The sequence below is a fragment of the Catenovulum maritimum genome, assembly GCF_001050375.1.
In the GTDB taxonomy this organism is placed as follows: domain Bacteria; phylum Pseudomonadota; class Gammaproteobacteria; order Enterobacterales; family Alteromonadaceae; genus Catenovulum; species Catenovulum maritimum.
In genome coordinates, this window is the sequence record NZ_KQ130490.1 from 23,776 (window position 1) to 81,446 (window position 57,671).

The 57,671-nt window shown below is 36.9% G+C and carries 51 protein-coding genes (1 of these 51 running past the window's edge); 22 read left to right on the plus strand and 29 right to left on the minus strand.

What is annotated here, in order from left to right:
• Positions 1-1,488 (plus strand): FimV/HubP family polar landmark protein (locus XM47_RS19185; protein ID WP_281175811.1); only part of this gene is annotated, 1,488 nt, incomplete at its 5' end.
• 118 nt (positions 1,489-1,606) lie between these two features.
• Here XM47_RS19185 and XM47_RS10215 read toward each other — a convergent pair.
• Positions 1,607-1,918 (minus strand): DUF1330 domain-containing protein, encoded by a 312-nt coding sequence (locus tag XM47_RS10215; RefSeq protein WP_048692231.1) that lies wholly within the window; start codon positions 1,916-1,918, stop codon positions 1,607-1,609.
• 247 nt (positions 1,919-2,165) lie between these two features.
• On the opposite strand from XM47_RS10215, the gene XM47_RS10220 reads away from it, so the two are divergent.
• The gene (locus tag XM47_RS10220) at positions 2,166-3,008 is read left to right on the plus strand and encodes a type 2 periplasmic-binding domain-containing protein (protein ID WP_048692232.1); all 843 of its coding nucleotides are present in this window, start codon (positions 2,166-2,168) and stop codon (positions 3,006-3,008) included.
• Here the strand turns inward: XM47_RS10220 and XM47_RS10225 are convergent.
• From XM47_RS10225 to waaA, 5 genes are all read right to left on the minus strand, one after another.
• On the minus strand, positions 3,005-4,489 hold the full coding sequence (locus tag XM47_RS10225; RefSeq protein ID WP_048692394.1) for a polysaccharide lyase domain-containing protein: 1,485 nt from the start codon (positions 4,487-4,489) through the stop codon (positions 3,005-3,007). The two genes, XM47_RS10220 and XM47_RS10225, sit on opposite strands and share 4 nt — an antisense overlap.
• A gap of 562 nt (positions 4,490-5,051) precedes the next feature.
• Positions 5,052-5,606, minus strand: a complete 555-nt coding sequence (locus tag XM47_RS10230) for a YbhB/YbcL family Raf kinase inhibitor-like protein (protein ID WP_048692233.1) — start codon at positions 5,604-5,606, stop codon at positions 5,052-5,054.
• 88 nt (positions 5,607-5,694) lie between these two features.
• Positions 5,695-6,504, minus strand: coding sequence for a helix-turn-helix transcriptional regulator (locus XM47_RS10235; protein WP_048692234.1), 810 nt, complete (start codon positions 6,502-6,504; stop codon positions 5,695-5,697).
• 32 nt (positions 6,505-6,536) lie between these two features.
• Complete coding sequence (locus XM47_RS10240; protein WP_048692235.1) at positions 6,537-9,704, minus strand: HD domain-containing phosphohydrolase; 3,168 nt, start codon at positions 9,702-9,704, stop codon at positions 6,537-6,539.
• Positions 9,705-9,919: 215 nt separating this feature from the next.
• Complete coding sequence (gene waaA / locus XM47_RS10245) at positions 9,920-11,254, minus strand: lipid IV(A) 3-deoxy-D-manno-octulosonic acid transferase (protein WP_048692237.1); 1,335 nt, start codon at positions 11,252-11,254, stop codon at positions 9,920-9,922.
• A 250-nt stretch (positions 11,255-11,504) separates the two neighbouring features.
• Between waaA and XM47_RS10250 the strand changes: the two genes are divergently transcribed.
• Positions 11,505-12,554, plus strand: coding sequence for a glycosyltransferase family 4 protein (locus XM47_RS10250; RefSeq protein WP_048692239.1), 1,050 nt, complete (start codon positions 11,505-11,507; stop codon positions 12,552-12,554).
• Positions 12,555-12,572: 18 nt separating this feature from the next.
• Here XM47_RS10250 and XM47_RS10255 read toward each other — a convergent pair whose 3' ends face one another.
• Genes XM47_RS10255 through XM47_RS10265 form a run of 3 tightly spaced genes read right to left on the minus strand, consistent with a single transcriptional unit; the run spans position 12,573 to position 14,531 of the window.
• A complete protein-coding gene (locus XM47_RS10255) occupies positions 12,573-12,839 on the minus strand; it encodes a YfcL family protein (protein WP_048692240.1) in 267 nt (88 codons plus the stop codon).
• 2 nt (positions 12,840-12,841) lie between these two features.
• On the minus strand, positions 12,842-13,972 hold the full coding sequence (locus XM47_RS10260) for an ATP-NAD kinase family protein (RefSeq protein ID WP_048692241.1): 1,131 nt from the start codon (positions 13,970-13,972) through the stop codon (positions 12,842-12,844).
• Positions 13,973-13,991: 19 nt separating this feature from the next.
• Positions 13,992-14,531, minus strand: coding sequence for an elongation factor P hydroxylase (locus XM47_RS10265; RefSeq protein WP_048692243.1), 540 nt, complete (start codon positions 14,529-14,531; stop codon positions 13,992-13,994).
• 159 nt (positions 14,532-14,690) lie between these two features.
• Here XM47_RS10265 and XM47_RS10270 point away from each other — a divergent pair, with 159 nt between their 5' ends.
• Entirely contained in the window at positions 14,691-15,713 is a 1,023-nt protein-coding gene (locus tag XM47_RS10270) for a GGDEF domain-containing protein (protein ID WP_048692244.1), read from the plus strand.
• A 31-nt stretch (positions 15,714-15,744) separates the two neighbouring features.
• Here XM47_RS10270 and XM47_RS10275 read toward each other — a convergent pair whose 3' ends face one another.
• Entirely contained in the window at positions 15,745-16,389 is a 645-nt protein-coding gene (locus XM47_RS10275; RefSeq protein ID WP_048692246.1) for a TcpQ domain-containing protein, read from the minus strand.
• A 273-nt stretch (positions 16,390-16,662) separates the two neighbouring features.
• Here XM47_RS10275 and XM47_RS10280 point away from each other — a divergent pair, with 273 nt between their 5' ends.
• The gene (locus tag XM47_RS10280) at positions 16,663-18,720 is read left to right on the plus strand and encodes a methyl-accepting chemotaxis protein (protein WP_048692248.1); all 2,058 of its coding nucleotides are present in this window, start codon (positions 16,663-16,665) and stop codon (positions 18,718-18,720) included.
• Between the two features lie 121 nt (positions 18,721-18,841).
• Here XM47_RS10280 and lpxL read toward each other — a convergent pair whose 3' ends face one another.
• Positions 18,842-19,765: an LpxL/LpxP family Kdo(2)-lipid IV(A) lauroyl/palmitoleoyl acyltransferase gene (lpxL, locus tag XM47_RS10285; protein WP_048692250.1), complete on the minus strand. Its 924-nt coding sequence runs from the start codon at positions 19,763-19,765 to the stop codon at positions 18,842-18,844.
• A 72-nt stretch (positions 19,766-19,837) separates the two neighbouring features.
• A complete protein-coding gene (gene xseA, locus XM47_RS10290; protein WP_048692251.1) occupies positions 19,838-21,178 on the minus strand; it encodes an exodeoxyribonuclease VII large subunit in 1,341 nt (446 codons plus the stop codon).
• A gap of 186 nt (positions 21,179-21,364) precedes the next feature.
• Here xseA and guaB point away from each other — a divergent pair, with 186 nt between their 5' ends.
• Positions 21,365-22,834, plus strand: coding sequence for an IMP dehydrogenase (gene guaB / locus XM47_RS10295; protein WP_048692253.1), 1,470 nt, complete (start codon positions 21,365-21,367; stop codon positions 22,832-22,834).
• Positions 22,835-22,909: 75 nt separating this feature from the next.
• A complete protein-coding gene (guaA, locus tag XM47_RS10300; protein WP_048692254.1) occupies positions 22,910-24,487 on the plus strand; it encodes a glutamine-hydrolyzing GMP synthase in 1,578 nt (525 codons plus the stop codon).
• 154 nt (positions 24,488-24,641) lie between these two features.
• Here the strand turns inward: guaA and XM47_RS10305 are convergent, their stop codons facing one another.
• From XM47_RS10305 to XM47_RS10325, 6 genes are all read right to left on the minus strand, one after another.
• On the minus strand, positions 24,642-26,069 hold the full coding sequence (locus XM47_RS10305; protein ID WP_048692255.1) for a sulfatase: 1,428 nt from the start codon (positions 26,067-26,069) through the stop codon (positions 24,642-24,644).
• Positions 26,070-26,439: 370 nt separating this feature from the next.
• Complete coding sequence (locus XM47_RS18850) at positions 26,440-26,589, minus strand: DUF2897 family protein (RefSeq protein WP_078061885.1); 150 nt, start codon at positions 26,587-26,589, stop codon at positions 26,440-26,442.
• Positions 26,577-27,254, minus strand: coding sequence for a M15 family metallopeptidase (locus XM47_RS10310; RefSeq protein WP_048692257.1), 678 nt, complete (start codon positions 27,252-27,254; stop codon positions 26,577-26,579). Before XM47_RS10310 ends, XM47_RS18850 begins: the two co-directional genes overlap by 13 nt.
• Positions 27,255-27,268: 14 nt before the next feature.
• The gene (gene dapE, locus XM47_RS10315) at positions 27,269-28,426 is read right to left on the minus strand and encodes a succinyl-diaminopimelate desuccinylase (RefSeq protein WP_048692259.1); all 1,158 of its coding nucleotides are present in this window, start codon (positions 28,424-28,426) and stop codon (positions 27,269-27,271) included.
• Between the two features lie 5 nt (positions 28,427-28,431).
• Positions 28,432-28,779, minus strand: a complete 348-nt coding sequence (locus XM47_RS10320; RefSeq protein ID WP_048692261.1) for an arsenate reductase — start codon at positions 28,777-28,779, stop codon at positions 28,432-28,434.
• A gap of 1 nt (position 28,780) precedes the next feature.
• The gene (locus XM47_RS10325; protein WP_048692263.1) at positions 28,781-29,281 is read right to left on the minus strand and encodes a PTS glucose transporter subunit IIA; all 501 of its coding nucleotides are present in this window, start codon (positions 29,279-29,281) and stop codon (positions 28,781-28,783) included.
• Positions 29,282-30,097: 816 nt separating this feature from the next.
• On the opposite strand from XM47_RS10325, the gene sohB reads away from it, so the two are divergent.
• Positions 30,098-31,135, plus strand: a complete 1,038-nt coding sequence (sohB, locus tag XM47_RS10330) for a protease SohB (RefSeq protein WP_048692265.1) — start codon at positions 30,098-30,100, stop codon at positions 31,133-31,135.
• 88 nt (positions 31,136-31,223) lie between these two features.
• A complete protein-coding gene (locus XM47_RS10335; RefSeq protein ID WP_048692266.1) occupies positions 31,224-31,442 on the plus strand; it encodes a DUF3820 family protein in 219 nt (72 codons plus the stop codon).
• 87 nt (positions 31,443-31,529) lie between these two features.
• Here the strand turns inward: XM47_RS10335 and XM47_RS10340 are convergent, their stop codons facing one another.
• Both XM47_RS10340 and xthA read right to left on the minus strand, forming a co-directional pair.
• Positions 31,530-32,165, minus strand: coding sequence for an energy-coupling factor ABC transporter permease (locus XM47_RS10340; protein WP_048692269.1), 636 nt, complete (start codon positions 32,163-32,165; stop codon positions 31,530-31,532).
• 87 nt (positions 32,166-32,252) lie between these two features.
• Complete coding sequence (gene xthA, locus XM47_RS10345; RefSeq protein WP_048692271.1) at positions 32,253-33,062, minus strand: exodeoxyribonuclease III; 810 nt, start codon at positions 33,060-33,062, stop codon at positions 32,253-32,255.
• Positions 33,063-33,518: 456 nt separating this feature from the next.
• On the opposite strand from xthA, the gene dnaK reads away from it, so the two are divergent.
• The 5 genes from dnaK (at position 33,519) to XM47_RS10370 (ending at position 38,800) form a co-directional block, all read left to right on the plus strand.
• Entirely contained in the window at positions 33,519-35,444 is a 1,926-nt protein-coding gene (gene dnaK / locus XM47_RS10350) for a molecular chaperone DnaK (protein ID WP_048692274.1), read from the plus strand.
• Between the two features lie 182 nt (positions 35,445-35,626).
• Complete coding sequence (dnaJ, locus tag XM47_RS10355) at positions 35,627-36,763, plus strand: molecular chaperone DnaJ (protein ID WP_048692276.1); 1,137 nt, start codon at positions 35,627-35,629, stop codon at positions 36,761-36,763.
• A 117-nt stretch (positions 36,764-36,880) separates the two neighbouring features.
• The gene (locus XM47_RS10360; protein WP_048692278.1) at positions 36,881-37,663 is read left to right on the plus strand and encodes a M48 family metallopeptidase; all 783 of its coding nucleotides are present in this window, start codon (positions 36,881-36,883) and stop codon (positions 37,661-37,663) included.
• Between the two features lie 57 nt (positions 37,664-37,720).
• On the plus strand, positions 37,721-38,155 hold the full coding sequence (locus XM47_RS10365) for a hypothetical protein (protein WP_048692280.1): 435 nt from the start codon (positions 37,721-37,723) through the stop codon (positions 38,153-38,155).
• Between the two features lie 258 nt (positions 38,156-38,413).
• On the plus strand, positions 38,414-38,800 hold the full coding sequence (locus XM47_RS10370) for a hypothetical protein (RefSeq protein WP_048692282.1): 387 nt from the start codon (positions 38,414-38,416) through the stop codon (positions 38,798-38,800).
• 258 nt (positions 38,801-39,058) lie between these two features.
• Here the strand turns inward: XM47_RS10370 and XM47_RS10375 are convergent, their stop codons facing one another.
• Positions 39,059-41,839, minus strand: coding sequence for an insulinase family protein (locus tag XM47_RS10375; protein WP_048692283.1), 2,781 nt, complete (start codon positions 41,837-41,839; stop codon positions 39,059-39,061).
• Between the two features lie 222 nt (positions 41,840-42,061).
• Here XM47_RS10375 and sixA point away from each other — a divergent pair, with 222 nt between their 5' ends.
• Positions 42,062-42,538 (plus strand): phosphohistidine phosphatase SixA, encoded by a 477-nt coding sequence (gene sixA, locus XM47_RS10380; protein WP_048692284.1) that lies wholly within the window; start codon positions 42,062-42,064, stop codon positions 42,536-42,538.
• Positions 42,539-42,547: 9 nt separating this feature from the next.
• Here sixA and smrB read toward each other — a convergent pair whose 3' ends face one another.
• A complete protein-coding gene (smrB, locus tag XM47_RS10385) occupies positions 42,548-43,078 on the minus strand; it encodes an endonuclease SmrB (protein WP_048692285.1) in 531 nt (176 codons plus the stop codon).
• A 58-nt stretch (positions 43,079-43,136) separates the two neighbouring features.
• Here smrB and prmB point away from each other — a divergent pair, with 58 nt between their 5' ends.
• From prmB to XM47_RS10400, 3 genes are read left to right on the plus strand one after another with little or no spacing between them, the layout of a single operon-like run.
• Positions 43,137-44,066 carry a 50S ribosomal protein L3 N(5)-glutamine methyltransferase gene (gene prmB / locus XM47_RS10390; protein WP_048692288.1) on the plus strand — a complete coding sequence of 310 codons (930 nt, stop codon included), beginning with the start codon at positions 43,137-43,139 and terminating at the stop codon, positions 44,064-44,066.
• Positions 44,067-44,092: 26 nt separating this feature from the next.
• Positions 44,093-45,187 carry a chorismate synthase gene (gene aroC / locus XM47_RS10395; RefSeq protein WP_048692289.1) on the plus strand — a complete coding sequence of 365 codons (1,095 nt, stop codon included), beginning with the start codon at positions 44,093-44,095 and terminating at the stop codon, positions 45,185-45,187.
• An 18-nt stretch (positions 45,188-45,205) separates the two neighbouring features.
• The gene (locus tag XM47_RS10400) at positions 45,206-46,372 is read left to right on the plus strand and encodes an MFS transporter (RefSeq protein ID WP_048692291.1); all 1,167 of its coding nucleotides are present in this window, start codon (positions 45,206-45,208) and stop codon (positions 46,370-46,372) included.
• Positions 46,373-46,374: 2 nt separating this feature from the next.
• Here XM47_RS10400 and yfbR read toward each other — a convergent pair whose 3' ends face one another.
• Together yfbR and XM47_RS10410 are read right to left on the minus strand one after the other, a co-directional pair.
• Positions 46,375-46,965 carry a 5'-deoxynucleotidase gene (gene yfbR / locus XM47_RS10405; RefSeq protein WP_048692292.1) on the minus strand — a complete coding sequence of 197 codons (591 nt, stop codon included), beginning with the start codon at positions 46,963-46,965 and terminating at the stop codon, positions 46,375-46,377.
• A gap of 2 nt (positions 46,966-46,967) precedes the next feature.
• Positions 46,968-48,185, minus strand: a complete 1,218-nt coding sequence (locus XM47_RS10410) for a pyridoxal phosphate-dependent aminotransferase (protein WP_048692396.1) — start codon at positions 48,183-48,185, stop codon at positions 46,968-46,970.
• A gap of 395 nt (positions 48,186-48,580) precedes the next feature.
• On the opposite strand from XM47_RS10410, the gene XM47_RS10415 reads away from it, so the two are divergent.
• Both XM47_RS10415 and XM47_RS10420 read left to right on the plus strand, forming a co-directional pair.
• Positions 48,581-49,105, plus strand: coding sequence for a hypothetical protein (locus XM47_RS10415; RefSeq protein WP_048692294.1), 525 nt, complete (start codon positions 48,581-48,583; stop codon positions 49,103-49,105).
• 27 nt (positions 49,106-49,132) lie between these two features.
• A complete protein-coding gene (locus XM47_RS10420) occupies positions 49,133-49,924 on the plus strand; it encodes a DUF2189 domain-containing protein (RefSeq protein WP_048692296.1) in 792 nt (263 codons plus the stop codon).
• An 80-nt stretch (positions 49,925-50,004) separates the two neighbouring features.
• Here the strand turns inward: XM47_RS10420 and XM47_RS10425 are convergent, their stop codons facing one another.
• The 4 genes from XM47_RS10425 to trmB form a co-directional block, all read right to left on the minus strand.
• Complete coding sequence (locus XM47_RS10425) at positions 50,005-50,655, minus strand: hypothetical protein (RefSeq protein WP_048692297.1); 651 nt, start codon at positions 50,653-50,655, stop codon at positions 50,005-50,007.
• A gap of 9 nt (positions 50,656-50,664) precedes the next feature.
• On the minus strand, positions 50,665-51,618 hold the full coding sequence (gene rlmF, locus XM47_RS10430) for a 23S rRNA (adenine(1618)-N(6))-methyltransferase RlmF (RefSeq protein ID WP_048692298.1): 954 nt from the start codon (positions 51,616-51,618) through the stop codon (positions 50,665-50,667).
• Positions 51,619-51,819: 201 nt separating this feature from the next.
• Complete coding sequence (gene rimO, locus XM47_RS10435; RefSeq protein WP_048692299.1) at positions 51,820-53,223, minus strand: 30S ribosomal protein S12 methylthiotransferase RimO; 1,404 nt, start codon at positions 53,221-53,223, stop codon at positions 51,820-51,822.
• 332 nt (positions 53,224-53,555) lie between these two features.
• On the minus strand, positions 53,556-54,281 hold the full coding sequence (gene trmB, locus XM47_RS10440) for a tRNA (guanosine(46)-N7)-methyltransferase TrmB (protein ID WP_048692300.1): 726 nt from the start codon (positions 54,279-54,281) through the stop codon (positions 53,556-53,558).
• 199 nt (positions 54,282-54,480) lie between these two features.
• On the opposite strand from trmB, the gene XM47_RS10445 reads away from it, so the two are divergent.
• Both XM47_RS10445 and XM47_RS10450 read left to right on the plus strand, forming a co-directional pair.
• Positions 54,481-55,953 (plus strand): glutamate-cysteine ligase family protein, encoded by a 1,473-nt coding sequence (locus tag XM47_RS10445; RefSeq protein ID WP_053084544.1) that lies wholly within the window; start codon positions 54,481-54,483, stop codon positions 55,951-55,953.
• A complete protein-coding gene (locus tag XM47_RS10450; protein WP_048692302.1) occupies positions 55,950-56,975 on the plus strand; it encodes a M14 family metallopeptidase in 1,026 nt (341 codons plus the stop codon). The genes XM47_RS10445 and XM47_RS10450 overlap by 4 nt, the downstream gene beginning before the upstream one ends.
• Before the next feature lie 14 nt (positions 56,976-56,989).
• Here XM47_RS10450 and gshB read toward each other — a convergent pair whose 3' ends face one another.
• Positions 56,990-57,671 carry the 3' portion of a glutathione synthase gene (gene gshB, locus XM47_RS10455; RefSeq protein ID WP_048692303.1) on the minus strand. It continues 272 nt past the right edge of the window, so the window shows 682 of its 954 coding nt (coding positions 273-954); the start codon falls outside the window, past its right edge; its stop codon occupies positions 56,990-56,992.

Genomic DNA, 57,671 nt, shown 5'->3' on the forward strand with positions numbered 1-57,671 from the left:
GATAGTGACAAAGTTGAACTAGCCGATGAATTCGAACTAGATGAAGATTTTAGCTTAGATGCGGAATCAGATACTGATTTAGTCGAAGACGAGCTAATTGAAGATGATCTTGAAATCGAAGATTCAGAATCAGATTTAGAAAGTGATTTAACTGCAGCACCAGAAGACGCGACTGAATTAGACAATCTTGAAATTGAGCAGGACAGCGACAAAGTTGAACTAGCCGATGAATTTGAACTCGATGAAGATTTTGGCTTAGATGCGGAATCAGATACTGATTTAGTAAAAGACGAGTTAATTGTAGATGATCTTGAGACCGAAGATCCAGATTCAGATTTAGAAAGCGATTTAACTGCAGCACTAGAAGACGCGACTGAATTAGACGATCTTGAAATCGAAGAGCCAGAATCAGATTTAGAAAGCGATAAAACTGAAATATCGGACGAATTTGAACTCGGTGACGATTTTAGTTTAGATGCGGAAACAGACACAGATCTAGAAGAACTTGAGATAGATAGCGATTTGGTTTTAGATGAAAACCAAATAGAAGATGAAATAAACTTTGATGATTTAGTTGAAGATTTATCAGCTGAAACAACTAGTGCTCAAGATGACAACGAAGAACTCAGTTCTGATCTGGACGATATTGCTGATTTATCTTTAGACAGTTTATTAGATGATTCTGAGACAGAAACGAATCAAGCCTCAACCTATTCTCCGACTGAAAAATTAGATCTGGACGACCATTTTGAATCCGAATTTAATGAATTATTGTCAGAAGAAGAGAGTTTAAATACGGCTGATTCAACCCTGGATAGCAAAATCCAAGATGAGGAATTAGACTCATTACTCAATGCTGACTTTGATGAACTGCAAGCTGATCTTGAGGAAAGTGACGAAACGGAAGTCGATGAAGATGCAATTCCTGGCGACCTAGTTGTTGATTCCGCTGAATTACAAGAAATTGATGAATTTGAAAATACTAATTTTGATGAGTTACTTGAAAAGCTAACGATAGAAGAAAATAGCGACGCTGTACCAGAATCAAATAAAGATGAAGTGTTAGCTGATTTAGACATGGATGATCTACTTGCAGCTGAAGAAGAATCTATAGAGCTTGAAGCTAGTCAAGAAAGCGACGATGTTGAAACTGAAATAGTTGATGATATAGCTGACTTTGAACAAGAAGGGTTAGTGGATGTTGAAGATCTTTTAGAAGAGTTTGAATATGCAGAGCTCGACGCAGAGCCTTACAGTGAACCATTAAAAGATGTTGGTTTAGATGAGTTTATTGAAAAAGAAGATATTTCACTAGTCGATGTTGATAAAGAAGATAGCAATGGCATGCAAGCTAAACTAGATTTAGCTCGAGTTTATCTCGAGATTGATGACTATGAAAGTGCACAAACAGCGTTAGAAGACGTAATCGATAGTGGTGATGAGCAACAAATTCTTGAAGCTAAAGCATTGTTAGAAAGCTTAAAATAACGAGCTTTTCTAAAGCAAATATAGCCAGCCTAGTGATATTGACTAGGCACCAACTAATTTAGAATGAGACCCTGTAACGTATTCTGTGTAACTGCTAAGTTATTAAATTCCCGGATTTTTATTGTTGCGTACTTTTTTCTTGCAGAGAAATAGTTGTAATCGATTTTACTGAACTTTGAAAATATTTTTCTTTGATTTTAACGTACTCCGGATCAGAAAAAAAACGCTTCATGGCATCTTCACTTGGAAAGTCTATAGTAAAGACACGATTAATTGGCTTGTCACTTTTTGATTTTAAAACCTCACTCACTTTAAAATCAAAACCAAAATTACCACCAAATGAATTCAGTATTGGTAACATATTTTCGCGATATTTTTGATAACCTATTTCATCGATAACCTCGATACCCATTATTCTTTCAAATGCCATACTGACTCCAAATTAAACAAATAAGACTAAGAATTGATATTTATTTCGATCTAGCTATTTAAAATGAGAGTCAACGTAATTAATAAGATATTAAAAACAAAAGGTTAAGTTATTTTCATTACGAGTTTGTTTTTCTTTCGCGCACTGAGAACATTAAATAAAACAAAAGAGTCTTAATGCAGCAATACTCTTATCCTAAAAGTTAATACTTTGCTAAACTTTGATAAAGCCAATTAAGATCCTTATCATGAAACAATATAAACAAGTTACTGAAAAATCAGTAAGACTAGCGCTATTGAGCTGGTTTGTTATATTTATATGCTTTCTGCCAAATACCGCTATTAGTAAAACGATTTTATTAGTTACTCCAAGTAGTTCTCCGATTGACGTACGTGGTAATTATGCGAGTGGATTATTGATTGAAGCGCTCACTTTGTATGCGCCAGGTAAGTACAATGTGATTTTTAGTGAACCTATGAACGAAGCTAGAGCAGAAAGACAAATGCATGATGGAACTAACGTTCACGTCATGTGGGCTGCTGCCCGCAAAGAATGGAATGAGTCTTTAATTGTTATAAAACAGCCTTTATTAAAAGGTTTACTTGGGCAACGAGTCTTATTAATTAATAAGCACAAACAGCCGCTATTTGACCAAATAACTAATATAAATGAACTTAAAAAACTTAAGTTAGGTACAGGGCATGTTTGGTCTATCACTCGTATTTTTGAACAAAATAACTTTAACTTGGTGACTAGTTCTAATTATGAAGGTTTGTTTAAAATGTTGGAATTAGGCAGGTTTGATTACTTTCCGAGGGGGGTAAACGAAGTGATTGAAGAATTTAATAGTCGCAGCAAAAACTACCCCAATATGGTCATTGAACAAAATATTCTACTACAAACCGATTTGCCTGTTTATTATTACGTTACTCCTTCGGAGCCTAAATTAGCAGAAGATATTGCAGTAGGTTTAGATAGGCTAGTAAAAAATGGCGGGTTCGATAAACTGTTTAAACAACACTTTAGCCAGCTACAGCAGGAGTTACAGCTAGCTAAACGTAGGGTTTTTACGATCGCATCACCTCATTAGTATGCGCGTACCTTTATATAACTACAGCTGTTATTAGAAGCCAATTGTAGGATAGTGCCAGTAAAGCCATTTGAGCTAGTATACTTACTTGTCATTTCTACACTGCCACTACCGTCAATTGACGAAATAGAGCCTCTAAAGTCACAGCTTGGATTGGTATCACTATCCCAAAACTGTACATTTTCACCTGACAAATTTTGACCAAAATCTATACAAGTTGCACCAGACAAAGTGATTTCCGTTTTGCTGTTCCAGTTAATCGAAATTGTTGAATCACAGCCAGTTGGATCTGTGTTGTTGGCAGAATCATCATCTTGATTAGTTGGAGTTTCAGGGTTAGTCGGATCTTCTGGATCTGTTTCAGAAGGCGTAGAGCCACAACCATTGGTTAACTCGTCAAAGCACGCATAAGGGCCTTGGTATGCCTGTTCAATCGAACTATCCAATTGATCATCCATTTTATTTAATTGATAAGTAGCTTCTACGACTTTAGTACCACTGTCTAACCGAATGTTATTTTTCGCGTGAACTGTCTCTTCGAGAATTTTAAATATAGGAGAAGAGGATCTTAAGACAAATTCATTGTCATATATGTTAGACGATCTATGTTCTTGGTAGGTAAAAATAGCATGGGCAAGATTATTGTCGTTTTCCCAATCCATTTTGTTATATCTAACAATAACGTCTGTTCCTTTTAAATCGACAAAACTATCAGCAGCAGGGTTACCGCTTGTACCTATAATTCCTTTGCCACTTAAGTAATTTGACTCTATCACTGTACCTTTGGTGCCTGACTTAACATCAAATGTCTCAGCCGTTATGTTTGGCCCTATAGTACAACCACCAATCAAATTATAGTTACTCGAATCTAGGGTGGCAGATTCATGACCATTATGCGTACCAACATATACTCCTTCTCCGAAACCTTCTTTACCACTGCGTTTACCTGTATTGTGAATAAAACAGTTGGTTAATTTATTGTAAGAACTGGATTTTCGAAAATGGACTGCTTCTGCGCCAATATCTGACACTTCAATATTATCAATTTTGTTATAATTCGCGCCTTCAAGCATAATGCCTTTTTGTGCTGTTTTAAATTTCAAATCTTTAATCAACCAATGATCACCAGTTAAATACAAAATATAACCAGAATCGACATTTTCACCTCTTAATGTTTGCTTGTCAGATTTAGCGTAACTTCTAAGTACAATAGGATTAGAAGCTGTGCCACTTCGGTCACTATAAAAGTGAGCAGGGCTGCTTCCACTATTTGCTAGACCTTTTTGGCCTATATAAGTACCTGGGTAGACAATAATCTCATCCCCTGAGTTCGCATTCTTAAGCGCATTTTGCAGCTCAGTTGCAGAATAAACGTTGATATTTTCAGCTGCGAGATTAAACGATATGCCACAAGAAATTAACGATGAAGTACAAAGTGCAAATATTGCAGACATCTTGGTTTTGGTATTTATTTTTTTCATAAAAGAATGATCCCATGTGTTTAATTGTGTCAGAGTTAAGTATTCAAATGTAAACATTTACTTAACATTTAAAACATTAACACAACACAATTGGCCTGACAACATGATCATTTAGACAGTTGTTTTATTATAAATTCACTTTTCATTCGTTTAAATAACCTTAACTCGGGATAAGAAATTAGCTAGCCTCATTAAGTTATTGGTATTATTAGTTTTTTATTTATTGAAAGGTATTTTGTCTTAGAACAAGGCGAATTTGCGTACGTAATAGTTGGCTATTACTAGCGAATTCAACGCAGTTATCAGGAAAAAGACCCTCAAGAAAGCAAGTTGTTATCCCGAATTGAGGATAAATAACATAAATAAAACCTAATTTAGCTTATTTTAAATATTAATTGGTTACTTTATTAGGTTTAATATTACACTATTGGTAAGGTGGGTTTACCTTTATTGGGGTTTACGGTGTGCTGTTTTGAACAAAACTATGGGATAAGACTGGAGCAGGCGGCTTATTCAACCAATGCCATTATTGATTGAATAACTAGCCTGCTGCCTGAAAAAATTAGCGCTTATATAAAGCAGTTATACTGGCGGTTTCAATCGTATTTGCATTAATCATATAACCGGTTAGCGCACCAGAAGCATTTTCTGCTATATCTAGTTTTTCGACTGAGAGTGCATGCAAAGTAAATTTATAATTGTGGGTGCCATGCCCTTTTGGCGGACAAGCACCGCCAAAACCGGCGACACCGTAATCATTTTGTATTTGTTTGCTACCTGTAGGCATCTGATTTTGTTTAGCGCTGCCAGCATTGGTATCGAGTTGATTTACACTCACTGGGATATTAATGACTTGCCAATGCCACCAGCCGCTACCTGTTGGTGCATCGGGATCATATACTGTAATTGCAAAACTTTTTGTGCCTTTAGGTGGGTTACTCCAACTCAGTTGTGGAGACTTATCCTCACCGGTACAGCCAAAGCCAGCAAATTCATGTTTTTTAGACATGTACTGATTTTCCTCAATATCAGCGCTTTTTAGCGTAAAGTGATCAGCGAACAGACTACCGCTGCAAAAAAGGCTTAATACAGGTAAAAACTTAATTAAATTAGACATTTTAATTCCTTGCTTGTCGATTTATCGTGTTATCCATTCTAGGTATTTTAGCTATTTACGCTTTAACAAAAGCCGTCAAGTTTTTGCCTTAATCTGCCATTTTAGTTTTTCTCAGCTCAGATGGCGTTAAGTTAAATCGACTTTTAAACCTTTGGCTAAATCTAGCCGCGGATATATAACCACATCTTTCTGCAATGATGCCTATACTGTCTTCAGTTGTTTGCAGTAAATGAAGTGCTAAACCGAGTTTAGTTTGGTCTTTAATTTCTTGTAAACTGGTGTTTTCAGTTTTTAACCTTCGTCTTAATGTTGATTCGCTCATGGCTAATTTAGTACAAATTAAGGGTAATGATAAATCTTGAAAATGAGCTGCTTGGTATAACTTGAGTATTTGATGGCGAATGTTGGATTTAGCAATCATAGCTAATATATCTTGGTGCCCAAGTTCACACAATAAGTGTAATATTTCTTGTCTTCTTGATGGCAAGATAGCCTGTGGTGCCCACTCAGCACATTGAATAAATTGGTCTAAACATAAATTTAAGCTTTGTGTTACTTGGCCTTTATAAATGTTTTTTTCGACACGCTTTGGTGGGGCAAAACCACTAAAATCTTCTAATTCAAATTCTATTAATAACGCATAGTAGCTTTGTGCTTTGGGGATATTTCTCATGTTTAAGCTGGAAGTATCAGCTAAAAAGACAAATTCACCTGATTGGCAACTAATAGGAGTTTCTTTACCGACAACCTTTTCACCATTGATTACAATAATTAAAGTCGGCTTTAAAATAGGCACATTTAACAGCCGTTGTTGCTGGATTGACGTGTAGACAGAAAAAGGCAAGTTAATTACATTTTTTTCAAGGATTCGTTCAATATTTTGTTTAAGTTGTTCCATGTTATACCTTGAAGCTTGAGCAATGCCCAAATTTACGCTTTACTCAAGTACTTAGTTATATCAACCTTATCTATTTGTGCATCACTTAGATATTTTTTTGCGTATTTTAAATAAATACCTGAGGTTAAAAATAACTCAAATACGTCTTGGTCGACATGCTGATCTTTGACCATTTTAGCTAGTATATCAATTGCAACACTGAGTGGTTTAGCTTTTTTATAGGGTCGATCTGCTGCTGTGAGTGCTTCAAAAATATCCGCTAGAACGAGTACTCTTTCAGGTACAGATAGGTCATCTTTACTGAGCTTTCTAGGATAGCCAGTACCAATTAGAGTCTCATGATGGGTAGAAGCATATCTGGGCACTTTAGAAAGCTCAGGTGGAAATGGCACATTCTCTAACATTTTTATCGTGCTGATAATGTGTTCATTAATTTTATACCTATCTTCAGCAGTTAAGGTGCCTCGCTTTATTTTTAGATTATACAGTTCGCCCAGATTATATTTATACGCAGGTGGCTGAATTTTAATGCCGTGCTTTTCGTCGTAAGAGATAGCTTTATCGTGTTGAATTAAATGCTCGGGTTTGTCAGATAATAAATGTTCAGTGACTGGGAGCCTTTCTTCATCGAGCGAAACTCTCAGCTCTTCAATGGGTGACAAACCTATCTTATCGTCAAAATTACGTTGCCAAGTGATCTTAGCGAGTTGCTCTAGCCTTTGCGTATTCTTCTCATCCATAAACTCACCACCAACATTGGTTGAGGCAATAAAAGAAAAATTTTTGATTAAATCAGATTGTTGGCGTTTTAGCTTACGTTTTAGCGCCAGTTTTCGTTCAGGATGTTGAATCATATTTTGATAATAATTGATTTCGGCATCTCGCCATAAAACTTCAAATCTCATCCTAATTTCGTGAATTCGATTATAAATAGTTTCTAATTTAGTGCCTTTATCAACTATGTGTTCAGGTGTGGTTATTTTGCCACAGTCATGCAACCAAGCGGCTAAACTAAATTCCCTAAACTCATCTTCATTATTAAATTTAAAATCTTTAAACGGCGCATTATTATTTAATGCTGCTTCTTTCGCTAGCATAATGCCTAACTCTGGTACTCTTTCGCAATGTCCTGCTGTATATGGTGATTTATCATCAATCGCTTGGGCAATTAATTCTATAAAGGACTCCATGAGTGCTTTTTGATTATTTTCATGCTCTTGAATCGATTTACTCATATCTACCATAGACGTTGCTAGTTTTTGAATTTCGATAACACTGCTTTCCATGGTGGTGACTTGGCTAAATTGGCGGTTTTTAATTTTTTGGTTTTCTAAAACCAAACGTTTAATTGGTGAAACTATCGGTGTAGCAAAAAACCATGAAATAGGCAAAATCAGTAATAAACTTGCAGTTGTGATGGCGATGGATACTTTTATTTTTTCTCGACTTGAGGCCAAAACCGACGACTTTGGTACTGTAATCGCCAGATAATCTGTCTTGTTTTGATTAATGCTGATTGGCATCATATAAACGTATTTTTCTACCTCATTTAACTCGACTTCCAAAAGTTGAGAGAAATTAGATGTCTGTTTAATTAATTGCGTCAACTCAGAGTAGGGCACAGTACCTATAGTTTTAATTCCTTTCACTTGGCCATTATTTAACCATTTATCGTCTAAAGCTGCGAGGTAATTTGCTGGTATCTGCTTAATCGCAAAATTGAGTAAATTAATTAAATCTTGTTGATTTTTTTGGACGAGCAAGTGGATGGAACTTGGTAATACGTTTTCTGACAAATGGCTCAATGAATGATATTGAATATTCTTGATGAAAAATTGGTTTTGCATATATCTTAAAACCACTTCATTATCTAAACCTGCATCGACTTTTCCTTGGCTAACTTGCTGCAATAAACTTCTCGTGTCAGCAACTTCAATAATTTTTATTTCGGGGTATTTAGACTTTACTACTTCGATGATTGACCATCCTTTTGGAATGGCTAGCGTTTTGTTTGAAAGTTCGGAAAGTTCAGTAATAATAGGCAAATTAGGTTGTGTCACAATTGAAAAGGGTAGCTCTAACAGCGCTTCACTCAGTAAGCCCTTATTTTTATTTGTTGAGGTATAAAAAACGGAGTGGAGCATATCGATTTCTTGCTTGTCGAATTTCTCAACTAATTCACTCCATGTAAAACCATTAATAAAGGTGATAGGTAAATTGAGCATTTCTGAAATTGCATAGAGTAAATCAATACCGTAGCCATGCGGCTCACCACCAACACTAAAGTCGATGGGGGCCCAATTGCTTTCATTCGAAATAAAAATATTAGGGTACTTAGTTAAAGTGGCTAATTGTTGTTGATTGAGTGTTAGCGGCGTCAACTCTGGTAACCGAGAAGTTTCATTTTTCTGGTTGGAAGCAATTAATTCCCCTAATTGATTGAAAATATACATTTCGCTTTCGAGTAAGCTGGTTTCATTTTGCTCAATTAAATAATCCGATAAATTGGATAAGGGGATATCGGCAGCTAAAACTGTGTTGCTATTGTTTAATCTGATTGAATAAGTTTGCCCTGGAGCCTGTAAATGACTAAATAAATAGGGTTGGGTCTTATTTACTTTGTCCACTTGAGCTTGTGTAAACCAGACTCTTTCTTTTGGATTGTAATTTGTTGTTTCTGTTCGGGTGACTCTTAAGTTGAAGTTTTCATCGTAATAGTGAGTTTTTTTTATTTTATTTTGGATATCAACAACTAGCCATCTGTCACTGACATTTGCTTGATATTGTTGGCGCACAGTTTGGCTGGTATTTAAATTTATGACTTCGTAGAAATGTCCATTGTCATAGCCGACATATAAGGCATAAAGCAGAGGGTTTGTTTCAATTATTTGTGACAACAAAGAACGAAGTGCTACTTTATCCGTACTTTGTTTATCTATGATCTCTTGGCTTTTGGAGAGAATTCGAATCGTATTCTCAGCATTTTCGTTTATTTGTTTTAAATAGTTTGCTGTGTTTTGCGTGGTTAGATTAAATAGTTTAACTTTAGACTCAATTGCAAATTTTTCACTGAAGTAATATTGAAGACTGATAGCAACCGTCGCGGTGACAAATGTGGAAAATATAAAGATACTTACAACGGTTAGTCGAATAGAAAACTTAATCTTCTTTTTTACTTTTTTTAGGCTAGTCAGCAGCATATAAACAATCCATGTTTTTAAAATATTAATCTAGCACAAAAATGAATTCAGAATAGACATTTTAGTACTATGATGAGACTAAAAAACCTAAACTCGAGATAATAACTTGCTTTCTTGAGGGACTTTTTTCCGACAAATGCGTTGAATTCTCAATTCAATTAACAGCGAGAGGGAAATCATTTTTTCGGCTAACCAAATTAATTATATGGTGACAGCTAATTCAATGATTTTTGCATAGTATAGTTCTTAGCTATTTCGGTTGTTTTTCTGAGTTTAGCTAGAGAATGTTGTTGTTGAATATAGGTTAAGGTTTTTTGTTGAGCCCCCTGAAATGCTAGCTGGCATTCAAATGCATTACGTCCTAGTGCTTGCCTAAGCTCATCATTACATAATAAGCCGGTTACATGATGTGCTAACTCAGTCGCGTCATTTACCATTTTAACGGCACTTTTTTCGGCTAAAATCTGGTAACTTTGTTCAAAATTAAAAATATGTTGGCCCGTGATAATGGCTTTGTTTTGACAGGCGGCTTCAAATGGATTGTGTCCACCTCTTTCAACTAAACTCCCGCCAACAAAGACAATATCGGATAGTCCAATATAAGTCATCATTTCACCTAAGCTATCGCCAATTAAAACTTCACAGTTCGTTCTGAGCTTTTTATTTCGAATCAATTTGCTACGTCTGCTACAAGTGAAAGTTTTCCTAGTTAAATTGTAAACTTGATCAAATCTATCTGGGTGTCTTGGTACCAGAATTAATAGGGCATCAGGTATCTGCTCTAGCAGTGACTCATGTGCTTTTAGTATTTCTTCTTCTTCCCCTTTGTGTGTACTCGCCGCTAACCAAACTGGGCGATTTAATTGCAATTCTTGACTCAGTTTTAAAGTTTCTTCGCTTTGTAGGCTAGAGCATGTGGTATCAAACTTAATGTTGCCTGTTTTGATTATTTTATGTCTATGACAACCTAGTTGGTGAAACCTGAGTTTATCGGCTTGAAATTGCGCACAAACCAAATCGATATTTTGCATCATTAGTCGTGTCAGGGGGGCAAATTTTTTGTATCCCTTTGCCGAGCGCTCTGACAATCTAGCGTTAATTACCATAACTTGCGCGCCAGATCGTTTCGCATGACGAATTAAATTTGGCCAGAGTTCAGTTTCCATCAGGACTAATAAACTCGGTTTAATTTGATCAATAAATCGTCTTTGTATGATTGGTAAATCAAAGGGAAGATAACAATGAGTGACTCTATTGCCAAAGGTTTGTTTAATTTGTTCTGAGCCAGTTGGTGTTGTACTAGTAATAGTGACAGCAGTATCTGGATTGTTGTTGATAAAGGCTTCAATAATCGGCGTTGCAGCTATGGTTTCACCTAATGAAGCTAGATGAAATAGTACGCCATTTGCTTCAACCTTAATATCTGATTTACCAAGCCGTTCATCCCATCTAAATCCATACTCAGGTTGCTTTTTAGATTTTCTTTTTAACCTTAGGAGTAGGAGTGGTAATAACAGTCTTAGTAGTTGGTTGTAAATAAATTGGCTCATATTAAACTCAGGATCCTTTATTTAATCGTAAGGCTAAGTTTAAATCGTGTAATTTTGGTGAAATAAAGATGACGTATTTTTTACTTTGGTTTAGTTGGCGTACTTACCAGCCGTCATAAATTTTATACTTAGTTGACGCAAAAATTTAATCTGTCTTTGTTAACCTTGGATGACAGTTAAATTATGTTTTAGTCATTTTACTATTGACTAAGTTGAGTGCTTCTTGGTGTTGAATGATAGGTTGAATAAATTGAAGTTAGATTTTGAAACACAAGTGATTCTGGGCAATACAAATCCTAAGTTTTCTGGTGTCACTTCTACTATGCTACAAACAAGTAAAATCCAAAAAACACTAATTAAACTTGCTATTCTGGGTAATCACCATGTTGACAATAGCATACCAACTTTAACATTTTGGCAGGCTGTAAAGCTTTGCCGTAAGCCTTTACCTTCGGGGTTATTTCGTATTTATCACGCTCGCCGCAATGATGAAATGATACAGGCGCTGATTTTAAAACATCTTTTTGGCTGCAAAATCAAAATCCTATTCACTTCAACAGCGCAAAGATACCACTCTAAACTTACTTGTTTTTTGATGTCTAAGATGGATGCTGTGATTTCAACTTGCACTCAAGCCGCTAATTATTTGTCAGTTCCACCTAGCGCTATTGTACCGCATGGAATAGACACCAAGCGCTACTTGCCTGCTACAAACAAAGCTGAACTGGTTGAAAAGCTTGGCTTTAACCAGCAAAAGCTAATTGGTATTTTTGGCCGAGTGAGGGCACAAAAAGGGATTCAAATTTTTGTTGATGCCTGTTTAGCCGTGTTAAAGAAACAGCCAGGCTACACAGCGATTATTTGCGGTGCTTGGGATGATAAAGCCTTAGTCGAGCAGCTTAAAATTAAAATTGCATCATCCGGTTTAACCGAACAAATTGTGTTTTTAGGCGAACAAAAATTTGAGCAAATTCCAGAGTTGTTTAAAGCTTGTTCTATTGTGATGGCGCTTAGTGACAACGAAGGCTTTGGTTTAACTGCGCTTGAAGCTATGAGTTGCGATGCGGCTGTCATTGCGACTCAAGCGGGTGCTTGGCCGGATGTAATCGAAGATGGTGTTGACGGGTATTTAATTCCCATTAAGGATACTCAAAGTGCAATTGACAGGCTTAATTTTTTAATCGAAAAACCGAGCTTAACTGAGAAAATATCGAACGCGGCGGTAAAAAAAATTCGTGATAAATATTCGATTGAAACTGAAGCAAATGCATTGGTTAACATTTATCAACAGCTTCAATAATAAATCAATTGGGGACATTTATAATAAAGATGCCCACAGTGATTTAACTAACACTTGGTCTTCATCACTTAGCTCACCAGCAGCAATTGCTTTTTCTAATGAATCATTTGTTGCTGAAATTATGTTGTCTATGGTCATCTTGTTATCGTTTTCTAAATAACCAGCTGCCAGCATTATGTGACCCCTTAAATAACCGCTTGTGAATAAAGTGTCTTCATCTGCATTAGCGACTAGCGCGTCGAGCTTGTTTTCAATCTCATCTAAAAATTCTTGTGCTTGTTGCATGCTTACTCCTCGAAAGCGATAGGGTAAATAATACTATCTTTATACCCTGTGATAATTTGAATAGGGCCAGACAAGCGCTTATTTAAATTAATATCTGGCGTGTCGACTAGTAAGGGGCGGCCCTCTAATTGATGAATTTTAGCTTTTGTAGCGATTAAATGTATATTTTCTTTTCCTATATGGGATATCACTCGGCCACTTAATTGTTGGTTGCCTCGACCAAACACATGACCTTGCCCGCCGATGGCGGTAATGATGAGTTTGACTTGTGGATGGTCTTGCAGCAGTTGCCAAATTTGCTGCTCGGTTAAATCTTGGGCGATTAATTCATGGTTGAGTAGGGCATCAACCCCTAACAAAGTTGATTCTAATCCAAGCTCATCCATAAAAGCTTTAGTGGTTGAGCCTGAGCCAACTAAATACAAGGTGTCATCTTCTAATTCATCAATTAAATGCGCGCATATATCGGCGATGACAAGCTCTTCTTGCTCTTTTCCTGAGTTTTTCACCGCTTGGACGTATCTGAGATCCAGTGGCACTAACATTTCAGAATAGCGCTTTGCGCGAACTATGCCTTGTCTAAATAAACTCTCGTCTATATCCATTACGTCCGCTTCTGCCAGAGATAACATTTCACCTAGAATCATTTTTCTTGTCACTCTGCCTGCAGCTGTCGGTGTAATAGCATACACGCCAGAATGGATTTTACAGCCAGCGGGTATCCCTAAAACGGGTATGTGCTCTGAAACTACAGAGGCTATGTTTCTGGCGGTGCCATCACCGCCAGCAAATAAAATTAAATCAACACCTTTGGCCTCTACTGCTTTAACAGCAGCAATGGTGGAATCTTCGGTAGTAGGCTGCTCAGCTTGATAAACCACTTGATGTGATAAATTTAATTGCTGGCAGCAAATTTCGCCCATCTCACCGCTTACGGTGATAATCTCAAATTTATCCGTGATATCAGAGAGGGTTTGTAACGCTTGTTCTGCTCTTTGGTTAGCTTGTTTGGTTGCGCCTAAAGCCAGTGCTTTTCGCTGTGTTTCTTCACCATCACTGCCTTTAAGTGCAACAGAGCCGCCAATACCTGCAACTGGATTAATGATGAGGCCGAGTTTAAATATGTTCATCATATGATATTTGTCTGCTGCCTTAACTTTCGTCTAAATTAAACTGTTCTAAACAGAGTTTATTTGGCGTCTGATAAAACTGACTTAAAGCCTCTACGAGTTGTTCGACTCGTTTAGGTAAACCTTGGCTTAAATAAATTTGTACTTGCTGGTGGATCTTAGCTCTAAATTGATGCCTGTCGGGTTCAAATTCGCCATTTAGGTTATCGCAACTGACTTTAAAATTAAAATTAGCCGCAGTTGAAAGTATCCACTCTATTGCTTGTGGTTTAATTTCAACTTGTTCAAATTGAATTTGTTGTGATTCATCTCGGCCATCTGGATTGTACCAGTAGCCATAATCAATTTGTTTTCTTCGCGCTTCACCAGCAATACACCAGTGGGCAATTTCGTGTAATGCGCTGGCATAAAAACCATTGGCAAACACGACCTGATGATATGGCGTTTTATCATCTGCGGGTAAATATATCGGCTCGTCAACACCGCTAATTAAACGAGTCTTAAGCTGTGGGAAAAACAAGTTATCAAAAATTTCGATTAAGTCTTTAATTCGATGTGGCATTTATAGCTGAACTAAGATGGATATGAATACCTATTCTAACGGCTTTTAAAGCGTAAATCAGCTTGAAATCTCGTTTGTTAAATATGTTTTTAAGTTTATACTTCTATAAGAATCATTTATTTTTAAAGTGTTTAGATAAACTCATCTGTTAAGGCTGCTATGAACTGGGAAAACATCCATCAAATTCTTGAGAAAATGACATCGCAAACTTCAGTAGCAAGTCTAAATGCTGTTGGATTAAATTATTGTCAGAAAATGCTCTCTCAGTATGATTATCGAATTTACTTGAATCATCATATGCATGGCTGCGATGAATTAGATATTGCTTATGTTAATGGCTCTGCAAAGCCTGAACAGAGCGAAATTAAAATCGTAAAAGAACTTAGTAGTGGACGTAGTTTGATGCCTTATTGCTTCGAAGAGCAAGGGTATCAATATATATGTGTTCTAAACGATGGTTATACTCTAGCTTTATTTGTGTTTAAAACCGGCGTTGAGGCGAATGATGTATCACGTGTTGGGGTATTAAAAACACTCGTTACCATATGGTCAAATCAGCTCAAAGTTTTATATTTTTATCAAAGAGATGCATTGACTGGTTTGTTTAATCCAAATATTTTTATTGATGCGATTAGCGGTAACAGTTTTTACTCTGATTCTGTTCTGGGTGATGATAACAATTTGAAGCCCGCATTAGAGCGTAGGGATAATATGGAAGCACCAAGTTCACATGGTGTTGCATTAATTGATATCGATGATTTTAAGTTAGTAAATAACAGATTTGGTCATACTATAGGTGACGAAGTTTTAATTAAACTTTCGAAACTACTTGAATTATCATTTAGAGAAAGTGATTTAATTTGTCGTTATAGTGGCGAAGAGTTTGCTGTATTACTTAGATATGTCAGCAAACGCACGGTGGAAGATGTGTTGGAAAGGCTGCGAACTCGCGTTGAAGAAACGCATTTTCCAAGAATAGAGTCAATTACTGTCAGCATAGGTTTTACTATGACAGTACCTGGTATTTTAAGTAGTGAACTAATTGAGCGTGCCACGAAAGCTATGCGACACGGTAAAGAAACTGGCAAAAATAAGGTAATTAGTTACGATACTATGGTTAAAGCGACAGGTGATTCATTTGGTGCTAGCCGCTTAGAAATCGGTGAAATCGAACTATTCTAGTCGTTTTATATTTGTTGGCTTGCTAGTCATCCTATCTGAATATGTGCCATATATTGCTATCAGCAGAACGGGCTGGGACACAATTTTGTCGGACGAAATGCTCTATTTTATCCGTGATAACTAAAGTTCTTTGTCTTGGACAAAAAAGGCCATGAACGTCTTGTTCAAAATCACTATCAATAGCCGTTGCCATTTTATATAAGGTACCGACAGCGGTTTCATCTACCCTAAAAGCTAATTTGACAACAAAATCTCTATCAAGCCACCAAATCAAATTAACATTCTCTTCCTCTGCAATGTGCTCAAGACGGTTACGTAATGTATCTCCCGCCACAAAGCGACGATTTTTACGTTCACCTACCCAGTTTTTACTCATGGGTTGAGTGGTAGTTCCAATTTTTTTTAATTCATTCGTTAACGTGGAATTAGGTCTTTTTAAATGAATGACGAATTGTTGGCCATCTGGATTGGATTCTTCCTCAAACTTTCTTTTTAGCTCGGCATAAAAGTCACTTAATCCTTTTGCTGCTGCATTTGTAGTTGTCGAAAAGTTGCTTGAAGTAGCGTCCGAGTTTTTGGTTTTAACGTCATAACTAGGCGCTTCATAAAATATGACATAAACACCTAAAAAAATTAAAAATGCTGCCGCAGCTAAATGACGGATCCAGAACCACATAAATTAATATATCCAGAAATTAATGATGAACGCATCTTGACCTTGTCTTTTATTAATATCAAGAAAAGGTTAACTGATTTGACTATTTTGTTTGCTTTTAAGTTTTGCACCTAGATTAAAAATCCTAGCTGTTATCGCTCATTTGGGTGAAAAATTAAAAATAAACCCTAGAAATTACTAACGAAGTTTCCTAATTGACCGATTATGATTATAGTTAACTACTTAATTGTATCGTATTGAAGTTTACAAAAATAAAAAAATGATGAGGCCAGTATGAATTTGATTCATCAAATCAAAATAAAAACTCGTATAATTCTTTTAGTCCTGATTCCATTGGCGGCCACAATCTTTTTTGCTTTAGATAAATTAGAGCAAGCTAATAGAGAAGTTAGAAATGTTGAACAACTAGAAGTATTACAACAATATATTTATAAAATATCGCCTCTGATTTCTGGGTTAGAAAAAGAAAGGCTTTATACTCGGCTGTTTTTAAATTCTATTGATAAATCTAACCCCATGGGTGACAGTCAATATAAACAGGCTTTATTATCGAGTCGATCACCAGTCGATAAGGCGAAAGCCAGCTTCTTGGCGATGGTATCAGAGACTGAAAAATTCAGTGATTTTACTGTGTTATTAGAATACATAAATAAAATAAAGCAGCTGGAACAGCAATTAAACTTAGTTCGGAATATGGCAGATCAAGGGTTGAAGAATAAACCGGATCCAAATAACCCAGGAGCAAAAATTTGGACTTTGTTATCGCTAAGAAACTTGACCCAAACCTTGATTGATAGTGTTCACCAGGTTGTATTACTAACGAGTGGTAATAAGGACTTATCTAATTTAGCAAATGCCTACCATAATCTAATGTATGCCAAGCACACTTCATTATTATCGACTGGCTCTTATTATGCCGCACTACAAAAAGTTTTGTCTGGGAATAGTTTTGGCGAAATTGTGAAGCTAGCCTATGTGGAAAATATCTATACCCAAAAGTTTATTAGTTTCGCGCCAGATGATTTAGTTGATGTGTTCAAACAAGAACTGGCGGGTCAGGCTTTTTATCGTGATGCACAAAATAAATTTGAACAAATTCGACGAAAAAGTAATAAGGTGATTGGTACAGATATAGGTGAAAGTAAAGATGATTGGATAGAACAAGGCTTACAAATAAATGCTGCCTATACTCGTGTCACCGAAAGAGTACTAGATAAAATTGAAACCGTAAAAAATGAGTTAATGGAGCAAGCTAATAATGCGGTGCAAAATACAATTATATTTATAATCGTGTTACTGATTATTTTAGTTGCTGTATCAACTAAAATCATTGCCAGTATCAATTCACCTTTAAAGCAATTGATGGGCGATTTAAAGCAACTGGCAGAATCAAAAGATATGACACTGCGTAGTCATTTGCCTGGTAATAATGAACTAAGTAATGTTGGTAGCGTATTTAATTCCCTGATCGAGACTTTTGAACAAACTTTATCAGCGGTTAGGCAAAAAATACTTTCTATGGATGAAACGACAACTCAAGTTTCTAGCGCGATGCAAAGTTCGATGAAATTAATTGATAATCAAAAAATTGCGACAGATAGTATCTCAGTGGCCATCAATCAAATGACTTCAACTATTATCGAAGTTTCAAAAATGTCATCATCCACTTCAGATACGGTTAAGCGTGTTTATGATTTATCTGTTGAAAGTGAAAAAGACGCAACTCAATCTAAAATTACTATGGATCAGCTGTTTGAAGAGCTTGGAAATACCTGTCATATAGTTGAAAACTTAAATGAAGAAGCAAGTCAAATCAGTAATATTTTACAGGTTATTAAAGGGATTTCTGAGCAAACTAACTTATTAGCTCTTAATGCTGCGATAGAGGCTGCAAGAGCAGGTGAAGCGGGGAGAGGATTTGCTGTGGTAGCTGATGAGGTAAGAGAATTATCTAAGCGGACTCAAGATTCAACAGAGCAAATCCAAGCTCAAATTGAGACTTTAACAAGCGGAGCAGCCGCTGCATCGGCAAAAATGGTGACACTGCAAAAGAATGGCCAGAGTGCAGTTCAAGTTGTTGAGAAGAGCACTCAAGCCTTTTTAACGATTAAGTCTGAGTTAGACCAAATTACTGAAATGGCCGTTCAGATAGCAGTCGCTTCAGAGCAACAAACTAACGTTGCAGAAGAAATTAATGAACGAATTCATGTGATTAAAAATGAATCGGACGTTATGTACCAACAAGGCAATGAAACAATGAAGTCGACCGAGAAACTATCGTTAAATGGGGTCGAACTTAAACATGATATTGATGTATTTCATTTTAAATAAACTGGTAAAGGTAGGAAGTTAGTTAATATTAACTAAAATATTCTGCTGGGGTTAAGAGATTAAGCAGTTAAAAAGCTAGGTGTATTGGCTCATAAAAGACCAATACACATCAGTGAAAGAATTAATCGTATAAAGAAGGGTCTTTTCTATTTGGTCTAGTTTTAAACCGTCTATGGACCCACATATACTGTTCTGGAGCACACCTTATTGCTGTTTCCATGTCCTTATTCAATCTTGCTGCATCGGCTTTATCATCACCACTCGGATAGTTTTCAAGTGCCGGATGAAAAGTGATTTTGTAGCCTTTGTTATTATCTAGCCGTTGAGTTTGCACTAGCAAAGTTTGGCAGCCGGATTGTCCTGCGAATAAAGTGGTACCTGTAGTGGTACAGGCTTGCTGCTCAGCGAAAAAGGGGACAAAAACAGCTCTTCTTTTACCATAGTCCTGATCTGGTAAATAAAAACAAGCTTCATTATTTTCGAGTGCGCTTAATAAACCCTTTACGTCTCTCGCACCGATTAAATAACGATTATCTCTGCTTCGTCCTTTTACTTGGAAGTATTCCATTAAAGCATTGTTATGCGGGCGGTAAAAAGCAACACATGGGTGTTTTTGCCCAATGATCCTACCGGCAACTTCTAAACATAAGTTGTGGTAAGCAACTAATAACACGCCTTTTTCATGCTTAAGCGCATTCGTTAAGTTATCTAAACCTTCATAATGACTGATCTTATTAATTCGCCATTTCGGCCACCACCAAGCTATAGCAGATTCAAATAGTGCCGTGCCCGTGGATTCGAAATTTTTGATTAAAAGGCTTTGTCTTTCCGCATTTGATAATTCTGGGAAACTAATTTCTAAGTTTCTTAAAGCGACTTTCCGTCGGCTTTTAACAACCTTGTATAATAACCGACCGAGTAGTCGACCAAGCTGCATTTGAAACGCGTAAGGTAACCAAGAAATTATGTATAAAAAGCCGATGCCTATCCAAGTAAATATATATCTAGGGTGAAAAAATTTTAGGCTGAATTTTGTACTTTCCAAACTACTTTCCAAACTATCTTTGATTTTAGCCGAGCATTGTAAGCCAAAACAAAAGATTAAGAAATATTAGCTTTACTTGTGTTGAACAACCTTTGTAACTTTACTTTCGATAACGCCGTCATTTAATTTGGTAATCAGTATTTCATCCTGATCTATCTGGCTGACAGATTTTATGATTTCAGCGGTTGGTTTTTGGCTAATCGAATAACCTCTAGATAAAGTTGCTAGTGGACTGTAAGCATTTAATTTACTAATGATAAGAGCCATAGCGTTTTGCTTAGCGGTTAGTGCTTGTTCGATATTTACGGTCAGCTTTTCATCTAGGCGGGATAATTTTTGTCTTAATGTTTCAATTTTTATCGCGGGATCATGTTGGCTCAATTTGTGTTCAAAAAACACAAAATCTCGCTTATGTTTTTCGACCCTATTGAGTATGCTGGTTTTTAAACGCCATTCGTATTCATCTAGTTTTTGCTGCTGATTGGCAACTTTGTATTTAGGGTCTAGTTTATTTAATCTAAGCTCTAGTGAATTTAATGCCTGATGTTTACTTGCGAGTAGGTGTCTTGATTCACTTAACAGACTTTGTTCTAGGTTTTCTAGCTTTTGTAAAATCTTGGTATTTTTTTGACTAATAATCTCTGCTGCTGCAGAAGGCGTGGCGGCTCTGAGATCCGCAACAAAATCTGCAATTGTAGTATCAGTTTCGTGACCAACAGCACTGATGACAGGTAAATCGCTGGCGGCAATTGCACGGGCGACAATTTCTTCATTAAATGCCCATAAGTCTTCTAGCGAACCACCACCTCTGCCAACTATGATTAAATCATTGTCTTGATTGGCATTGGCAGCAACTATTTGCTCAACAATTTCCGCTTTAGCTAAATTTCCTTGGACATTACATGGATAGATGTTGATTTGAATATTCGGACTCAGCCTTTGCATTATGCTCACCATATCGTGCACTGCAGCGCCTTTAGCTGAGGTTACTATGGCAACTTGTTCAATAAAATCGGGTAGGGGCTTTTTATTTTCAGCTGCAAATAAGCCTTCGTTCGATAGTTTTAGTTTTAATCTATCAAATGCTTGCTGAAGTTGGCCTAAGCCAGCTGGCTGCATACTTTCAATTATTAGCTGATACTCACCTCTAGGGTGGTACAGACTGACATTTGCTCTGACTAATACTTGGTCACCGTTTTTTGGCGTAAATGTCACTTTTCGATTTGAGCCTTTAAACATGGCACAGCGTACTTGAGAATCAGCATCTTTTAATGACAAATACCAATGACCTGAAACCGCTTTGGTTAAATTAGAAATTTCAGCTTCAAGCCAAATTGAAACAAAGTTAGATTCGAGTAAATATTTAATTTTATTATTAAGCGCGCTAACTGAAAATATTTGAGGTGATGTCATATATAAGTATTGAAAAAGTTATTTATTTGTCATTTAGAACTGATCTTACGCTTTATTTGAAAATATATTCAAATAAAATCACTTATATTGCTTTTTTTTACAAATTTAAGTTTACCTAGTACAACAAAGTCGTTAAAATTCTGCCGCAACTATTTATACCCCTGTTTAACTTGGTGAGAAGTTGCAATGCTAAGAATCGCTCAAGAAGCTTTGACGTTTGATGACGTCCTTTTAGTCCCAGGACATTCTACTGTCCTACCTCATACTGCTGAGTTAAAAACTCAGTTAACTGAAAAAATCACTTTAAATATCCCAATGTTAGCCGCTGCGATGGACACAGTCACAGACGCACGTTTAGCAATTGCATTGGCGCAAGAAGGTGGTTTAGGATTCATTCATAAAAACATGACGATTGAAGAGCAAGCAGCTCAAGTTCGTCAAGTTAAGAAATTCGAATCTGGAATCGTATCTGATCCAATCACAGTAACGCCTGATATGACAATTGCTGAAGTAGTTGCATTATCTGAGCAAGTTAAGTTTTCTGGATTCCCAGTTGTCGACACAGATAACAATTTAGTTGGTATCGCAACGGCACGTGATATTCGTTTTGAAAATAATCTTTCATTACCTATTTCTGACGTGATGACGGCAAAAACTAAATTGGTCACAGTTAAAGTCGGTGAAAAACCATCTGTTATTTTAGATTTAATGCATGAGCATAGAATCGAAAAAGTATTAGTAGTGGATGATAGCTTCAAATTAGAAGGTATGATCACAGTTAAGGATTACTATAAAGCAGAAAATAAGCCAAATGCATGTAAAGACGAGTTAGGTCGTTTACGTGTTGGTGCTGCTGTTGGCGTTGGTGCTGGTACAGATGAGCGAGTTAAAGCTTTAGTTGAAGCCGGTGCTGATGTCATCTTAGTTGATACTTCTCACGGGCACTCCCAAGGTGTTATCGATAGAGTAAAATGGGTTCGTGAAACTTTCCCTGAAATTCAATTAATCGCTGGTAATGTTGCAACTGCTGAAGGTGCGATTGCATTGGCTGATGCTGGTGTTAATGCGGTTAAAGTTGGTATTGGTCCAGGCTCTATTTGTACAACTCGAATCGTAACTGGTTGTGGTGTACCACAAATTACAGCTGTAGCAGATGCTGCAACTGCGTTAAAAGATCGTGGTATTCCAGTGATAGCAGATGGCGGTATTCGTTTTTCAGGTGATGTTGCTAAAGCATTAGCTGCAGGCGCAAGCTGCGTTATGGTTGGTTCTATGTTCGCTGGTACTGAAGAAGCGCCAGGTGAGGTAGAATTATTCCAAGGTCGTTATTATAAATCTTATCGTGGTATGGGTTCTTTAGGTGCTATGTCACAAAAAGAAGGCTCAAGCGACCGTTATTTCCAAAAATCTAACGAAGCTGACAAATTAGTACCAGAAGGTATTGAAGGTCGTATCGCTTATAAAGGTCCTTTATCTGCGATTATCCATCAGCAAATGGGTGGTTTACGCTCAGCTATGGGCCTAACAGGCTGTGGCACAATTGAAGCTTTAAACACTAAAGCTCAATTTGTTAAAATTACATCAGCTGGTATGGGCGAGTCGCACGTGCATGATGTTCAAATCACCAAAGAAGCGCCTAACTACCGTTTAGGTTAAGCTAATCGAAAATGATTTTGTTATCAGGCTGGCTCAATCGCTGGCCTGATTTGTTTCTATTTACTGGAAAAACATATGACAACAAATATTCATGACAGCCGAGTTTTAATTTTAGACTTTGGCTCACAATATACTCAATTAATTGCACGCCGCGTTCGTGAAATCGGCGTTTATTGTGAACTTTGGGCTTGGGATGTAACTGAAGAACAAATTAAAGAATTTAACCCAACCGGTATTATTTTATCTGGTGGTCCAGAAAGTACTACGCTAGAAGATAGCCCAGTCGCACCTGAATATGTATTTAATGCAGGCGTGCCTGTATTAGGTATCTGTTATGGCATGCAAACTATGTCTCAGCAGTTAGGTGGTAAAGTTCAAGGTTCAAACGAACGTGAATTTGGTTATGCTCAAGTTGAAGTGATCGCTGAAAACAAATTATTCGCTGCGATTGAAGATCACGTTATCGAAAATGGTAATGCGACTTTAGACGTTTGGATGAGTCATGGTGATAAAGTCGTTGAGATTCCAGCTGGATTTAAAACTATTGCTCAAACACCTAGCTGCCCACATGCAGCAATGGCAAATGAAGAAAAACAATTTTATGGGGTTCAATTCCACCCAGAAGTCACTCACACAAAACAAGGCCAACGTATGTTGGAGCGTTTTGTGCTTGATATTTGTGGTTGTGAAAAACTTTGGACATCAGCTTCTATTATTGAAGATGCAATTGCGCGTATTAAACAGCAAGTGGGTGATGACGAAGTTATCTTAGGTTTGTCAGGTGGTGTTGATTCATCTGTGACCGCTATGTTGTTACATAGAGCGATAGGCAAGAAATTAACTTGTGTATTTGTTGATAACGGCTTACTTCGTTTGAACGAAGGCGAGCAAGTTATGGAAATGTTTGGTGACCATTTCGGTTTAAATATCATCCATGTAAATGCGGAAGATAGATTCTTAAACGAAATGGCTGGCGAAGCTGATCCTGAGAAAAAACGTAAGATAATTGGCCGTGTATTCGTTGAAATTTTTGATGAAGAATCAAAAAAACTAACCACAGCAAAATGGTTAGCGCAAGGTACGATTTACCCAGATGTCATTGAATCTGCAGGTTCAAAAACGGGTAAAGCACATGTCATCAAGTCTCACCATAACGTTGGTGGTCTTCCTGATGATATGGAAATGGGCTTAGTAGAACCATTACGTGAATTATTTAAAGATGAAGTACGTAAAATCGGTTTAGAGCTTGGCTTACCATACGATATGTTATACCGCCATCCATTCCCTGGTCCGGGTCTAGGTGTGCGTGTTTTAGGCGAAGTTAAGAAAGAGTACTGTGATTTATTGCGTCGTGCTGACGCTATATTTATTGAAGAGCTGCATAAAGCAGATCTTTATCATAAAGTAAGCCAAGCCTTTACTGTATTCTTACCGGTACGCTCTGTTGGTGTAATGGGTGATGCGCGTAAATATGATTGGGTTGTTTCATTGAGAGCAGTAGAGACGATTGATTTTATGACGGCTATTTGGGCTCACTTACCGTATGACTTCCTAGGTCATGTTTCAAATCGTATTATTAACGAGATTGATGGCATTTCGCGTGTTGTTTACGATATTTCAGGTAAGCCACCTGCAACAATTGAGTGGGAATAAGCTCACCCCTCAATACTTGATCCTTAATGCTAAACTAAGTGCTTAACTTAGTTTAGCATTTCTTCCCTCTCGATTTTCCTACTCCTAATTCTTCCAGTTTAATCCAATAAAACAAATAAAAGCCGATGACTAAATTTATTGGGTTAGGTTAACTCTATTGGGGCAACCAGCTTTTGTATTGTTTAATAATCTCTGCGCTTGATTTTTGCTTAGCGATATTATTTTGCTCTAGCGGGTCTAACTTGTGGTTATAAAGCTCCATACTGCCATCTTTATAATGGATAAAGTTGTAGTCACCATATACCACAGAGTGGTTACCTTTTTCGTAGGTGACAATTGCAGGATGAGGCCAATTCATATTCGGTTTTAACATAATAGGGGTTAAATCATTCCCTTCTAATGGCAGTTGGCTTTCTAAATTTGTTAAGTTTACTAGGGTAGGGAAAATATCTAATAAGGATACAGCGGCAGTTACTTTTGCTGGCTTTATGTTTGGCGCTTGAATAATTAATGGCAAATGAGTTGCCTGTTTCCATAAGCTAAATTTTTCCCAACGATACTTTTGGCCAATTTGCCAACCATGATCACTCCATAACACTAAAACGGTATTATCTTTATATTGGCTTTTATTGAAGCCATCTAAAATATGGCCAATTGTCGCATCCGCAAAACTGACACTCGCTAGATAGCCTTGCATTGCTTTTTTCCATTCGGTTTTATCTTGAAGCACTCTTTTCGCAAAAGTAGAAGAAAAATTAGTTTTAGATATTTTAGGTAAATCTTTAATATCTGATTTAGGGTCAAGCGGAAGCTCAACCTCAGCATAAGGGTACATCTCAAAAAATGCTTTAGGTGCTAATTGCGGAGAGTGGGGACGAAAGATACCGCAAGCTAAGAAAAATGGCTTCGAATGTTTTTGTTGCAAAAATTCATGGCAATAATTTGCTGTATTCCAATCGCCTGTTTGTTCAATATTTTCTTCTATCGCACCCCAAATACCAAAGCGGCTCATATAGTCACTGAGTTTTTTTCCTTGGTATTGATAATCACCTTTTAACCATTTGGCTTTGCCATTTTCATCTCTGAATTTGTCTACTCCGGGTGTGCCTGTGGCTGTTTTAAATTGGTAATCCCAAGAGATAGGATCAGATCCAGTTAGAACGTTTTTGCCATTGCCTCTGGGTTTATGAAAAATTTTACCTGCCGCGATAGACTGATAGCCTTGGCTTTTGAAATATTGGCCCATGGTGACTCTATCTTTGCCTCCAGGCAAGTCTCTAAAGTTACCTGGGTTAGAAAACTGTCCAGTTGTCTCTGGTCTTAGTCCAGTCATAACAGCGACTCTAGATGGGTTACAAGCAGGTACAACAGTATATGCATTCATAAATTGAACGCTCTCCTGTGCTAACTTGTCTATATTTGGTGTTTTGGCTGTACCGCCCCAACTTGTAATATCTGTATTGAGATCGTCAACTGCTATCATTAATACATTCAATTTTGACTCAGCACTATGACTTACAGACATGAAGAAAAGACCGAATAAAGATAAGATACTTGCAGTAATAGATTTGGAAAATTGCATAAGAATACCTAAGTAAGAACTAGATGTGGACTCGCATAAAGCTAAATAAGGTCACAGAATTAGATAATTTCTTATTCCGAGTTCAGGTTTATTATATTTGAAAATACATTAGGTTATTAACTTTGGTTATATATTTAACACTGCTTAACTTTAATTATCTTAACTATTCGAAAATAGTCCGACTAACAGTTTGGTTTAGTTAACAAGGAGGGCAGAATAAGCAGGAATGACGCGGGTATTGCTTTAATTATGAACAATTAGGCTGAGGTTTGAAGCAAAGTTGAGCGAATTAAACTGAAGTCATTTTGCTTAGTTAATGAGTAAAACAGCCTGCTGCACAAAAATAATACAAAGTGCTACATCTGCTAGTTTAATCGTCGCTATCTTCGTCTTTGTAGGCTTGTTTGTTTTCGAAATCTTTCGGGATTTTAAACCCCAAATTATCTTTTAACATTAATATAGGCGCTATGATAAGCGCAAGTACAGCTACAATGATTAATATTATAGTTAAGCTAGACATTGGTAAGGCTCGATAAATTCTTGATATAACTCGTCCAAATTATTTAATACAGTCTCGCCTAAGGCGATTGGCTGACTGACTAAAGCTTGTTGCAAAATTTCTTTATTAAAGTTAAGACTAGCATTGGTGCTAACTGCCGTAAAGCTGATGTGCCAAGGTTCATCTGCAACGCCTTGGTCTGAGTGCTTAAGGTAAGGAAATGAAATACCCAACTTAGCTGCATTTTGCATTAGCCAGTTGGCTAATTTGGCATTTTTACCATCTTGAATATATTCTGATTCAATGAGTTGAGGCGATTCGCCAATTTTATAAGCACTAAAATCGTAAATATCAAAATCCGTTCCCCAATGATGGCGACTACTACCCGGAATTGCAGAGTAAATACAAATGCTTTTTACTTTTTCTATATCTGACAGCTTAGATAAATCGATCGCTTTATTTTGCCTGTCATAGCAAACGAGCTCGCCAGTTGCCTTTTTGTTCCAAATGGTCTTTTGACGCTCATAACTGCGAAAACTACTGGCTAATCGGCAATCAAACCCAGCAAGCTTAGCTTGTTGTTGAAGCTGTTTAACCGCATCTAAGACTTGCGTATTCACTTGATGATTTGTGAATAACTCAGTTAAATGGGTTTCAGCTAAGCCTGTGAGTTCGTTTGCGTTCATGATCAAAAATCAGGTTATTTAGCTAATAGCTTTTCTAGCATTTTTTCGTATATATCAGTTAAGAGTTCAACATCTTCAATTTTAACGCATTCATTAACCTTGTGGATTGTTGCATTAATCGGACCTAATTCAACTACTTGTGCACCAGTTGGCGCGATAAAACGTCCATCTGACGTACCACCTGTGGTTAATAATTCAGGACGATAGCGTGTTACTTCTTCAACTGCATCAGCGGCAGCTTTTACCAAGTCGCCAGAGTCGGTTAAAAATGGTAAACCATTGTAAGTCCACTCGATATCATAATCTAAACCGTGAGCATCTAATATGCCTAAAACCCGTTGAATTAATTCATCCGCGGTTACTTCAGTAGAGTACCTAAAATTAAATTGAATTTCGATATCACCCGGCACCACATTAGTCGCCCCTGTACCAGATTTTATATTCGATACTTGGAAACTCGTTGGCGGGAAAAATTCATTTCCTTTATCCCATTGAATTTGGCTTAATTCAGCTATAGCAGGCGAAGCTAGGTGAATTGGGTTTTTCGCTAAATGTGGATAAGCGACATGGCCTTGGATGCCTTTAATTACTAAATCACCACTTAACGAGCCACGGCGTCCATTTTTAATGACATCTCCGACTTTATGCGTGCTCGAAGGTTCGCCGACTAAAGCCCAAGTGATTTTTTCGTTTCTTGCTTCTAAAGTATCTATCACTCGAGTTGTACCATTAATAAATGGCCCTTCTTCATCACTCGTGATTAAAAATGCAATTGAACCTTTATGATCAGGGTACTTAGTCACAAACCTCTCGGTTGCAACCATCATAGCTGCAAGACTGCCTTTCATATCGGCAGTTCCACGCCCATGCATATAGCCATCAATTATGGTTGGTTCAAATGGTGGCGTGTGCCAATCTTTTAAGTTGCCAGCAGGTACAACATCAGTGTGACCGGCAAAGCAAAATACTGGGTATTCTTTACCTTTTCTTGCCCACATATTGGTTGTATCTTCAAATACCATTGACTCAATATCGAAGCCAACAGCGCTTAACCTTTCCGCCATCATTTTTTGGCAATTGGCATCTTCTGGTGTAACAGACTCTCGGCTAATCAAATCTTTTAATAATTCAATTACTTCGCTGTGGCTGGTGTTTTGTTGTTCTGTGCTCATTCGAATTAGCCTTCTAAAAATTCAGTCATAGATTGTGCAGAAAAACCAACAATCACTTTCTCGTTTAACTCTACAACGGGTCTTTTAATTAAAGTTGGGTTTTCTAATAGTAGTGCAGCAATATTATCAGCGCTTAAACTGCTTTTGACTTCGTCAGTTAAATTACGGTAGCTAGTACCACGTTTATTTAATAGTACTTGCCAATCTAACTTAGTTAACCAGAAATCAACTTTATCAGAGCTTAAGCCGTCTTTTCTGAAGTCGTGATAATTAAAATCAATTTTTTCTTCAGTTAACCATTTTTTAGACTTTTTAACTGAATCACAGTTATTAATGCCATAGATTGTAAGCATTTTATCGACTCCTAATACTGAAAATAGGGTCAACTAGAGTTTTTACCTTGTGATAAAAGGGGATATAGACACCTTTACAGTTGACCACAGTGCAATAGCCAATTTTGTTAGCTAAAGCTTTATTAAATAATGTTTGATTATACCGAAATAATGTCTGACCTTTTACCACTTTCTGCTTTAATCTGACTTCACATTGGATACTTTCAGTCATTAAAGTTTCAACTTGCCAGATAAAGCCTAAAATTAAAATTAATCCATTGTCCGTTTTAAATTTGATGTGGCTGTAACCCGGGCCGATTTCAACAATGCTGCCATCAATGGGGGCTGAAAGTTTATTGTCATTTGGGATATAGGTTACACCTGCACCCATAAAACCATTACTGATGATAGGGTTAGGGTGCTGTGATAAAGGTAAAATTTCGCCGTTACATGGAGCTGACACAATAAAGCCTTTAAGCCAATCTGGCCGCTCACTTGGTTCAATATAGCTAATCTTATCCATTTTGCTTTTGTTTTCGGTTAGATAACTACAGTATATGGTTTCAAGGCGTTAAAGCAATTTAAACCTTAATGTCCAACTCGTCTTAAAATCAGGACTAGTTGCTAATTTAGCTGTTTTAGATTTATTACATTCTCAGTATAGGTGTATAAAACTTGAAAATGACTAGACTAAAAAAATATCAATTGTGAGTAAGTTTGTGGTTATCCTGTGCTTTGTTTGTGGTTAACTCTATTATTGTGCACAGGCTTAATCGCCATAGACTATAATTTTAATAATTCCACAAAACTTGTAGATAAGTCTGTTGAGTACCCTTTGGTTAGTTGTTATCTTGCTGATTTATAAGTCTATTTAGTTTTGATTAAAAATTAATCCACGGACAAAAAGTCTCCATTTGATTGCTGATATTTCGTCAATTCATGGTTAAATTTTATCAACAGTTAGCAGCTTGATACTTTGTTCTTTTTACTTTTCACTTGCTTGATTCGCTCTTGTATAAATTTGTTGGTTATTTGCACACACAATCGTTTTACAATGTGTTTAAAGCTTAATTTATTCGATTTGTTTGATAACTTTAACCTTTATCCACTAATGTTGTGGATAAAGGTGTGGGTTTAGTTGGGTTAGTTTTTTAACTTGCTGAATTTTAATGGTTTTAAAGAGTGGTTAAAAAAAGTTCAGGGTAAAATATGAGCATGTTTTTCTAATTTAATGCCATATTTAGATAAGCTCGATATAAAAGAACTGAAATAATGGTTTAACTCTGGCTATTAGTTTATGTTAAATTGAGTGCAGACATAATTACTATAGGGTTTAAAGATGGAATTCCTTTACGAATACGGTTTGTTTTTTGCTAAAACAATTACTTTTGTGATTGCCTTTGGCCTAATCGTGGCAATTGCCGCGAGTGCTAAGAAAAGCAAGGGGCAAAAAAAGGGTGAGTTGGAAATAACGAACCTTTCTGAGAAATATAAAGATATTACAGATGCAATCGAGTCTGAGTTATTTTCTAAAGACGAATTAAAGCAAAAAGAAAAAGCAGCTAAGCTAAAAGCTAAGCAAGAGAAAAAAGAAAAGAAAAATAAAACCGAACCTGAAACTAAAAGTCGTGTATATGTTATAGATTTTAAAGGCAGCGTTGATGCTAACGAAGTCGATGGGTTGCGCGAAGAGATCACAGCTGTTTTGTCTGTCGCTAAGCCTGAAGATGAAGTGTTAGTTAGACTAGAAAGTGGTGGTGGCGTAGTACATGGTTATGGCCTAGCTGCATCTCAACTAGCTCGATTCAAAGCTAAAAATATCCCGTTAACTGTTTCAATTGATAAAGTTGCAGCTAGTGGTGGTTATATGATGGCTTGTGTTGCAGATAAAATTCTTGCCGCGCCATTTGCGATTGTTGGTTCGATTGGTGTCATTGCACAAATTCCTAACTTTCATAAATTACTTAAGAAAAATGATGTTGAATTTGAACAAGTAACGGCTGGTGAATATAAACGTACTTTGACAATGTTTGGTGAAAACACAGACAAAGGTCGTGAAAAATTTAAACATGAGCTAGAAGAAATACATCAGCACTTTGTTGAACATATTGAAACTTTTAGAAAAGATATGGATGTTCGACAGGTTGCAACAGGCGAACACTGGTTAGCAACTAAAGCTAAGGACTTAGGTTTAGTTGATGAATTAAGTACTAGTGATGATTACTTAATTGAAAAAATTAACTCAGCAGACGTTGTTCAAGTTAAGTATCAGGTTGCAAAATCTATGATGGAGAAACTGCCTTTTGCTGCTTCTAAAGGTGCAGAAAATATCTTAACCAGCCTGTATCAAAAAATGACGGAATTAAAATTTAGGTAGTTTGATATCTATCCAAAGCTAAAAATACAGCGCTTGTCGCTGTATTTTTTTATCTAAATTAAGGCTTTTACTCAGGTTAAATACCAATATGTTCGAGAAACAAGATTTAATAAAACTAGCCAACATGCCAATGCCTTTTGGAAAATATGCGGGTAGAAGACTAATTGACTTGCCAGAAGCATACTTACTCTGGTTCAGAGATAAAGGTTGGCCAAATGGTGAGTTAGGGCGCTTACTCGAAATTGCTTTAGCGCTTAAAATTGAAGGGTTAGAGGGGCTATTAAACCCCCTTAAATATCATGATTAGCTAGATGTAACTTAAGTCAGAGCAACATCCAATCAAAAACTAGCCAGTAACCAACCAATGGCCTAACCAAAACATAAGTTAACTCTGTTAAGAATCTAAATATTGTTTATCGCTAAAGGTACGGACTGTATTCGGGAAATAAATGACGCCTATTGTCATTGTCATACCGTTAAGTAAGGCTTCTGGAAATGACAATAACAGCAATAAAATTAAGTAATTGTCCGTTAAGGTTTGCCAATCATATTGTCCACCAGAATAATAAAATACAGCAAGGCTGAACATTTTACAGATAATAGAAGCGGCGCCAGCTAAAAAACTCGCGACAAAAATATAAGTAAAAAAGTGTCGAGGCAAATGATGATAGCTGTAGCTGAAAATCAGATAGCTAACGGATACAGGTACAAATACCCCAGAGACAAAATGAAGTGCAAATTCATACCAGGCTTGGCTGACAAAAAAGTAGCTGATAGTTAACGCAAACAAGCCAGCAAAAATAGCTAATCTAAAACCTAAAAATAAAGTGCAGGCAGTCAGCCATAAAAAATGGACATTTAACCCAGCGTAAATACTGGTTTGGATTGACCAAAGCATAGCTAAGCCAGTACTAAAGCCTAAAAACAAATGCTGTTTGGATTTTGAATCGAGTAATTTCTTGAATTCTGAGTTATCGAAACAGGCGTAGACACAGGCTGCTAAAAATACGAAAAAAATGCTTTCAAACATAATCCGCTGCTCAATTAACTGACATAATCAAAGTTTAGTTCAAACTATTAGGATTGAAAATGTCAGTTAGCGCCTAAGTATGGTTAATTAAGCTTTAAATGTCGTCCAAATTGGAGCGTGATCAGATGGTTTTTCTATGCCACGAAGTTCATAGTCGACATCGCTTTCTATCGCTCTGTCAGTTAATGATTGAGTCGTCATAATTAAATCAATGCGCAGGCCACGGTTATCTGGGAAACCTTTAGAACGATAATCAAACCAGCTATATTTATCGTCTGTGGTTGGGTGTAAGTGGCGGAAACTATCGGTAAAGCCCCAAGCTAATAAAGTATTTAACCATTCACGCTCTTCTGGTAAAAACGAACATTTTCCAGTTTTTAACCAGCGTTTAGCATTATGTTCGCCGATACCTATATCTAGATCTGTATGCGAAATATTAACATCACCTATAATTGCGATTGCTTGATCTGGCGAGTAATTTTGTTGTAACTCAGTATTTAAATCTCGGTAGAATTTTTCTTTAGCTGGAAATTTAGTTTCGTGGCTACGATTCTCACCTTGTGGGAAATAGCCATTAAATACAGTATAAGCTTGCCCATTTTCATCCGCATAAGTTGCAATTATCATTCTGCGCTGCGCGTCTTCTTCGTCTGTTTTAAATCCTTTTTGGACAAAACTTGGTTTTTGTTTTGAAACTAAGGCAACACCATAATGTGCTTTTTGGCCGTGAAACTCGACATGATAACCCATAGCTTCAATGGCTTCAGTTGGGAAGGCTTCATCATGGACTTTAATTTCTTGCAATCCAATCACATCCGGTTGGTGTTTATCGATAACGGCTTGTAATTGATGAAGTCGGGCACGTAGGCCGTTAATATTAAATGAGATGATTTTCATATTGATGTATATAAGAGTAAATAATGCGCTCAAGATACATGAAAAGGGCTGGTTTCAGCAAGTTGTAATGCTAATAAGCGGATGATGTGATGGCCGCATCCCCAGATAGCAAAAGCAAGAATAAGCGATAAAACGCATCAACTGAATATTTATCGTGCTTGGTCATAAATGGCTTTTTCGTAAGGTTTAAATGTAATAGACAGGCAAAGTAGGTGAAATATCGCAAATAAATTAAATTATTTTTAATTTCACTATTGAAAAGTCAGAACTTCATCATACATAGAGTTCAACAGAGAATTTAACTGAGTAATTATTTAGGGTTGCTGAAAAAGTTAAATAACTCGTTCTAGATTTTTAGGCATATTTTTTAGAGGACAGCACTTGAAAAACAACCAGTGCGCCCCTACTAAATAGACAACTTATTTTTGTTTTAATTATTTTGCGGAGATTTTCCAGATGGGCAAAATCATCGGTATTGACTTAGGTACTACCAATTCATGTGTTGCTGTTTTAGACGGCGACAAAGCTAAAGTAATCGAGAATGCAGAAGGCGATCGCACAACCCCTTCGATCATCGCATACACAGACGATGGTGAGATTTTAGTTGGTCAACCAGCTAAACGCCAAGCGGTTACGAATCCGAAAAATACTTTATTCGCAGTTAAGCGTTTAATTGGTCGTCGTTTTACAGATAAAGAAGTACAACGCGATAAAGACATTATGCCTTTCAGCATTGTTGGTGCTGAAAACGGTGATGCTTGGGTAGAAGTTAAAGGTGACAAATTAGCACCGCCACAAATTTCTGCTGAAGTTTTAAAGAAAATGAAAAAGACTGCTGAAGATTTCTTAGGCGAAGAAGTAACTGGTGCGGTTATCACAGTACCTGCATACTTTAACGATGCACAACGTCAAGCAACTAAAGATGCGGGTCGTATTGCTGGTTTAGACGTAAAACGTATCATCAATGAGCCAACGGCTGCTGCTTTAGCATACGGTATGGACAAAAAACAAGGTGATAACGTAGTTGCAGTTTACGATTTAGGTGGTGGTACATTCGATATCTCTATCATCGAAATTGACGAAGTAGACGGCGAGCATACTTTTGAAGTATTAGCGACTAACGGTGATACTCACTTAGGTGGTGAAGATTTCGATAACCGTTTAATCAACTACTTAGTAGACCAATTTAAAGCGGATCAAGGTTTCGACCTTAAAAATGACCCGTTAGCAATGCAACGTTTAAAAGAAGCTGCTGAAAAAGCTAAGATTGAATTATCTTCAGCTTCACAAACTGATGTTAACTTACCTTACATCACAGCTGACGCAACAGGTCCTAAACACTTAAACATTAAAGTAACTCGTTCTAAATTAGAGTCTTTAGTTGAAGACATGGTTAAAGCAACTTTAGAGCCGCTTAAGCAAGCGCTTAAAGATGCAGACTTATCAGTAAGTGACGTTAATGACGTTATCTTAGTTGGTGGTCAAACACGTATGCCTTTAGTACAAAAAACAGTAACTGAATTCTTCGGTAAAGAACCTCGTAAAGATGTTAACCCTGATGAAGCAGTAGCAGTTGGTGCAGCGGTTCAAGGTGGCGTATTATCAGGCGACGTAACTGACGTATTATTATTAGACGTAACACCATTATCTCTAGGTATTGAGACTATGGGTGGCGTGATGACAGCGTTAATTGAGAAAAATACAACGATTCCAACTAAGAAATCACAAACTTTCTCAACTGCTGACGATAACCAATCAGCTGTAACAGTTCACGTTATTCAAGGTGAGCGTAAGCAAGCAAGCGCGAATAAATCTCTAGGTCAATTCAACTTAGAAGGTATTCGTCCTGCACAGCGTGGTGTACCACAAATCGAAGTTACTTTTGATATCGATGCTGATGGTATCTTACACGTATCTGCAAAAGATAAAGATACGGGTACAGAGCAAAAAATCACAATTAAAGCGTCTTCTGGTTTAAGCGATGAAGAAGTAGAACAAATGGTTCGCGACGCTGAAGCTAACTCAGATGCGGATGCTAAATTTGAAGAATTAGTACAAGCACGTAACCAAGCTGATGGCTTAGTACATGCAACTAAGAAACAAATTGAAGAAGCTGGTGATGAATTAGCAACCAACGATAAAGAAGCGATTGAAACGGCTATCTCTGAATTAGAAGCTGCAATTAAAGGTAGCGATAAAGAAGCGATGGAAGCTAAATCTCAAGCGCTTATCGAAGCTTCAGCTAAATTAATGGAAATTGCTCAAGCTAAAGCTCAGCAAGCTGGCGGCGAAGCAGGTGCAGCACCTGAACAACCTCAAGCACAGCCTGCGGACGACGTAGTAGACGCAGAATTTGAAGAAGTAAACGACGATAAAAAATAAGTCTTTACTTAGCATCAAGTCGAATAATAATTCGGCTTGATGTAAATTCTTGTCTAACGGGTGCTTGCGCCCGTTTTGTGTATCTTAAATCACTTATAAATCTTTTTTTAAAATAGTTTAAAGCAAAATTTATAAGTGACTTATGCCAATTAATATTAGAAGTAACCTGAACTGAGCTAAATATGTCTAAACGCGATTATTATGAAGTACTAGGGCTGGAAAAAGGCGCTGGTGAAAGAGAAATTAAAAAAGCCTATAAACGTCTTGCGATGAAATATCACCCTGACAGAACGAAAGGGGATAAAGATTCTGAAGAGAAGTTTAAAGAAATTAAAGACGCTTATGAAATTTTAAGTGACGACAATATGCGCGCGCGTTATGACCAATACGGTCATGCTGGTGTTGATCCTCAAATGGGCGGTGGACACGGTGGCGGTGCACAAGATTTCTCTGATATTTTCGGTGATGTGTTTGGTGACATTTTTGGTGGAGGCGGCGGTGGTCGTCGTCAATCAAGAGCGCAACAAGGCTCTGATTTACGCTACAACATGGAACTTTCGCTAGAAGAAGCTGTAAAAGGCAAGAGTGTCGAAATTCAAGTACCAACTTGGGCATCTTGTACGCCATGTGATGGTACTGGTGCTAAAAAAGGCTCTAAACCAACAACTTGTTCTACATGTCATGGTCAAGGCCAAGTTCAAATGCGTCAAGGTTTCTTTGCCGTTCAGCAAACTTGTCCAACTTGTCATGGCCGTGGTCAGGTTATTAGCGATCCTTGTAATAAATGTTCAGGTCAAGGTCGAGTACAAAAAACTAAAACTTTATCCGTTAAGATTCCAGCTGGTGTAGATACTGGCGATAGAATTCGTTTAGCGGGTGAAGGTGAAGCGGGCATGCACGGTGCACCTGCTGGTGATTTATATGTGCAAGTACATGTAAAAGACCATGCCATATTTGAACGTGACGGTAGCAATTTATATTGCGAAGTGCCAATTGGCTTTACGCAAGCAGCTTTAGGCGGCGAAATTGAAGTACCGACATTAGATGGTAAAGTAAAATTAAAAATACCAGCCGAAACTCAATCTGGCCGTATGTTCAGAATGCGTGGTAAAGGTGTTAAATCGGTACGCGGTGGTGCAGTAGGTGATTTAATTTGTAAAGTCGCAATTGAAACGCCGGTTAATTTAACCGATGCACAAAAAGACTTGCTACGTCAGTTTGATACAGAAATGACAGGTAAAGGTGCAAAACACCACAGACCAAAAGAAGCAGGCTTCTTTGATGGTGTGAAACGTTTTTTTGATGATTTAACCAATTAATCAAATTTTTCCTTTATAATCAAGCCACCGTAAGGTGGCTTTTTTATGGGTAATGTACCAAATTATTATTTGATCCTGATTAGTATTAAATAGTGTGAATATGGCAAAGGAATAAAAATGAAAAAATTATTAATGAGTTTAGGTTTGTTAGCGCTTGTCTCTTGTACTAGCACTTCACCAACTGGCAGAACACAAGTTTTGTTAGTCAATAAAGATCAAATGACACAAATGGGTATCAAGAGTTTTGATGCCATGAAACAAGAAACGAAAATCTCAACCGATAAAAAACTAAATAACTATGTACAGTGTGTATCTAACCAAATTATAAAAACGATTCCAAAAGATTGGCAATCAGGTTGGGAAATTGTGGTTTTTGACAGTGACATGGTAAATGCTTTTGCTTTACCAGGTAAAAAAATTGGGGTTTATACAGGTATCTTAAATGTCGCTCAGAGTGCCGATCAACTTGCAGCAATTATTGGTCACGAAGTAGGGCATGTTATCGCCAATCATAGTAATGAAAGAGCCTCACAAAATAAAATTGCCGGCGTTGCTACGCAAGCTGCACAAATTGCAACACAAGGAACAGAATACGAAGCTTATGCTACAAAAGGCTTAGGTTTAGCGGCTCAATATGGATTTTTATTACCTTTTAGCCGAGCGCACGAATCAGAAGCCGATGTAATAGGGTTAAAATATTTGATTAAAGCAGGTTTTAAACCAGAAGAGTCGCAGCAATTGTGGCGTAATATGGCTAAAGTCGGTGGTAAAGCGCCTTCTGAATTTACGTCTACTCACCCATCAGCAGATACCCGAATTGATAACCTAGGTGCGCACATTCAAAAGTTCAAAGAGCAAGGTATAAAAGCCTTACAGCCAAGACCTAGCTGTTCTCGTTAATCTACTCGAAAATGCGCTGCTTAAATGAATTTATGCAGCGCGCTACTTGGATTTTTTATGAGTTTGAAAGCCTATAAATTAGTACGCATTTTAACTTGGACAATAGGTGGCATATCCTTAATTATTTTTTATGTCTGGTTTGAATACTTAAAACCTAGTTTAGAAGCGCGAGATAGCCCGACAGAGCAAATAGCAGATGCTGGTTTTAATCGCTATGTTTGGCTACAAGGCAAAGATAACCTGACGAATAATAACCCCAGAAGATTAATGTACCCAGATCTGGTTGAAAAGCATTTAGCTAAAGGTTTAACCAAAGCTAGTATAGAAGAAAAGCTTTCTCAACCAGACCATTTAGATAAAGACGGAATTTATTATTATTTAATAGATTATGACTTTAATACCTCTAAATTTGATTACCTCGTCTTAAACTTTGACCAAGATGACAAACTACAGATGTATTACCGAAAAGCCTTTCGGTATGCGTTAAAATAACGTCAGTTTAATAGATATGAATTGTAAGTGATTGTAATTTATGTTTTTAATAATGCCTGTCATGTTGTAACCATGATGGTCATCTTGTAGCTATGATGGTCGTAAGTTGATGTAGGTCGTAGGTTTCATGTACTTAAACGGACAAAAACAGCTGGCTTTTGCTCGTTTATCGTTAATTTTAGCCAGCTATTTTATTGGCGATTAGCAAAGCGTTATCTTTTTTGCTAAATTTTGAAAACGTTTAAAACATGGGGAATTATGGAACAAGTTAAATTTGATAATTTCGATATGATTGCTCGTAATAGCAATGAAGAATATTCACTCTTAGTTCGAGTAGCAAAAGGATTTGCTGACTATACGGTTGAAGTTCCAATTACGGAAAAAGATTACGCCGTAATATCTGAAAATAAGGAACGTGCAGAGTTTTTGTATAGTGTTTTACATTATATTTTTCAATGTGATTATAAGAATTTAGATCACGCTCAACAGAGTCTTAATATTGTTTTATATGAAAAAGATAGCGTTGTTGAGAGTTTTTTAACCGAATTAGATCATGGTAAGGCCAACGGCTCTATTTCCAATTTGATGCGAATTATATGTAAAAGAGAACAATCCCCAATGATACAAGGGAAATGGTTTAAATAATCAAATTAGATTGGAGATAAAACTAGCAGGACGATAAAACTATCTAGGCAGGCACGCATAAAAAATAATTAAATTAATAGGTTATGTTTTTTATTATCGAAGCACACCTCAAAACCTTGGATGTGCTTCGTTCATCACTCGATCCACATATGCAATATTTTTGGTTAGAAACTTCAGGTTGAGTTTAACCTTATCAATTTAATCTGACTTACCTTTATAAGAAATCCACAGACTTTTTGCTTATTCGTGAAGGAAGGGTTAATTCAGTTTATTGTTACTAATTAGCTCAATTAAATTATCTAACCCACAGTTCTGGTAGTTTTCCATAAATTTTATATTTTCTTTCGGGCTAGCAGTCATTAGCAATTGTGAGCCAGCTGAATTATCTCTGAATAATTGTTTTGAAAATACCTGCATTTGCTCTAGTTCAATTAATTCTAGCTCAGCAACTACTGTTGCATGGCGATTAAACCGAGTATCTTTTAAGCCTATCGAGGTCCATCTGTTTTGTGCAAGTGCGCGTAGGCTTAAGCTTTTATCTTCTAGCTGATTAATTAAGCCTTGCTTCATTTGCTGCCATTCTTCAGCGCTTAGTTGTTCTAAAATTTCCGAAAAATGAAATAACAATTCTTCTATGTTGGTTTGTATATCAAGATCTGTATGGGTGCTTGATTGCACATAAACGATTAATCCAGCAGTGTTATTTACTGGCATATATGCTGAGCCTAGCATGTAACCTAGCTGTTTTTGCCCACGTAATACTTGGAATACAATAGGAGATAACAATTGGTTTAACAGCATGTAATAAGCTTTATCTTTGTCGCTCGATTTATTGGATTGAAAGTAATTTACAACCGCAATATCTGAGGTTTCTATGCTTAAATGGACATGCTGAGGAAGTTTAGGCAGTAAGTAAACATAACGATTAAATTCGTGACAGGGTTTGGAATTAGCAAAAATACTGACGATGTTTTTGCCAATCAACATAGCTTGGTCGGCTTGCCAGCAACCTATGATAAAACTTTCAATATTGATAGATGCAAATAATTGCTGCTTGAAATATTCAAACTCTGCCAAGGTGATTTCAGATAAAGCATTGTATAAAGATGGATAAGAATATTGATTATTCTGGACTAAATTCGTCAGCATGCTAAATAGCTGTTGTACCGGTTTGCTATGGCTTGTGTTGTTCCAGCTAGTCAGTAATTTAGTTTTTGCTAGCTCAAATTGTTCAAAAGAAAATTGGCTATTAAGCAGTTGCAACAGTAGCTTATTACAAAACTCAGATTGTTTTTCAGCATATCCAGAAATATGTATAGTTAAACCAGCTTGATGCGCCGATATTTGATAATGCAAGCCAGCTGCTTCAGCGGGATAATTATCAGCTTGTACCGATTCCATAAACATTTCAATAAATAACCTGAGCATACAGGCTTGATTTGCCATATCAGTAAAGCAAGATTCAAGATCGAGTGAAACATAGATATGGCCGTAAGCTTGTGGGAACTGGGTGTTTTTCTCATACCAAATTTTAGTATTTTCAGTTTTATAGAGAATACTTGGTTTTTCTAAGCTTTTGTTCTTCTCAAGTTTATTTTGAAATTGTTGCTTAGGGATATAAGGGTTCGGTTGCAGGTTTTTAAATGCTAAGTGGTATTTAGACGTCAGCCAAAGATGTTTCTCTTGTTTACTAATTTCAGAGATAGAATATGGCGTATGATACCAAGGCGAAATCGCATTATTAATTTTGGCATTAGATAGAATCGATAGCCTTAGGTTTTCAGGCACAAGTGCTTTAAAAGCTTGTTTTAACCAGTCTTGGTTCATATCCGACATGATGTAGTCACCACAAATCACATCTTCAATCGCATAATGTTGCATCTTTAAAGATATTTGGCTCACCCAATCGATTGGTTTATGCATTTCAAGATCATTAAATGCAAATGAGGCTAGCTGCTTTTTATCTTGGTAAATATGATCTAAGTAACTTTGTTGTTTTAGGTACTCAATAAAATTAAATAGCACGTTGGCGACATTATTTATGTTGTCGTCCGTCATCTGGGTGAGTTGAATACTGATATTAAAATCTTGAGTGATGTGATTATCGACGCCACCACCAGCGGTTAAGCTAGTCGCTAATCCCAATTGTTTTAATTGAGACAACAAACTGCCTTCTGATTCATGACCAAAAATTGCGCTCAAATAGCTCAGGCTTTTGGCTTTGTAATCTTTTGCTTCACTTGGTAGAGGGAAGTTAAAAATAACTCGTTTGATATCCCTTAGGGTTTGAACTTGAATTTTTATCCCTAAATCTTGCCTGCGATATAGCAGCGGTAAACTAGTAGTAGCGGTCTCTGATTCAGCTTTTATGCCACTGAAGAAAGCATCCACTAGCTGTTTTTGGTGACGCAGAGGTAGGTGAGACAGTATGCATAAGTTCATCTTATCTGCGGTGTAATTTTCATCAAAATATTGGTGGAGCCTTTGTTTTAAACTGATGCCATCTTTTTCTACTAGGGTATCCTTACTGCCAACGGTAAAGCGTGAGTATGGGTGTTTAGGGTTTACTGCTTGTTTATGGACATCATGCAGTCTTCTAATTTCGTCTTTTAGTTTTAACTCGTATTCAGAGTTAATATTAACTTGCTCTGTTTCAATCGCTTTCGGATCAAATAAGGGACAAATAAAAAATTGTGAAAATCGCTCAACGGCTTCGGTTATAAAATTATTATGGATATCAAAGTAGAAGTTAGTTTGTTCTAAACTGGTCCAAGCATTGGTATGGCCAGCTCTTTTTTCAACAAATTGAGCAAAATCATCTTCTTTACTGTGGAATTTCTCTGTGCCTAAGAACAGCATATGCTCTAAGAAATGAGCTATGCCAAGACAATCATCGGGATCATTATAATTTCCAGCAGCAATTGACATTGAAACTGCTGATTTACTACAAGCCGGACTTTCTATCAGGATGACATTTAATCCGTTATCTAGCTTATAATGATGATAAGCTTGTTCGTCCAATGGGCTGGTTTTGATCACCGTATATCCTGATAGTTAAAGAAAAAAGTTACTAAGATTTAAAGTATTACTCATTTTTAGCGTTTTCGACAGAATGAATTTAAATTTATGCTATATTTTTGCCGATAACTAATTTATGTTAGATGTATAATAGATTTTACTTCGTTAATCTTAATTTTAAGATTTAATGTAATGGGCCAGTTTGGTTAATTTAAAACCTGTATTTGTTTTTAGGTTTACACTATGCAAATTTCTATACTTAGACACGCGGAAGCTGTGTTATCAATGCCTGATTCAGACCGACCATTAAGTGTTAATGGGATTGGTGAGTGTGTTAAATTAGGCCAATGGTTAATCGCTCAAAATCAGAGATTTGATTTAGTATTAGTTAGCCCATTTATTCGTACTCAGCAAACGTGGAATGAACTCGTAAAACAAGGTCTCTCAACCGAAAGCGTTGTTGAACTTGCTGAGTTATTACCTGAAGCTGACTGTGATTTAGCTGTATCTGCAATAAAAGCTTACGCGGACGAAGTTGAATCTGTACTGGTTATCTCTCATTTACCTTTAGTTTGCTTTTTAGTAGAAGCACTAGCCGTTGGTGAAGTACCTTTATTTGCGACAGGGGCGATTGCCAATATTCAACTAGAGCATGATGCACTAAAAGGTGACTTAATCGACATAGTTTCACCTTATCAATTACAACAAAATATAGCTTAAACTAGAAGCCTAGTATAAATCTTGGGTATCAAGCACAACTAATAAAGCGCCATTACCACCCCATTCTAGTGGCGCTTGATGAAATGCCTTTACATTAGGATGTTGAACCAACCAAGCAGGTGTTTTATGTTTGAGTACACCCATACCTAAACCATGAACAACACAGACACATTCAATATTTTGCTTAAGCGCCGCATTGATTAAAGCCGCAAGTTCTTGTTTGGCTTTAATTTGAGTTAATCCATGTAGATCTAGAATTAAATCAGGATAAAAATTACCTTTTCTGATTTGTTTGGCTAAGTCGGATTGAACATTATCCCTAACATATTGCATAGGTTTGTCAGCCGCAAAGTAGGGCTCAAAATCATCTGAAAAATAAAAAGATGCCGTTTTAGCCGCTTCTTTCAGCTCTAAATTTGTTTTATTTATTTTCGGTTTTTGAATAGAAGGCGCAACTTTATCTTGCTTCAGCTTTTTAGTGCCTTTAATTGCTTGATAAAATAAATCAATTTCATCATCTTGATTGGATTTTTCAGTCATTTGCTTAGTTTCTAGTGTACAATATTGCTTATTATCTTAATTCAGCACCGACTAATCAATGATAGAAGAACAACAACTTAAGAATGCTTGCTCAGATCTAACCACTATTTTCGATTTTGTTAGATGGACAGTCTCTCAATTTAACCAAGCCGATATTTATTTTGGTCATGGTACCGATAATGCTTGGGATGAAGCCCGCAGTCTAGTTTTTCAAGCTATTTCTTTGCCAGTTGATGATTTAAGCCAAGTTTATCAAGCTAAACTAACTTTAGATGAAAAACAAATCATATTAGATTTAGTTGAACAAAGGGTTAATCAAAATAAGCCGTTAGCCTATTTAACCAATATGAGTTGGTTCTGTGATTTACCATTTTATGTTGATGAACGTGTATTGGTGCCAAGATCACCTATAGGTGAATTAATTGAGAAGCAATTTAGTCAGTTTATTGAACCGAGTTCAGTAAATCGTATTTTAGATTTATGTACTGGTAGTGCTTGTATTGCGATTGCTTGCGCACATGCGTTTGAAAACGCCGAAGTTGATGCCGCTGATATTTCAGTAGATGCATTAGAAGTCGCTGAAATCAACATAGACCAGCATGGTTTATGGCAACAAGTAACACCAATCCAGTCTGATGTATTTTCTGGACTACAAGGGCAGGTTTACGATTTAATCGTCAGTAATCCACCTTATGTTGATCAAGAAGACATGGATGATTTACCCGCTGAATTTAGACACGAACCTGAGTTAGGTTTGGCTTCTGGTTTTGATGGGTTAGAAATAACTGAAACCATATTAGCGCAAGCTTGTGATCACTTATCTGAGCAGGGCGTACTGATTGTTGAAGTGGGTAATAGTTATATTCACTTAGAGCAGAAATATCCTCAAGTTCCATTCAAGTGGATTGAATTTGAGCGCGGCGGTCATGGCGTTTTCATGATAGACAAGCCAACATTAGAACAGCATAAACACGTATTTAGTAAATAAGTAATAGATTTGAAAGAGGCAGATAAATGTCAGGTAATACTATAGGTAAACTTTTTACCGTTACAACGTTTGGCGAAAGCCATGGTATCGCATTAGGTTGTATTGTGGATGGTTGTCCTCCTGGAATTGAAATTTCAGAAGAAGAAATTCAAATTGAATTAGATCGCCGTAAGCCAGGTACATCACGTTACACCACGCAAAGACGTGAACCAGACCAAGTGAAAATTTTATCCGGTATTTTCGAGGGTAAAACCACAGGTACTTCGATTGGTATGATTATAGAAAATACTGATCAGCGTAGTAAAGATTACTCTAATATTAAAGATATGTTCCGTCCTGGCCATGCGGATTATACTTACCAGCAAAAATATGGTTTCAGAGACTATCGTGGTGGCGGTCGTTCATCTGCTCGTGAAACAGCAATGCGTGTTGCTGCAGGTGCGATTGCTAAAAAATTCTTAAAGCAAAAATTTGGCATTGAAGTTAAAGGTTATTTATCTCAGCTTGGCCCTATAAAAGCTGAAACGGTTGATTTTGATGAAATTTACCAAAATCCATTTTTCTTCCCAGATACTTCTAAACTCGATGCATTAGATGAGTATATGCGTGACTTGAAAAAAGAAGGTGATTCAATCGGTGCAAAAGTCACTGTTGTTGCTAAAAATGTACCTGTTGGTTTAGGTGAGCCTGTATTTGATCGATTAGATGCAGAAATCGCTTATGGCTTAATGAGCATCAATGCTGTTAAAGGTGTTGAGGTAGGCGCAGGTTTTGATTCAGTTACACAAAAAGGTTCTGAGCATAGAGATACTATGACGCCTAACGGATTTTTATCGAATAATGCCGGTGGCGTATTAGGCGGTATATCTACAGGTCAGGACATAGTTGCAAGTATGGCGCTTAAACCAACATCAAGTATTTCTGTTCCTGGGCAAACTATTGATGTAAATGGTGAAAGTTTAGAAGTGGTGACTAAAGGTCGTCACGATCCTTGTGTTGGTATCCGTGCTGTACCAATTGCTGAATCTATGTTGGCGATTGTTATTATGGATCATGTACTAAGACACAGAGCTCAAAATGCTGATGTGGTTTCTAATACACCTGATATTGCACGAAAATAAATTTGAACATACTAAAGCATGCGAAGTAAGTTGAATTCAGATAAAACGCGTTTATCTCAAGTCTATTTTGCTTATTTCGCTATTTTAGGGGTTGTTTCTCACTATCTAGGTTTATATCTTCATCATTTAAACCTAGAGCCTTCAATGATAGGTTTAGTATTAGCTGTAATGACTATAGGCCGAATAGCTGGACCTATGGTTTGGGCAAACTTGCCTGGCTTGCAATCTAGCCCAAGTTGTAGCATTCAATCTAGCTGTTTTCTGGCACTTATCTCTTTCTCTATCCTTTTATTTAGCCATGAACCAAGTGTTCTTATGCTGGCACTTGGCGGCTTTGCATTTTTTTGGTCAGCGGCACTGCCACAATTAGAGTCGGTTGCTCAATCCTGTCTGAAAGGTAATGCTTCCGCCTATAGTATGGTCAGGATATGGGGCAGTATTAGTTTTATCTGCTTAGTGATAATTGCTGGTTGGTTTTTTGAAATATACGGCATAGTCTTTAGTGTCGAGATGTTTACAATCGGTTTATTAACTCTGCTTTTTATTTCAAGTTTTAGATTACCCGAAGCAGATTTAGAAGCCAGTGATGATCAAGTTTATACTGGTACCTTGGCTAAACTTAAACAAGCCAATGTGATGGCATTTATGTTTGCGTCATTTTTACTTCAGCTCAGCTTTGCGACTTATTACGGATTCTTTTCTATTTATCTAACTGAGCTGGGTTACACAGGTTACCAAATTGGCATTATGATATCAGTTGGGGTGATTGCTGAAATTGGTATCTTTTTAATAGCAGGGCGAATATTAAATCGCTATTCGCTTAAAGCTTTATTTTTATTCTGCTTGCTAATAACGAGTTTTAGGTGGTTTGGCATTAGCCTTTGGGGTGAAAATATAGCGCTGCTGTTTTTACTACAAATCATTCATGCGTTTAGTTATGGTTTATTTCATGTCGCTGCGCAAAAATTTATTCATGTTGAATTTAAAGGTAAAGGGCAAGCTAAAGGACAAGCTTTATACATGTCGTTGTCTTTTGGTATCGGCGGAGCTTTAGGCAGTGTAGTGTCTGGTTATAGTTGGGAATTTGTTGGCCAGCAAACCTTTGCATTATCTGCTTTGCTGGCGTTAGTTGCCGCTTTACTTATTCTTATGTTTTATAAAACAATCCGAGTTCAGGATAAATAAGTTTACTCTGTAATTGCATCTAAGCTTAAACTAAAACTTTCAACAAAGTGTTCAAGAAAGTACTCAACCGCTTGGTTATTTAGGCTATCTAGTGTTTCTTTGAGTCTTTTATTTGCATTGATAAATTCTTTATTACCTGCGTTTAACTCTTCAATTGTTTTTAAATATGCGCTTAAAATATCAGCCGCTTTTACAATCTTATAAAGCTCGGCGTCGTGTTTATTTGAACAAACAAGCTCATCATAAGTTGGCTTTAGTTTTGCTGGGAGTAAGCTAACGAGTTTTTCTTCCGCGATTTGTTCAATCTTTTTATATTCTTTAGCAATTTCCGGATTAAAGTATTTGACAGGATTAGGTAAATCGCCCGTTAATACTTCGGATACATCGTGAAAAATAGCCATAGTTGTGACTTTATTCGCGTCAATATCGGTTGAAAAGTATTCGTTACTAATCACGGCTAAAGCGTGGGCTAACATAGCCACTTGCAAAGAATGCTCTTGTACATTCTCTGTGGTAGTGTTACGCATTAAAGGCCAGCGATTAATGAGTTTTAATCGCGACATGTAAGCAAAAAAGTGGCTTTGTTCAGTCATATTTATAGCTGCTTATATTGAGATAAAAAGTTTTCTAATTTATCGAGTGCTGTCTCTAAAATTTCAATATGAGGTAAGGTTACAATTCTAAAGTGGTCATGGGTTGGCCAGTTAAACCCAGTACCATGAACCATCAATATTTTTTCTTTACGTAAAAAATCTAAAATAAATTGAACATCGTTAGTGATATTAAATTTTTCAGTATCAATTTTAACGAACAAGTACATAGCACCTTTCGGACGTACGCAGCTTAAGCCATCAATTTGATTAATTCGTTTCCATGCATACATAGTTTGGTCGTATAAGCGACCACCAGGTACGACGAGCTCGTTTATGCTTTGGTAGCCACCCAATGCAGTTTGAATTGCATGTTGGCAAGGTACGTTTGCACACAAACGCATCGACGCAAGCATATCAAGCCCTTCTAGATAGGATTCTGCTATCGATTTATTGCCACTAACCATCATCCAGCCCGCTCTAAATCCTGCGATGCGGTAATTTTTTGATAAGCCACTAAAGGTTAAAAATAATAGGTCATTAGCAAAGCTTGCTGTGGGTTTATGCTTAGTTTCATCGTAAAGCACTTTGTCATAAATTTCGTCACTTAATATGACTAAATTGTGTTTTCTAGCAATTGCAATTATGCCTTTAAGGCATTCGTCTGAGTAAACCGCACCCGTTGGATTATTCGGGTTTATGATGACGATTGCTTTGGTTTTTTCAGTTACTTTTGATTCAATATCTTTTAAATCAGGCGCCCAATCAGCGGCTTCATCACAGACATAATGGACTGGGTTACCGCCAGACAAAGCGACCGAAGCTGTCCAAAGTGGATAATCAGGGCTAGGGATCAGAACTTCGTCACCAAAGTTAACGAGTCCTTGCATCGCCATAACAATTAACTCACTAACACCATTACCAATGAAAATATCTTCGATGTCGACACCACGGATATTTTTTTGTTGGTAATACTGCATAACAGCAACTCGAGCTGAATATAACCCTTTTGAGTCACAATAACCTTGAGCCGTTGGTAAGTTTCTAATGACGTCTTTTAAGATGTCATCTGGCGCATCAAAACCAAACGGGGCAGGGTTTCCAATATTGAGTTTTAAAACCTTATGACCTTCTTCTTCTAATTTTTTGGCTTCTTTTAAAACTGGACCTCGAATGTCGTAGCAAACATGTTTGAGTTTATCGGATTGGACAATTGGTAACATCATGAACCTGAATAAAATATAACGTTATGAATATAGTAACCTTTCTCGTCTTTAAATTGTATCTCTTCTAGTCTGATATTTTGATTTATTAAGCATAAAAAACTATTGTGTATTTTTTGTTAATTTATTTGGTGTTTTTTGTGTTTATTTGAAATTTTTGACTATATTTATAATGCTTGGAGTAAAAAGATCTAAAGGACCATTTTAATGTAGTACCAGTTCACCTAAATTTTTGAGCTATATTTTACGTAGAAAAAAAGTGCGCTAACAAGGCATGAATTGCCGCTACTAGTAAACTAATAGCAAAATTCATAACGCAGTTTACGAGCTTTTTAACCCGTAAAATTGATCAATAATTAGGATGGATTGGTATAAGTAGTATCTGAGGTGTTGTTATGAGTCAGCTACAATATTTAGTGGATGATTTACAGACAGGACAAAGGATTGATCATGATTTAATGGACTTAGGGTTAAAACATAGTGACATTCACTTTGTGGCAAGCGATGAAAAAAAACTTAAAGATTCAAATTTACATTCTGCCAATGTATTTGAAGAAACAGACATATTAAATAGTGGTGTTAAAGGCTCTATCTTAGGTGCATTAACTGCAATGTGTTTTTTTGCATTATTGCCTGGGTTACAGCCACAAGATTGGGTGAGCAGTTTTAGTAATTTTGCCTTAGTTATGTTTGCTTATATAGGCTTGTTTGCTTGGATTGGTTGCCTGATTGGAATGAATAAAGACAATGATAAAATCACAAGGTTTAAGTCTTTATTAGCGAAAGGAAAAGTATTGATATTGATAAATACTCAAAATGACAAAGACGATGAGATTATTCAATCTTTAGCTAAAACACATCCGGAGGCTCAGTTAGTCGCTAATAGAAAAGTTGTGAATAATCCATTTATTGAAGTTTAAATGTGAAGCACTTTAAAGGGGAACGCTATGTCACATACAATGCGAAAAGAAGAAAATGCATTACATGATAATGAGTTGGGTCGAGTTATACCGTGTAATGCTTTAGACTGGACTGATCCATTTAATTGGATGAGATTGGGTTTACTTGATTTGGCCAAAGCACCATTAGTCACTTTATTCTACGGCATCATATTTACATTAGTGCCGCTGGGTATCACATTTTTAGTTGAACAAATGGATAATCACCTAGTGATTGCACCTGCGATAGTTTGTTTTATGCTGGTTGCGCCATTTTTAGCAGCTGGTTTGTACGATGTCAGTTGGGAGTTTGAAAAAGGTCATACTCCGAGCTTATGGCATAGTATTAAAGCCGTTCACAGAAACAGCGTGCATGAATGGGCCTTTGCAATCTTACTGATGGTTGTGATGATTTTTTGGCTCAGAATCGCTTCTATTATTCATGCTTTATACCCACCTTATATTTCGGATGATATGTCTGAACTGATTCCATTTTTAGCTGTTGGAACCATCATAGGTGCTGTATTAGCTAGTGCTGTGTTTATGATAAGTGCCTTTACCCAACCGATATTAGTTGAACGAAAAGTTGATTTGATGACTGCCGTATTGAGCAGTATTAATGCAGTTTGGTCTAATAAATTGGTTATGTGCATTTGGGCTGCAATCATCTTTGTTTGTGTATTAATTGGTTTTGCAACGCAATTTCTAGCATTTTTAGTGTTAATGCCTTTATTGGGCTTTGCGACTTGGCATGGTTATATAGAGACGATTACCACTAAGCGCAAACGTAATTATATGTAATTTATAGTTATCGATAGTTCAGGTTATATAGGTAAGGTGTGTAACTTTATTTATAGTAACCACAGGCAAAGCCAAGCAATTTAATTGCTTGGCTTTTTTCGTTTGATTGATTTGATCACGTCTGTTTGTTTTAGGTTAAGTAGTTTTTGTTGATTCGATTCGTACAAGGTATCACTAAAATATTCTGGATTGTCTAGCTTACCTGAGTTGTACTCTTTAGTAACCTTACTGGTTTTATCGAAACTATCCTGACTGACATAAAAAGTAATGGATTCTTGGTCTATTTGTTTTATTTTGAGTGCGCCATAGCGGGTTTTCACGTGATCGAATAATTTTGTGAAATTAGCGATATAAACATCATTTACTTCAGGGTTATTTAATAAATAGGCTTCACGTTTATTTTTTTGGTCTACGACATAAACCCCAGCAAATATGATTAATGAAAGTATGACAGAGCCTAAATACATAGGTAGGGTTTTATGTAGCTTAAATACATCTGCTCTAATGTATTTAACCCTATCTTTTGGTATTTGCGCTTCGGTTAATTCTAATTGGCAGTTGTTACAACTCAAACTAAGTTGTTTTGAACTGATGAAGCTAGGCACCCAATATAGATGAATATAGTTTAATTTCCCTATTGGCGTAAAATTAAAATGTTTGCAGCGGTTACACTGTAGATCGGTAATTTTCTTACCTTTAATTTCTCTCGATTTTTTTCCATAAAAAAACATCTGATACCTTTAACCTTTTTTAAAACGCCAAGCAATAAACCTAGATTGTTTTTGCCCTTGGCTCATATTAACGATTTTATATTCTGCCAAGTTTAATTTTTCTAGTGATTTTTTTATTGCAGGCAAATTAGATGACTTAGACACAAGGCATGTAAACCAAGTAACTTGTTTAGCAAATTGAATACTTTCTTGAATCATTTGCAAGATAAAGCTAATTTCTCCACCTTTAGTCCAGAGTTCGTTGTCCATTCCAGAGAAATTCAATTTTGAATCTTTTATTGGCTTTGCTGAGTTTTTAGCTAAATTATTTACTTTGCGTAAATTTGCTTTCTCAGCAGACTTTTTTGAGTCATGAAATGGGGGATTACACAAGGTGAGATCATAATACTCATTCGGCTTAATCATATTTTTGAAAATAGCTTGTTTATCCGATTGTAATCTTACTTGGATGAGTCCAGCCAAATTTTGATTTGATTCAATAATTCTTTGCGCGTTCTCAACGGATTTTTTAGCAATATCGGAAGCTACAAACCTCCAATTATAAGCGCGAGCACCTATGATTGGATAAATGCAACTAGCACCTGTACCTATATCTAGAACCTGAGCTGATTTTTGTTGCTGTTTAGGTAACAAGTCAGCTAGATAATGAATGTAATCAGCTCTACCCGGTATAGGTGGGCATAAATTTTTGGCCGCTATGTCCCAATGGTCAATTTGATAAATGTCTTTGAGCAAGGCTTTATTTAATTCGTAAACGGCTTCTGCACAACTAAAATCAATTGTATCTTGCCCGGCAGGGTTAGACTTAACATAGGATTTTAATTTGGGATTTGCTTTGATTAGGCGAGTAAACTGGTATTGACCATTATGAAGATGACGTTTGTGTAGTAAGCCAGCTTTTGCCGCTGGCTTAATTTGCTTATTCAGGCTGAGCTTGGTTCTTTTCTGTAATGGTGTCGACATGGTGAGTTGTTATCCAAAATATAAACCTTGCCCACGATTGTGTCGGACATGCTAACTTGATTGTATTAGATTGACATTAATTGTCCTCAACGACACAAGCAGACGAAACAGCATCAAAATAAACCAGCCAAGCAGTTAAGTATTAACTTACTTGGCTAATACTAAGTGTTTGTCTAACTCGTTAGTCAAAGCGCAACTAGTTTAATTAATCGTTTCAGCCCATAAATCATATTCGTCCGAAGCAATGATTTTTGCTTTAACCACATCGCCTGGGTTTAATTGAGTTTCATAATTTAAGTAAACTAAACCATCAATTTCTGGTGCGTCTGCGAAACAACGTCCAATCGCGCCTTCTTCGTCTACTTCATCTATTAAGATGTCGTAAATTTTACCTACTCGAGTCTTGAGTCTCTCTTCACTAATTTCTTGTTGTAGTTGCATGAAGCGGTGGAATCTTTCTTCTTTAACTTCTTCTGAAATTTGATCTGGTAAATCATTCGCTGTGGCACCTTCAACTGGTGAATATTTGAAGCAGCCAACTCTATCTAATTTAGCTTGTTTTAAAAAGGCGAGTAATTCTTCAAATTCTTCTTCTGTTTCACCAGGGAAGCCAACAATAAAGGTTGAACGAATAACTAACTCAGGACATGTCTCACGCCATTTTTGAATTCTTTGTATCGTTCTGTCTATATTACCCGGACGTTTCATTAACTTAAGAATTCTAGGGCTTGCATGTTGCAGCGGAATATCTAGGTAAGGTAATAATTTACCTTGAGCCATGAGTGGTATTGCATCGTCAACATGTGGGTAAGGGTAGACATAATGTAATCTGACCCAAACACCTAACTTACCAAGTTGTTCGCATAAAGATAAAAAGTTAGTTTTGACAGGCATGCCATCCCAAAACGCAGTTTTATTTTTAGTATCTACGCCGTAAGCTGAAGTGTCTTGTGAAATTACGAGTAACTCTTTAACACCAGCAGCGACTAATCTTTTTGCTTCATTCAATACTTCGTCGATTGGCCTTGATACTAAATCACCTCGCATCGACGGGATAATACAAAAGCTGCATCTGTGATTACAGCCTTCCGATATTTTTAAATAAGCATAATGTTTCGGCGTTAATTTAATACCTTGATCAGGCACTAGATTAATAAAAGGGTTATGTTTTGGTTTTTCAACATGTTGGTGGACTTGCTCTAAAACATTTTGGTATGCATGCGGACCCGTGATACCTAGCACATTTGGATGTACTTCTTTGATCTCGTCTTCTTTAGCACCTAAACAGCCAGTTACTAAAACCTTGCCATTTTCTTTCAGGGCTTCACCAATAGTATCTAGCGATTCTTCAACGGCAGAATCAATAAAACCACAAGTATTTACTATCACGAGTTCAGCATCATCGTAACTTGGTACAACTTCGTAACCTTCGGTACGTAATTGAGTTAAAATTCTTTCAGAATCAACTAGATTTTTTGGACAACCCAAAGAAACGAAACCAATTTTATGGCCTGTACCTTTGGCTGTTTCAGCTTGTTTTGTAATGGTTTTAACTGGGGTTTCTAATGTAGTTGTCTGTTTTGGATCGAAAGTATTTACGGACATTTTAACTCGGTAACTCGCAATAAATTTGCGCTAATTATACAGAAATGCAGCAGGGTATGTATCAAAAAATGTAGTGGCAGAATTAATTTATCCTTAACTGGGGATAAGAAATTAACTAACCCTGTGAAGCTATTGATATTATTAAATTTTTATTTCTTGAGAGGTATTTTTTCTTAGAACAAGGCGAATTTGCGTACCTAATAGCTAGCAATTCAACGCAGTTATCAGGAAAAAAACCTCAAGAAAGCAAGTTGTTATCCGGAATTGAGGTTAATTTAGGGCTTTGGCTCAAGCTCTTATTGGGTTCTAAGCTTGAGCTGTTAACTATTGATTTAGCTTATTTTTTCAAATATTAAATCCCAAACACCATGGCCCAATCTATGGCCTCGTTCTTCAAATTTAGTCAAAGGTCTAAATTCTGGCCTTGGGATGTAGTCTTGTGTTTCGGACTGATTCTTATAACCCGCTTCATTACTCATTACTTCTAGCATATGCTCGGCATAGTTTTCCCAGTCTGTCGCCATATGGAACACGCCGCCTAGACTAAGCTTTGTTCTGATAAGTTGGGCAAATTCAGGTTGGACGATACGTCTTTTGTGGTGACGTTTTTTATGCCAAGGATCAGGGAAAAATAACTGTAATTTCTCCAAACTATTATCTGGTACACAATGATTTAGTACTTCAACTGCATCGTGATTAATCACTTTTAAGTTAGGTACTTTCAGCTCAGCTGCATCTTTAATACAAGCACCAACACCCGGTAGGTGAACTTCCATACCGACAAAGTTTTTATTTGGCTCAGCTTGTGCCATTTTAATTAATGATCCCCCCATACCAAAACCAATTTCAAAAACAATAGGATTGTCATTGCCGAAAATTTCAGACCAATTAAATTTTTCGTTTTTGTATTCGAGACCGTATTCAGACCAATGGTCTTTAATGGCAGTTTCTTGAGCATTCGTCAGACGACCTTGGCGTAAAACAAAGCTTTTTACTTTGCGTATCACTCGGCCACTTTCTTCGGCGCGCTTTAATCTATCTTGGGAATCACTCATCATTTTATGTTTAACTCAATTTGTTTAGGGGGATTAACACCGCACATTATTGTTATCTAAAGTTTGAGTTCAAGCATATTCTTAAATTTTTTGATTTATTCAAAAGTTAAAGGCCAAATATTGCGCTAGATTTTGCTAAAAACTTGAATATTTAGAAACCTATTCCAGACTTATATAAAGTCTAAAATTAATAGGAATATCTATGGGCCAGAAAATTGCCAGTACAGATTTTACCGCCGAAGATTATATTCTTTTTAGACAAAAACTCGTTGCTCAATTAAAACAACTTAAACAGCTAACTCAGCAAACTAGTTTCGGCCAAGGTGAACTCAAAATTGGCGCTGAGCTTGAACTGTATTTGATTGATAAAGCAGGCAAGACAAGTTCGTCTAACCAGTTAGTGTTAGACAAACTAAATGATCCCAATTTTCAATTTGAAATCAACCAATATAACTTAGAGCTTAACTTGCCACCGCTTAAGGTTGAAGATAAAGCCTTATCAAAACTACACCAACAACTCGATGTAAAATTGACTCAGCTAAAAAAAGTAACGGATGAACTCGATATTGGTTTTGCTCAAGTCGGAATTTTACCTAGTTTAGCAGCTCACGATTTGTCGATTAGCAAGATTACGAATCAAGCTAGATACCATTTACTTGTTGAACAGTTAAAAAAATCGAGAGGAGAAGCGTTTAAAATTAACATTCATGGTGTAGATGAATTAGTTACCGAGTTTAACCATGCCACAGCAGAAGGGGCTAATACTTCTTTTCAATTACACCTGATGACACCACCAGAGCAGTTTGGTCGTATTTATAATGCAATATTATTGAGCCAATGCTTAGTCACAGCGGTTGCTGCTAATTCGCCTATTCTATTAGGGAAAAAGCTTTGGCAAGAAACCCGAATTGCCATGTTAAAACAGGTGTTAGATTGTCGAATTAAAGATTACATGCAGTGTCAGCTGCCACCCAGAGTGAATTTTGGTTGTGGTTGGCTGAAACAAGGGGCTTGGGATTTATACGCAGAAGCAGTTTCTGTCTATCCCGTCTTATTGCCTTATTTATTTGAAGCGGAATCAAATAGCCAAGACCTACCTGAACTCAAAGAATTGAATTTACATATTGGGACTGTTTGGGGTTGGAATCGACCTGTTTATTGCCCGAAAAACCACGGCCATATTAGAATCGAATTTAGAGCTTTGCCAGCAGGGCCAACCAATATCGATATGGTCGCTAACGCTGCATTTGCGATTGGCATCGCGATAGGTTTGTCCGAAGAAATAGATGAACTGACGGCAATAACGCCTTTTTATTTGGCTAATTATAACTTTTACCGAGCGGCTCAATTTGGTTTAAATGCCAACATATTATGGCCAAACCTGAATGACTTTCAGCTCAGATCTGAATCTATTTCTGATGTGGTGTTAGCTATGCTGCCTATCGCTAAAAAAGGGTTAGTTAAATATGGATTTGGACTCGAAGATGCTGAAAAGTATCTAAATATTATCCAACAGCGGGTGATAAACAAACAAACAGGTGCAAGCTGGCAAATACAGCAGATCCAACAGCTTGAACAAGAGCATGACACTAAAACTGCGACTAGTTTAATGTTTGAATCATACATAAAGCAGAGTCAACTCGATTTACCCGTCGCAACTTGGAGCTTGTCATGAATATTAAATTAGAAAAATTAAGATACATCAAAGTTGTGCGTCAAAACCTGCCTAAGCAATATGAAGACTGGCTTGCAAGTTTAACAGGGCCTGTCGTGTTTGATGTAGAAGGGAAAATAAAACATAAATGGCGGGTGGTTTCTGTATTAGTTCATGGCAATGAACCATCGGGTTTTATTGCCGTTCACCGTTGGTTATTAAGTTTAGATACGCCCTATACCAATGTTAGGTTTGTAGTATCTTCGGTTGAAGCAGCTAAACAACAACCGCTTTTTTCAACTCGATTTGTCGATGGTGTGACAGATTTAAATCGCAGTTTTAATTCAAAAGATACAAGCTGCGAAGTACAAACGCGGGCGGCAAGTATCAAACAAGCCATTGCCGAAGTTAAACCTGAAGCTGTGGTTGATATGCATAATACATCCGGATCTAGCCCTGCATTTTGTGTCACGACTCGAATTGATATGGCAGTTCAAGCATTAGCTTCTTTTTTTTGTCAAACTGTTATGTATACGCGGTTAAAGTTAGGCTCATTAATGGAACAAGACTTTGATTGTCCAATTGTCACTTTAGAATGCGGTGGCGCTAAAGATCAAATTGCACACGAAATGGCTTATCAGGGCTTGCATGAATTTTTAGCGGTTGAGGATATATTTAGCGGACACCACTTAAAATTGGTCGATATTGTCGAACATCCGCTTAGGTTAGAATTTAACCACGATTATTCTTTAATTTTTGCCGAGCACAAAGATGAAAGCAAAGATGTCACGCTTGTCTCTGATATAGAACAACATAATATGGGAACAACTAGAGCTGACTGTTTTATTGGTTGGAGCAATACAGGGATTGAAGCTTTTACAGTTCGAAACGAGCAGGGCGACGTGCAATCTAGCCACTTACTTTATTGCGAAGAGGGTAAACTATACACAGTCCACCCTATGCGTATTTTTATGGCAACGTCTAATTTAGAAATTGCCAAAAAAGATTGTTTATTTTACGGTTTTTGTGTTGACGAAGCTTAGCCTAGCTCGGCGCGTTAATGTTTGATTAAGGCTTCTACTTCGTCAAATAATTTGCCGGTAATACTCACATCATAAGCGGCTTCAATTTCTTTAATACAGGTTGGGCTAGTGACATTAATTTCTGTTAACTTGTCACCAATTACATCTAAGCCAACAAAAATAAGTCCTTTTTCTTTCAAGGTTGGGCCTACTCTAGCTGCAATCGCTCTGTCTGAATCTGAAAGTGGTCTGGCTTCGCCACGTCCACCAGCGGCTAAATTACCTCGAGTTTCGCCTTTCGCCGGTATTCTCGCCAAACAATAATCAATTGGCTCGCCATTGATCATTAAAATTCTTTTATCGCCATCTTTAATTTCAGGGATAAATTTTTGCGCCATGGCGTATTCAGATTCGTGATTGGTGAGGGTTTCAATGATCACACCTACATTGGAATCGTTTGGTTTTAATCTAAAAATGGATGCGCCGCCCATGCCATCAAGCGGTTTTAAAATAACATCTTGGTGTTCGGCATAAAACTCACGTAATTTTGCAGCGCTTCTTGTCACTAGCGTCACTGGTGTGCAATCGGAAAACCAAGCGGTGAATAACTTCTCGTTGGCATCTCGTAAACTTTGTGGTTTATTTACGATTAAGCTGCCAGCGGATTCAGCGCGTTCCAGTATATAGGTTGCATAGATAAACTCAGTATCAAAAGGT

What these genes read in the sequence shown, in the direction of transcription:
- XM47_RS10215 (WP_048692231.1), bottom strand. Translation starts at nt 1,918, where the DNA reads ATGGCATTTGAAAGAATAATGGGTATCGAGGTTATCGATGAAATAGGT.
- XM47_RS10220 (WP_048692232.1), top strand. Translation starts at nt 2,166, where the DNA reads ATGAAACAATATAAACAAGTTACTGAAAAATCAGTAAGACTAGCGCTA.
- XM47_RS10225 (WP_048692394.1), bottom strand. Translation starts at nt 4,489, where the DNA reads ATGAAAAAAATAAATACCAAAACCAAGATGTCTGCAATATTTGCACTT.
- XM47_RS10230 (WP_048692233.1), bottom strand. Translation starts at nt 5,606, where the DNA reads ATGTCTAATTTAATTAAGTTTTTACCTGTATTAAGCCTTTTTTGCAGC.
- XM47_RS10235 (WP_048692234.1), bottom strand. Translation starts at nt 6,504, where the DNA reads ATGGAACAACTTAAACAAAATATTGAACGAATCCTTGAAAAAAATGTA.
- XM47_RS10240 (WP_048692235.1), bottom strand. Translation starts at nt 9,704, where the DNA reads ATGCTGCTGACTAGCCTAAAAAAAGTAAAAAAGAAGATTAAGTTTTCT.
- waaA (WP_048692237.1), bottom strand. Translation starts at nt 11,254, where the DNA reads ATGAGCCAATTTATTTACAACCAACTACTAAGACTGTTATTACCACTC.
- XM47_RS10255 (WP_048692240.1), bottom strand. Translation starts at nt 12,839, where the DNA reads ATGCAACAAGCACAAGAATTTTTAGATGAGATTGAAAACAAGCTCGAC.
- XM47_RS10260 (WP_048692241.1), bottom strand. Translation starts at nt 13,972, where the DNA reads ATGATGAACATATTTAAACTCGGCCTCATCATTAATCCAGTTGCAGGT.
- XM47_RS10265 (WP_048692243.1), bottom strand. Translation starts at nt 14,531, where the DNA reads ATGCCACATCGAATTAAAGACTTAATCGAAATTTTTGATAACTTGTTT.
- XM47_RS10270 (WP_048692244.1), top strand. Translation starts at nt 14,691, where the DNA reads ATGAACTGGGAAAACATCCATCAAATTCTTGAGAAAATGACATCGCAA.
- XM47_RS10275 (WP_048692246.1), bottom strand. Translation starts at nt 16,389, where the DNA reads ATGTGGTTCTGGATCCGTCATTTAGCTGCGGCAGCATTTTTAATTTTT.
- XM47_RS10280 (WP_048692248.1), top strand. Translation starts at nt 16,663, where the DNA reads ATGAATTTGATTCATCAAATCAAAATAAAAACTCGTATAATTCTTTTA.
- xseA (WP_048692251.1), bottom strand. Translation starts at nt 21,178, where the DNA reads ATGACATCACCTCAAATATTTTCAGTTAGCGCGCTTAATAATAAAATT.
- guaB (WP_048692253.1), top strand. Translation starts at nt 21,365, where the DNA reads ATGCTAAGAATCGCTCAAGAAGCTTTGACGTTTGATGACGTCCTTTTA.
- guaA (WP_048692254.1), top strand. Translation starts at nt 22,910, where the DNA reads ATGACAACAAATATTCATGACAGCCGAGTTTTAATTTTAGACTTTGGC.
- XM47_RS10305 (WP_048692255.1), bottom strand. Translation starts at nt 26,069, where the DNA reads ATGCAATTTTCCAAATCTATTACTGCAAGTATCTTATCTTTATTCGGT.
- XM47_RS18850 (WP_078061885.1), bottom strand. Translation starts at nt 26,589, where the DNA reads ATGTCTAGCTTAACTATAATATTAATCATTGTAGCTGTACTTGCGCTT.
- XM47_RS10310 (WP_048692257.1), bottom strand. Translation starts at nt 27,254, where the DNA reads ATGAACGCAAACGAACTCACAGGCTTAGCTGAAACCCATTTAACTGAG.
- dapE (WP_048692259.1), bottom strand. Translation starts at nt 28,426, where the DNA reads ATGAGCACAGAACAACAAAACACCAGCCACAGCGAAGTAATTGAATTA.
- XM47_RS10320 (WP_048692261.1), bottom strand. Translation starts at nt 28,779, where the DNA reads ATGCTTACAATCTATGGCATTAATAACTGTGATTCAGTTAAAAAGTCT.
- XM47_RS10325 (WP_048692263.1), bottom strand. Translation starts at nt 29,281, where the DNA reads ATGGATAAGATTAGCTATATTGAACCAAGTGAGCGGCCAGATTGGCTT.
- sohB (WP_048692265.1), top strand. Translation starts at nt 30,098, where the DNA reads ATGGAATTCCTTTACGAATACGGTTTGTTTTTTGCTAAAACAATTACT.
- XM47_RS10335 (WP_048692266.1), top strand. Translation starts at nt 31,224, where the DNA reads ATGTTCGAGAAACAAGATTTAATAAAACTAGCCAACATGCCAATGCCT.
- XM47_RS10340 (WP_048692269.1), bottom strand. Translation starts at nt 32,165, where the DNA reads ATGTTTGAAAGCATTTTTTTCGTATTTTTAGCAGCCTGTGTCTACGCC.
- xthA (WP_048692271.1), bottom strand. Translation starts at nt 33,062, where the DNA reads ATGAAAATCATCTCATTTAATATTAACGGCCTACGTGCCCGACTTCAT.
- dnaK (WP_048692274.1), top strand. Translation starts at nt 33,519, where the DNA reads ATGGGCAAAATCATCGGTATTGACTTAGGTACTACCAATTCATGTGTT.
- dnaJ (WP_048692276.1), top strand. Translation starts at nt 35,627, where the DNA reads ATGTCTAAACGCGATTATTATGAAGTACTAGGGCTGGAAAAAGGCGCT.
- XM47_RS10360 (WP_048692278.1), top strand. Translation starts at nt 36,881, where the DNA reads ATGAAAAAATTATTAATGAGTTTAGGTTTGTTAGCGCTTGTCTCTTGT.
- XM47_RS10365 (WP_048692280.1), top strand. Translation starts at nt 37,721, where the DNA reads ATGAGTTTGAAAGCCTATAAATTAGTACGCATTTTAACTTGGACAATA.
- XM47_RS10370 (WP_048692282.1), top strand. Translation starts at nt 38,414, where the DNA reads ATGGAACAAGTTAAATTTGATAATTTCGATATGATTGCTCGTAATAGC.
- sixA (WP_048692284.1), top strand. Translation starts at nt 42,062, where the DNA reads ATGCAAATTTCTATACTTAGACACGCGGAAGCTGTGTTATCAATGCCT.
- smrB (WP_048692285.1), bottom strand. Translation starts at nt 43,078, where the DNA reads ATGACTGAAAAATCCAATCAAGATGATGAAATTGATTTATTTTATCAA.
- prmB (WP_048692288.1), top strand. Translation starts at nt 43,137, where the DNA reads ATGATAGAAGAACAACAACTTAAGAATGCTTGCTCAGATCTAACCACT.
- aroC (WP_048692289.1), top strand. Translation starts at nt 44,093, where the DNA reads ATGTCAGGTAATACTATAGGTAAACTTTTTACCGTTACAACGTTTGGC.
- XM47_RS10400 (WP_048692291.1), top strand. Translation starts at nt 45,206, where the DNA reads ATGCGAAGTAAGTTGAATTCAGATAAAACGCGTTTATCTCAAGTCTAT.
- yfbR (WP_048692292.1), bottom strand. Translation starts at nt 46,965, where the DNA reads ATGACTGAACAAAGCCACTTTTTTGCTTACATGTCGCGATTAAAACTC.
- XM47_RS10410 (WP_048692396.1), bottom strand. Translation starts at nt 48,185, where the DNA reads ATGTTACCAATTGTCCAATCCGATAAACTCAAACATGTTTGCTACGAC.
- XM47_RS10415 (WP_048692294.1), top strand. Translation starts at nt 48,581, where the DNA reads ATGAGTCAGCTACAATATTTAGTGGATGATTTACAGACAGGACAAAGG.
- XM47_RS10420 (WP_048692296.1), top strand. Translation starts at nt 49,133, where the DNA reads ATGTCACATACAATGCGAAAAGAAGAAAATGCATTACATGATAATGAG.
- XM47_RS10425 (WP_048692297.1), bottom strand. Translation starts at nt 50,655, where the DNA reads ATGTTTTTTTATGGAAAAAAATCGAGAGAAATTAAAGGTAAGAAAATT.
- rlmF (WP_048692298.1), bottom strand. Translation starts at nt 51,618, where the DNA reads ATGTCGACACCATTACAGAAAAGAACCAAGCTCAGCCTGAATAAGCAA.
- rimO (WP_048692299.1), bottom strand. Translation starts at nt 53,223, where the DNA reads ATGTCCGTAAATACTTTCGATCCAAAACAGACAACTACATTAGAAACC.
- trmB (WP_048692300.1), bottom strand. Translation starts at nt 54,281, where the DNA reads ATGATGAGTGATTCCCAAGATAGATTAAAGCGCGCCGAAGAAAGTGGC.
- XM47_RS10445 (WP_053084544.1), top strand. Translation starts at nt 54,481, where the DNA reads ATGGGCCAGAAAATTGCCAGTACAGATTTTACCGCCGAAGATTATATT.
- XM47_RS10450 (WP_048692302.1), top strand. Translation starts at nt 55,950, where the DNA reads ATGAATATTAAATTAGAAAAATTAAGATACATCAAAGTTGTGCGTCAA.